Origin of the sequence: Pseudomonas sp. NFPP07 (assembly GCF_900115645.1) — a bacterium.
In the GTDB taxonomy this organism is placed as follows: domain Bacteria; phylum Pseudomonadota; class Gammaproteobacteria; order Pseudomonadales; family Pseudomonadaceae; genus Aquipseudomonas; species Aquipseudomonas chlororaphis.
Genome location: NZ_FOXG01000001.1, coordinates 837,739 through 895,207 on the forward strand (window position 1 = coordinate 837,739; position 57,469 = coordinate 895,207).

A 57,469-nucleotide genomic window follows, 5' to 3' on the forward strand; every position below is an offset into this window, starting at 1 on the left:
GGCTCAAGCTGTGGGACCCGGCGCGCCAGCGCATGGTCTCGTTCGCCGAGTTTCACCAGCAGGCGCGACGCTGAAGGAAATGCGGCAGAGGCGTTGCCCCGCGAACGCCCGCCAGGGTAGATCGGCGCCGGAATTTTCCCGGCGATCGCGGGTCAGTAGAGCCACGCCTTTTCGCACCGGTCCGTTGGTCCGTGACAATGGGGCCTCGGTCCCATAAATTAGGCGCCCTGAAAAGGCCCGGTGCTTTTCTAGCCTCATTTCCAGTTAAACGAAGTAGTGAAATATCAATGTCCGATTCCAATACAGAAGAATCCGTAAACGCCTTGTCGTCCAAAGCGGAATACGAAAACGCCATCAATCTTTCACAGCATGTCTCCCAGGCCAAGACCATCAGCGAGATGGTCCTCGACGCTTTCCAGTCCACCAAGGAAAGCGACCAGATCCGCGAATTGCGCGCCGAGATCCGCCAGGCTCACGACCGCTTCGACGACGACCGCGCCTATGAACTCATGGGCCAGCTCAAACAGCTCAAGGACGCCGAGGCCGCCGACAGCGCCGCCCTGGAAGACCTGAGCAGCAAGTTCCCGATCAGCCGCATCCTGTCCAGCTACAAGGACGACCCGAGCTTCCAGGAGCTGGTCTACGGCCTGGCGCTGAAGGTGCTGAACCAGACCCACCAGGCCATCAGCAGCCCGGGTGGCGGCAAGAGCAAGGCCTCGCGGGCCAAGAAGGAAATGGAAGTGTTCGCCATCAGCAAGGACGGCATCAGCGTCACCCTGCCGATCCGCCCGCGCTCCAAGGCCAACGTCGACCGTGAAGCCTTCGAGTTCCTCGGTTTCGCCTTTGTCGGCGAAGGCGACGAAGCGGAACTGGAAAGCGAAGTGTTCTTCGACAAGGACGGCAACGAACAGCCGGCCACACGCAAGAACATCGTCACCGCGATCCAGCAGCAGACCGCGTTCGAAGGCTACAGCGCTCTACAACAGCAATAACCCGTACCCGCGGGCTTGCTCGCACAGACGGCGGATCGGGCAACAGTGCAGCACGCCCTTCGCCGGCTGGCTCCTACGAATCAAAGGCCGGGGCCCCCTCAGTTGCCCCGGTAATCGGCGATGGGATACATCGCGCACAAAGCCTCGGTCTGAAGACGGAACTGTTCCTGCAGCTCAGGCTCCAGGCGGTACTTCTGCTCGCTGAGGGGCGTCACCTTGTCCAGTATCCGGCAGACCAGTTCGACGACTTCACGACACCCCTGGGGATCGATGTAGCGTTGGGCGATGGAGCCCGTACCGATACACAAGCCATTGGCGACGAATGAGGATCGGGTTTCCCCCAGTGCGCGGTTTTTACTCACGATGATGCCGCATCGCTCCAGTGCCGAGGCGGCAATCGAACCGCTAATTCCCCCACGCAGCCTGAGCAGGACCGTGTGGTTCTCCGTCCCCCCGCCCACGACTTCATAGTCCTGCGCCATGAATGCGCTGGCCATTGCATCGGCCGTGCTGCGAATCCGTTCCATGTAGGCGTCGAACTCCGGGGTCATCGCGTAGCCCAGCGCAGCCGCCTTGGCGGCGATCATGTTGACCGCCGGCGAGCCCTGCATCCCGGGGAATACCGCTTGCTCAAGGACACGACTGAAGCTCGCCCTCAGGCCGGGAACCTTGGTGTGGGCGTCCCGGCCGGAAAGGATGAGGCCGCCACGCGGCCCCGCGAGTTGCTTGTGGGTACACGCGGTGGTGACGTGCGCCACGTCGATCGGGCTCGGATGTCGACCCGTTGCCACCAGCCCGGCGATAGAGGAGATATCCGCCAGCAGGATAGCCCCGGCCTCGTCGGCAATAGCGCGAAAGCGTTGGAAGTCCACGACCCGGGAATAGGCCGTCGCACCGCAGATGATGATGCGCGGACGATGGGCGAGCGCCAGTTGGCGTACCTCTGCGTAATCGATCACGCCCTGCGATGTGGTGCCGTAGCGGATCGCCTTGTAGTGAGTGCCCGTGAATGCGACAGGGCTGCCGTGGGTCAGGTGCCCGCCATGATCGAGGGCCATGCCGAGAATGGTATCCCCGGGCTCGAGCAGGGCAGCAAGCACCTGGTAGTTGGCGTTGGAGGCGGAATGCGACTGTACGCTGGCATATTGCGCCCCGAACAGCTCCCGCGCCCTGCGAATCGCCAGGGATTCGACCAGATCGACGTTCTCGCAGCCGACATGATGGCGCTTGCCTGGTATGCCCTCGGCGGTGACGTTGACCAGTGCCGAGGCAGACGCCGCGAGGATTCGAGGGTTGGCCGCGCAGGAAGATGAAACCAGGGACAATGTGCGGTGTTGACGCCTGACTTCAGCGTCCAGGATCCCAGCCAGTTCGGCGTCTTCTGCCCGCAGATCCGCCAAACCTCGTCGCAGCAGGTCGGCCTGGTTCCTCAGTGGTGCTGTATAAGCTGCCATCGTTCGGTATTCCTTCCTTGTCGTTTGCGTGCCACGAACGACAGCACGCTTCCTGATTTAACGTTCGCGAGCCGCTAATTAATCAAAGAATTAAACATTTTCCAAACAAAATGCTTCTTTTCCGAGAATCAGCAGGGGACAGCAGATGTGCGTTGCCGCCGAATGTTCGTCAATCGAGGCCAGGGCACCGGACATTTCGGGGCTTTATTGTCATGACTGGGACATGCAACACTTGCCGCCGCGGCGCCTCCGGTCCGGCCCCTCCCGACAATTCCGAGCGCGCCCCATACCGACAGCGAAATATCCCAGGATGGATGCAGGCTGGCTAAAGGAGTGCTAGCGAGTTGGTACAGACCACGAAAGAACCCGACAAGCTCTTGCCGCATCAATCCGACTGTTCTCACCTTTGGCGTCGAGCAGTTGAATGTCATGCACGGCACGCATTCCATGAAAGACCCTATGCGTGGCGACTATAAGGAAATGGTGAGCATTTGATGCACAGAAGAGAAAGAACAGAGTATTTGAAGAGCAACATCAAATACCTGATAAAAAGTCGCGGCGAGACGCAACTGTCTTTGTGCAATGCCAGCGGCCTGACCCGCACGACCATATACAACATCCTGGAAGGCAAGGTCAGCAACGTACAGCAATCCACCATCCGCAAAATCTCCGATTTCTTCGGTGTCTCCTACGAAGAAATAGAAACCGTCGATTTTGAAGAGAAGGAGATCATCGACAGCAGTATTTCCCCACAAGGAAACATGAACCCGGCGGCGGTTCCGATCCTCAAGGAAAGCCTGTTGATGATCAACATGGACAAGCGGATTGGCGAACTGGCCATACTTCACCCACTGACCTATTACTTCGGCGCATCCTACAACTTGATAGCGGTGCTGCTCGAGAATGAAATCAAGGGTATGTACGAGGCCGGTGACCTGTTGATCATTCAAAAGGGCACATCGACCGACGACAAGGAAAAACTGGTTTACGACAGGCAGACAAACAAGCTGTTCATCATCAATGAGCCATGCTCCGACTCAGACCGAGTATTTGTGGTGGGCGACATCATCGAGGAGCGATTCAATGGCAGCTTATGAAGGCGAACTCGAGAACAGCAAATATAAACTTCTGGGCTTTGAAAACAACAAGAACCTGGCCGTGATCATGATCATCGCCACAGGCAAAGTCATAAAGATCAAATTAAGCGAAGTGCTTAACAGCGAAATAATGGAAAACCTGAACAAAATGGAAGTTAAAAACATCTACAAGAAGTTCTACTCCCAAGGAGGAGCACTTACCGCATACGACCTGAATGACCGCCACGAAAGCTCATGGATGATTTACATCATCCTGAATCTACTGCTCTTTACATTTTATATATTCACCAGCATTGCCGCCACCAAGCCCATTTATCTTGAATCACTTGGCATCATTATCACTCCGGGTACCTTTCTTTACCCGCTGACATTCCTGATCGTTGACCTGTTGAATGAGAACTTTGGCCTCAGGCTGGCAAGAAAAGCGATTTTCTTTGCCTTTGCCAGCAACGCCATGATTATCATCCTGCTCTATGGCTCGACCTTTCTTCCCGGCCTGCCGGGCTGGAAGCTCGACACCCCGTACAATGACGTCATCATTCATGTGTCATCCGTGCTGGTGGCGTCTTCGGTCTCGTTCCTGGTTTCGGAAAACATAAACTCTTACTTGCTGTGCAAGATAAAAGAGCTGACCAACTCCAGATTCCTGTTCCTGCGGATATTCTTGAGCACGCTGTTCGCGGTCATTATTGACAGCTTCGTGTTTTGCTACATTGCCTTTTACGGCTCGATGGAGAACAACGACATCCTGAACATGATTTATGTGCAGATCGCGATCAAGGTATGTTTTGCCTTCTTCAACATCTTGCCTGCCTATGGCGCAAGGTCACTGTTCAAGAAATACATAACGGACAGCCAAGCAAAATAGTACGACCACGCTTGGCTCAAGCTGATGGATTCAACACTCATCCAGCAGGCAGATGCAGTGTTGAATTCCATGAGTACGGTCGATCAGGCCTTCATTGCAGGTTCATCTTGCTTCTCAAGCTGTTCATGACTGCTGCCTTGTTCCCCAGATAATCATTCAGCCCTCTGCTACGAAGATTGCACGCATCGCAATTGGCACAACCGCTGCCGATAACGCCGTTGTAGCAGGTCAGGGTCTGCTCGCGAACCAGGCTCAACTGCTGGTGATGATCCGCCAGCGCCCAGGTCTCCGACTTGTTCAGCCACATCAGCGGAGTCTCAAGGCGCAGGCGGTACTCCATGCCCAACTCGATGGCCTTGTTCAAGGCCTTTACAAACTCGTCACGGCAATCGGGATAGCCGGAGAAGTCCGTTTCACATACCCCGGTAATGACCGTTTCAGCCTTTACCTGGTAGGCATAGATAGAGGCCAGGGTCAGAAACAGAATATTCCTTCCCGGCACGAAAGTGCTGGGCAGGCTTTCGCCTGAACTGTTCACCGTGGGAACCGGGATATTGTCCCGAGTGAGACTGCTGATCGCCAATTCATTGAGTAGCGAAGCATCCAGCACTTTGTGGACTGTCGCCCCCAATTGCTTCGCGAGTTGCTGCGCCACTTCTATTTCCGCGCGGTGGCGCTGACCGTAATCAAAGGTAATGCAGTGCACTTCATCATAGAGCGGCAATGCGTGGATCAGACAGGTCGTCGAGTCCTGTCCGCCACTGAATACGACAACGGCTTTTTTCTTCATCATTCTGCTTCCTGCATGAATAGAGTCATTTGAATATTTAAACAGCCCACTGACTGACACTCAATAAAAAAGCCCCGCGCTTCTGTCGAAGGCGGGGCTTTTTCATAGCGTTTGCAGCTTATGGCGCGTAGGTCAGCAGCAGCTCGCTCGGTACCTTGAAATCCAGGGACATCATCACGCTCAGCGCGGTGATGGTGAAGATCGAGAACACGAACAGCTTGCGCGCCCAGACGGTGTCGTCCACCGCCTTGTAGCCGGTCCAGGCCATGTACAGCCAGTACATGCCCATCGCGGCCGCGACGGCCAGGTAGCTCATGCCGGCATACCCGCTGAAGGTCAGCATCAGGGTCGCCACCAGGAACGCCAGGATGTAGAGCAGGATGTGCTTCTTGGCCACCAGGATGCCGCGCTTCACTGGCAGCACCGGAATCGATGCGGCCAGGTAATCGTTGAAGCGGAAGATCGCGATGGCGTAGGAATGCGGCATCTGCCACAGGCTGAACATCACCAGCAGGGTCAGCGCGGCCATGTCGAAGCTGTTGCTCACGGCCACGTAACCGATCACCGGCGGCATCGCCCCCGACAGGCTGCCCACCAGCGTGCCGTGCACCGACTTGCGCTTGAGGTACAGGCTGTAGAAACCGACGTAGATGACGAAGCCGATCACGGCAAACAGCGCCGCCAGCGGATTGGCCACCTTGTACAACAACGCAACGCCGGCGACACCCAGAAGGGTCGCGTAGACCAGTGCCACTTTCAGGGAGATCAGCCCCTGAACCAGCACACGGTTCTTGGTGCGCTCCATCTTCAGGTCGATGTCACGGTCGATGCAGTTGTTGAACACGCAACCGGAAGCCACCACCAGGGATGTGCCGATCATCGCGGCCAGGAAGATGGCCAGATCGACATGTCCCTTGGAGGCCAGGAAAAAACCGCCCGCCACAGAAAGCACGTTACCGAAAATGATCCCCGGTTTGGTGATTTGGATAAAGTGCTTGAGCGACATCGGGTCTTACCTCACTTCGCCATCATGAACGTGTGGATGCTGAACATGATCCACAACGACAGGCCAACCAGCAGGACGATCACCAGGGCAGCGAAGACGAACGCAATCACGTTGTTACGCTGGGCCTCGGAGCGGTCCAGGTGCAGGAAGTACACCAGGTGAACCAGGACCTGGATCACCGCGAAGGCGAGCACGATCATCAGGGTGATGGACTTCGGCAGGGTCGGGTACATCACCAGGCCGAACGGGATGATCGTCAGGATCACCGACAGGATGAAGCCGATGGCGTACGACTTTACGCTGCCGTGGCCCGCATCATGGCTGTCATGGGAGTGTGCATTAGCCATTACATAGTCCCCATCAGGTAAACAACGGTGAAGACGCAGATCCAGACCACGTCCAGGAAGTGCCAGAACAGGCTCAGGCAGCTCAGGCGGGTCTTGTTGGTTGCGGTCAGGCCGTGCTTGTTGACCTGATACATCATGATCGCCATCCAGATCAGGCCGGCGGTCACGTGCAGACCGTGGGTGCCGACCAGGGTGAAGAACCCGGACAGGAAGCCGCTGCGGCTAGGGCCGTAGCCTTCGGAGATCAGCAGGTGGAACTCGTTGATCTCCATGCCGATGAAGCCCAGGCCGAACAGGAAGGTCAGAGCCAGCCAGCCCAGGACCTGCTTCTTGTTGCCCCGGAAGAACGCCAGCATGGCGAAGCCGTAGGTGATCGAACTGAACAGCAGCAAGGCGGTTTCGCCAAGCACGTAAGGCAGTTCGAAGATGTCGTGGCCCGAGGGGCCACCCGCTACGTTGTTTACCAGTACCGCGTACACCGCGAAGATCGACGCAAACAGAATGCAGTCGGTCATCAGGTAGAGCCAGAAACCGTATACGGTCATCTCGCCCGAGTCGTGGTGATGGTCATCGTGCCCATGGTCATCGACATGGGTGTGTCCAGCATTGGTCACTAAGTTCGACATGGTTTAAGCCTGTTCCAACGAGGTTTCTACACGGTTGGCCGGAATCTTCTTCTCGGCTACCAGGCGAGCGTGCTGCTCGGCTTCGATGCGTTCGATCACGTCGACCGGCACCATGTAGCCTTGATCATCGCGAGCCGCGTGGATCACGAAATAGATCACGGTACCGGCCAGGCTAGCGATCGCCAGCCACCAGATGTGCCAGATCATCGCGAAACCGAAGACGGTCAACAGAGCACCCATCACCAGGCCGGTGGCGGTGTTGTTCGGCATGTGGATCGGTTCGTAGCGAGCAGGCTTCTGGTACGCGGTACCGTTTTCCTTGGCTTCGGTGAACGGGTCGATGCCATTGGCCTTCGGCAGTACGGCGAAGTTGTAGAACGGCGGTGGCGACGAAGTCGACCATTCCAGGGTGTGGGCATTCCATGGGTCGCCGGAAACACACTGGTTCTGCTTGCGATCACGCACGCTGACGTACAACTGGATCAGCTGGCAGGCGATACCGATGGCGATCATCACCGCACCGAACATGGCGACGTACAGGTACGGCACCCACTCAGGGTTGGTCGTGGCGTTCAGACGACGGGTCATGCCCATGAAGCCCAGTGCATAGAGCGGCATGAACGCGACGAAGAAGCCCGAGATCCAGAACCAGAATGCAGCCTTGCCCCAGCCTTCGTGCAGCTTGAAGCCGAACGCTTTCGGGAAGTAGAAGCTGAAACCGGCGATGTAGCCGAACACGGCACCACCGATGATCACGTTATGGAAGTGCGCGATCACGAACAGGCTGTTGTGCAGGACAAAGTCAGCACCCGGGATGGCCAGCAGTACGCCGGTCATGCCGCCGATGGCGAAGGTCACCATGAAGCCCAGGGTCCACAGGACCTGGCTGGTGATACGCAGACGACCGTGGTAGATGGTGAACAGCCAGTTGAACAGCTTCACCCCCGTCGGGATGGAAATCAGCATGGTCGCCAGGCCGAAGAAGGCGTTGACGCTGGCCCCCGAGCCCATGGTGAAGAAGTGGTGCAGCCAGACCATGAAGCCCAGTACCGAGATCGCGCCGGAAGCGTAGATCATCGAGTGGTGGCCGAACAGGCGCTTGCCCGAGAAGGTCGAGATGACTTCGGAGAAGATACCGAACGCCGGCAGGATCAGGATGTACACCTCAGGGTGACCCCAAGCCCAGAACAGGTTCACGTACATCATTGGATTGCCACCAAGTTCATTGGTGAAAATGTGGAAATCCATGTAACGGTCGAGGGTCAGCAGTGCCAGGGTAGCGGTCAGGATCGGGAACGAAGCCACGATCAGCACGTTGGCCCAGGTGCAGGTCCAGGTGAAGATCGGCATGTCCATCATCTTCATGCCCGGGGTACGCATTTTCAGCACGGTGGCCAGGAAGTTGACCCCCGTCAGCGTCGTCCCTAGCCCTGATAGCTGTAGCGCCCAGATGTAGTAGTCGACACCCACGCCCGGACTGTATTGCAGGCCCGACAGCGGCGGATAGGCAACCCAGCCGGTCTTGGCGAATTCGCCGACGCCCAGGGACAGGTTGATCAGCACGACGCCGGAAACCAGCAGCCAGAAGCTCAGGGAGTTGAGGAACGGATAGGCAACGTCACGCGCGCCGATCTGCAGCGGCACTGCAAGGTTCATCAGGCCGGTGAAGAAAGGCATCGCCATGAAGATGATCATGATCACACCGTGGGCGGTGAAGATCTGGTCATAGTGTTCAGGAGGCAGGTAGCCCGGCGAACCCTCGGTGGCCATGGCCAGCTGGGTACGCATCATGATCGCGTCGGCGAAGCCGCGCAGGAGCATGACCATGGCGACGATGATGTACATCACGCCGATTTTCTTGTGGTCGACCGAAGTCAGCCATTCGGTCCACAGGTAGGACCATTTCTTGAAGTACGTGATACCCGCGACAAGCGCCAGACCACCGAGGATGATCATGGCAACGGTCACCATGACAATCGGCTCGTGGAACGGTATCGCGTCCAGACTTAATTTACCAAACATCGTTTACTCCTCTGCCCCAGCAGCTGAATGCGAGCTCATGTCAGTCCCTTCCACAGCGGCCACTTCTTTCTTCTCGTGCTTGACCGGCTTGCCTGGTTTCATGCCTTCATACTTGTCGACGATTTTCTGAAACAGGTCCGGCGTGTACGAGGAGTACAGCGCGACAGGGTTGTTCTGGCTTGGCTTGGCAAGGGCTTCGTATTCAGCTTGATCAAGCTGTTTAGGTGCGGCCTTGACTTCGGCTACCCAGGCGTCGAAATCTTCCTGGCTCGTCGAGATCGCTTTGAATTTCATGCCGGTGAAGCCAGCGCCACTGTAGTTAGCGGAGATGCCTTCCATTTCAGCTTTCTGGTTGGCGATCAGGTGCAGCTTGGTCTGCATGCCTGCCATCGCGTAGATCTGGCCGCCCAGAGCAGGGATGAAGAACGAGTTCATCACGGCGTCGGAGGTGATCTTGAAGTTCAGCGGAGTGTGCTCCGGGAACCGGATTTGGTTAACAGTGGCGATACCCTGGTCCGGGTAGATGAACAGCCACTTCCAGTCCAGCGCGACCACTTCGATGTTGATCGGCTTGACGTCGGATTCCAGCGGACGATACGGGTCCAGCGCGTGGGTGGACTTGTAGGTCACATAACCCAGGGCAATGATGATGAGGATCGGGACCAGCCACACCGCGATTTCGATCTTGGTGGAGTGCGACCACTTGGGCGCGTAGGTCGCGTTGGTGTTGGACGCGCGGTATTTCCAGGCGAACGCGAAGGTCATCACGATCACCGGAATCACGACCAGCAGCATCAGCAGGGTAGCGGTGATGATCAGGTTTCGCTCATCCAGACCGACCTGTCCCTTCGGGTCGAGCAAGGTCCACTTGCAGCCTCCCAGCATTAACATCATGCCAAGCAGCGGCAAAAAGCCTAGTAATCGGGGGTACCTGTTTTTACTCATCTCACGACCTCTAAAGCAGCTTGCGCCATGCAGTTGGGTTTTGATCGCCAACACTTCACCGTGCCAAGGGTTGGCATTTTTTCTTCGATTGAATAAGGGCCTGCCCGACGCGTTACGCGTTGTTTGACAAATCCTGGGCCAGCAGTGAGTTCTTATTCGAATTCGTGGTCAAAGGCCTTTTACAGACCAATTCCATTTGGTGCGGATATTTGGAAGGTGCCGACACCTGGGGTCGCATGGAGCGTCCAACGCCCCTCGACCGCCGCCGTATGCTCAGGGGTGAGCAGCGCCGGAAATTCAGTGCGGGCGATTGTAGATATGTAGCGTTTTATAAACCATGTCTTATCCCGAAATAATTTTTATCGGCTCGCGCAACAATGCGTGGCGATTATTGCGACGGGTCGCGATCATATCGAGATTCATTCGCAATAAAAAGCCCCAAAAACGCCTTCCAGCCAGGTCGAAAAAGGCGTCTTTCACCCCTGCAAAATCCACCGATGGCATCGCGCTACCCCTTGTAAAACGAGGGCTGAATCGATTTATTTAGATAGCAGGCTATGCTTGCCTGGCCGTTCACCGCGCCGACACGAACTGACAGACTTTTTTCGCTCCTGGCGCAAGAAAAATCGTCTCGACGTCATCCGCTGAAACACAGCTGCGACACCACCATGTGACAACATGTCGCACTTTTGTCGCACATCCGATTGCCCCATATCACGCGCCCTTCACACATTGTCCTACACGCAAAAAAGCCCCGGCCCCGAACATCGGGACCGGGGCTTTTTGCGCCGGGTCAGGCGCTCTGGCGACGGTTACGAATGATGCCCAGCGGCACCAGCACCAGGGTCAGCACAAAGGCCACCAGCGCCCACTGCGCCAGGGACAGGCCCAGCACCGGCGGGTACGGCGTGGAGCAGAAGCCATCGACCTGGAACCCCAGCGGGAAGACAGTCGCCAGCGGCAGGCTGTCGACGATCGGCTGCAACACATCGATGCCGCAGCTGACTGCGGGATGGGCCTGGGTGTAGACGTGATGCCCCGCCACCGCCGCCCCGAACAGCGCGCTGAGCATCACCAGCGCTTCCAGCACGGTGAGGCTGCGACGGTTGCGCATGGCCGCGCCGATAAAGGCGAAAATCGCGATCAGCAGAAACGCGTAGCGCTGCAGGATGCACAACGGGCAAGGCGCCTCGCCCAGCACCACCTGCATGTATAGCGCGCCGCCGATCAGCGCCAGGCAGATCACCCCCAGCAACACCAGAAAACGTCGCTCGCGCCCCAAACGCAGTGTGTCGTCAGTCATCCTCAATTCCTTTCTGTCTGTGACTCAACCCGATGGCAGCGTTTGCAACTGCTGCATCAGGCTGAGGTTGTCTTCGATATGCCAATTGGCGGTGATCCGGCCATTGGCGATCTGATAAATGTCGGTTGCCCGGAAGTCTACACGCTGACCATGACCTTTGAGTGCATTGAAGGTCCCGCTGAAGTGCCCGCGAAAATGCAGGTGCAGCACCACCCGATCCCCGGCCACGATCATCTGCTCAATTTCCGCGCTCAAGTCCGGCACCGCCGTGCGAAAGAACCGCGACGCCAGTAGCGGCCCCGTCGGCCCCTGGACCCGCCCTGCAGGCGGCGTCATATCGACGAAATTCTCCGCCAGCGCGGCCCTGGCCAGGCTTTCATCGCCGCTGTTCCAGAAACTGCCGTAGCGCCGCGCGGCCAGCTCCATGGCTTCACGCTGGGGCTTGGGCAGGCTCTGATCGACGATCAGGGTCTGCGGTTGGAGCAAGGCCGGCTCGGCGAAAACCAGGGGACTGGCGAGCAGGGTCGCGGCCAGGGTGATGCGGGAAATGGCTGGGAGTTGCATGGGATGATCCTGATCAGTGCGAACGAGCGCCTATCATCAGCATCGGGGAATTAACGATAAACAGGTTAAGAACGGATTAACCTTTAAAGGATTTTTACGAGTGCGCCCCTGTAGCCGCTGGCGCAGCCTGCGATCGGTTGCGCAGCGACCGTCAAGCCTGAGCTCGCGGTTTGCCTGAATACTCGGGGGAAAGCATTGCGAGCGCTGCGCGCTCGATCGCAGGCTGCGCCAGCGGCTACAGGCGGCCAGCCTCCGGGCGGAGGCTGGCCGGTGGGGTTACTCCAGCGCCGCGGCCGGGCCGAAGAACTCGTAGCGGCTTTGTTTTTCCGGTACGCCCAGGGCCTTGAGGTGACGCTTGATCGCCGCCATGAAGGTTTTCGGGCCGAGGAAGTAGGCGTCCAGGTCACGCTCCTGCGGCAACCATTCGGCCAGTTGTTCCTGGCTCAGCAGGCCGACCTTGTCCGCCGCCGGGCTGACGCCGTCGTCTTCGGCGTAGCAGTAGAAGCGCTTGAGTTGCGGATGACGCGCGGCCAGGCCGTCGACCCAATCGCGGAACGCATGCACCCCACCGTTGCGCGCGCAGTGGATAAAGTGCACCGGACGCTCGGTGGCCAGCGCGGCTTCGAGCATCGGCAGGGTCGGGGTAATGCCGACGCCACCACTGATCAGCACCAGCGGCTTGTCGCTGTCCGCCAGGGTGAATTCGCCCGCTGGCGGGAACAGCTGGATGCTGGCGCCGATCTGCAGTTGGTCGTGCAGGTAGTTGGAAGCGCGGCCACCGGCCTCGCGCTTGACGCTGATGCGGTACTGGCCGGCGTCGGACAGGGCCGACAGCGAGTAGTTGCGGCGGATTTCCTCACCCTCGAGGAACAGCTGCATGCCGATGTACTGCCCCGGTTCGGCGGCGAGAATCGGACCGTTATCCACAGGCTCGAAATAGAACGAGGTGATTTCCGCGCTCTCCTGCTCGCGGCGGACCAGCTTGAACTCCCGCGCACCACGCCAGCCGCCCGGAGCCTGGGCCTTCTGGTCGTAGATCGCGCCTTCGGCGCCGATCAGGATGTCCGCCAGCTGGTTATAGGCCGCGCCCCAGGCGCTCATCACCGCCGGCGTGGCGATCTCTTCGCCCAGCACTTCAGAGATGGCGCGCAGCAGGCAGCTGCCGACGATCGGGTAATGCTCCGGCAGGATCTGCAGGGCCACGTGCTTGTTGATGATCTTCGCCACCAGGTCGCCCAACTGGTCGAGCTGGTCGATGTGCCGGGCGTACATCAATACGCCATTGGCCAGGGCCCGTGGCTGGTCGCCGCTGGCCTGGTGCGCCTGGTTGAACAGTGGGCGCACTTGCGGATACTCGGAGAGCATCATCCGGTAGAAGTGGGTGATCAGGGCTTCGCCACCGCTTTCCAGCAACGGAACGGTGGATTTGATGATGGCACGATCTTCGACGCTAAGCATAAGTACAACTCCTGAGCTTTCTGACTACTTGCAGGTTGCCCTTTACCAATCAGTTTTCGTGCCAATAATAAAATCCATATAAATCAACTACTTAAAATACATGTAGTCATATCGACAAAGCCGCATTTATAGTCATTAAGACCATACGGAGTCATTATGACCGCAAAATCCCTGCTCACCGCCTTGTTGCCCCTGGTCTCCGACCTGTCCCGCGAACTGCCCGAAGGCGAGCGCTACCGCCGCCTGCTGGAAGCCATGCGCGCCCTGCTGCCCTGCGACGCCGCCGCGCTGCTGCGCCTGGATGGCGAATGGCTGGTGCCATTGGCGGTGGACGGCTTGAGCACCGACACCCTGGGCCGACGCTTCAAGATCAGCGAACACCCGCGTTTCGCCGCCCTGCTCAGCCACCCCGGACCCACTCGCTTCGCCAGCGACAGCGACTTGCCGGACCCTTACGACGGCCTGGTGGATGGCCTGCACGAACACCTGGAGGTCCACGACTGCATGGGCTGCCCGCTGTTTATCGACGAGCGCCCCTGGGGCCTGCTGACCCTGGATGCCCTCGACCCGCAGAGCTTCGAGCCGATCGAACTGGATGCCCTGCAGGCATTCGCCAGCCTGGCGGCGGCTACCGTCAACGCCGCCGAGCGCATCGAGCGCCTGGCCCTGCGCGCCGAAGACGAACACCAGCGCGCCGAGGTCTATCGCCAGGCCAGCGGCCAGAACCGCGAGATGATCGGCCAGAGCAAAGCCCACAAACGCCTGCTGGAGGAAATCGGCCTGGTCGGCGGCAGCGACCTGACGGTGCTGATCACCGGCGAAACCGGGGTCGGCAAGGAACTGGTGGCCCAGGCCATCCACGCCGCCTCGCCCCGGGCCGACAAACCGATCATCAGCCTCAACTGCGCCGCCCTGCCCGATACCCTGGTGGAAAGCGAACTGTTCGGCCATGTGCGGGGCGCCTTTACCGGCGCCACCAACGACCGCCGCGGCAAATTCGAGCTGGCCAATGGCGGCACGCTGTTTCTCGATGAGGTGGGCGAGTTGTCGCTGACCGTGCAGGCCAAGCTGCTGCGCGTGCTGCAAAGCGGCCAGCTGCAACGCCTGGGTTCGGACCAGGAACATCAGGTCGACGTGCGGCTGATCGCCGCCACCAACCGCGACCTGGCCGAAGAAGTGCGCAGCGGCCGCTATCGCGCGGACTTCTATCACCGCCTCAGCGTCTACCCGCTGCTGGTGCCGGCCCTGCGCGACCGCGGCCGCGATGTGCTGCTGCTCAGCGGCTACTTCCTCGAACAGAATCGCTCGCGCATGGGCCTGGGCAGCCTGCGCCTGACCAGCGATGCCCAGGCGGCGCTGCTGGCCTACGCCTGGCCGGGCAACGTGCGTGAGCTGGAACACCTGATCGGCCGCAGCGCCCTCAAGGCCCTGGGCAACTGCCGCGAACGACCGAAGATCCTCAGCCTGAGCGCCGCCGACCTGGACCTGCCGGACGCCTCGGCGCCGGTCGCGCCCCAGCCCGCCCCGGCAGCCATGGCCGAGACTCCCGGCAGCGGTGATCTACGGCAGGCCACCGAAAACTACCAGCGCCAGCTGATCAGTGCCTGCCTTGAACGCCATCAGCACAACTGGGCCAGCGCCGCCCGCGAGCTGGGCCTGGACCGGGCCAACCTGGGGCGCATGGCCAAGCGCCTTGGATTGAAATAAACAGCGCGAACCTTGTAGGAGCGAGCTTGCTCGCGATGCGCTAGCGAACTCACAAACGGCCTTCGGCCTATCGCGAGCAAGCTCGCTCCTACAATTGTCGCAATACCGCGTGCGTTGATCCGCAAACCGACAAAGCCGCTAAAGCCAGCCCTTTGTGCGTCGATAACCCGTTATCGCTAGCGGTTCGCGGCCCATGGCGCGAACCACCTTTTTTCCACAGAAGGTTTTTATGTCTTCCAACAAAGCCCGCGCAGACTCTCTTTCGCTTCTGCTGTTCACCTTGCGCAGCGGCAAGCTGATGGCGATCAACCTGCTCAAAGTCAGTGAAATCATTCCCTGCCCACCGCTGACCAAACTGCCGGAATCGCACCCGCACGTGAAAGGCATCGCCACCCTGCGCGGCAATTCGCTGTCAGTCATCGACCTGAGCCGGGCCATCGGCGAACGGCCGCTGGAAGACCCGGAGGGTGGCTGCCTGATCGTCACCGACGTCAGCCGCTCCAAGCAGGGCCTGCATGTGCAGGCGGTGAGCAAGATCGTGCATTGCCTGACCACCGATATCCGTCCGCCACCCTATGGCTCCGGTGGGGTCAAGTCCTACATCACTGGGGTCACCCAGGTCGACGGCACCCTGGTGCAGGTACTGGACATCGAGAAAGTCATCCATGGCATCGCTCCGGCGCAGATCGAAACCGCGCCGACCGAGCTGAGCATGCAAGACGCCGAACTGCTGGGGAATGCGCGGATCCTGGTGGTCGACGACAGCCAGGTGGCCCTGCAACAGTCGGTGCATACCCTGCGCAATCTCGGCCTGCAATGCCACACCGCGCGCAGCGCCAAGGAGGCCATCGACTGCCTGCTGGACCTGCAAGGCACCGCCCAGGAGATCAACCTGATCGTCTCGGACATCGAGATGTCGGAGATGGACGGTTATGCCCTGACCCGCACCCTGCGCGAGACCCCGGACTTCGCCCACCTCTACGTCTTGCTGCATACCTCGCTGGACAGCGCCATGAACGCGGAAAAGGCCCGCCTGGCCGGCGCCAACGCGGTGCTGACCAAGTTTTCCTCGCCGGACCTGACCCGCTGCCTGATCGAAGCGGCCCGTCACGTCGCCGCCCAGAGCGCCTGAGCCGTGGCCGACGACTATTGCCTGCTGATGCGCCGCGACCTGACCGGGCAACCGGAGCCCGCCAGTTGGCCGGCCGCCTTCAGCCTCGACAGCTATCGGCCGGAACTGGCCGCAGCGGTGCATGGCCTGATGCATCTTGGCTACCAGGACGGCGGCGGGCGCGTGCCGGAGCTGGACAGCTGGCGCCAGCGTTTCGAAAGCGACGCCGAATACGACCCGCAACTGTGCCTGGTGGCCCAGGATGCCGAGGGCATCGTCGGGGTGATCCAGTGCTGGACCAGTGCCTATATCAAGGATCTGGTGGTGCATCCGCGGGCCCGCCGCCAGGGTCTGGGACGGGCTTTGCTGCTGCAGGCCTTCGAGGTCTTCCGTCAGCGCCGCGAAGCCTTTGTCGACCTGCGGGTGCTGGAAGACAACCAGCGCGCTCGCGAGCTCTACGCAAGCGTCGGCATGCGGGTGATCCGCCGCGAGCAGGTTCCCCACACGCCGCTGTAACCGGTAGCCGCTGCCGCAGGACCTGCTGCAATCCCTGTAGCCGCTGCCGCAGGCTGCGATAAGGCCGAAGGCCTTCGGCGATCTTAAGCTCGTGCGCCCGCTTCGCGGTCGATCGTCCGAACGCGGCCCGAGCCTTCGGCAGCGGCTACAGAAGCTTGGACTCAGCGCTTGCCCATCGAGCGACGGGTGCCGGGTGGCGCCGCGCCTGGGGTCTTGGTGTGGCCGTTGGTGGCGCCATTCTTGTACCAGGGTTGCTGGGCATTCCTGGCCTGGGCGAACTCGGACGGCTTGAACGGAAACTTGAACGGCGCGATCGCCGGCTTGCCTTCGCCAGGCGCGCTGGCGTCGTCGACCTGGTCGGTGCTGGGCGCGTCGGACACAGGCGGTTGTGCTGGGGTAGTCATGGAAGCTCCGGGTGAAAAGCAAAGGCCGGGCCCGGGGAAGCGGGCCGCGAAGGCCGGCAGTATACCCGCGTTGCGGATCGTTGAGCGGCCGCGACCGGCATAGGCCAAGGTCATCGGTCGGCCTTTGCTGACAGCGCTGTCAGGCAGGCGTCACGTTGCTGACCGGGTCGGCCGGCTATAAAGGGGCCATCGATTCTGGCCCTCTTCCCGTCCCCCCTTGCCCCCCGGCGCTGGCGTCCATGCGTAATCGAAAAACAACCCTTGTGCTCGCCGGCGTGCTCGCCGTTCTCGCCACCGCTGGCCTGTGGTACCTGCTCAAGCCGCCCAGCACCAAGCTGGCGGCGCCGACCGCCGTGCCGGTACGGGTGATCAGCGTCGCCCAGCAGGATGTGCCTCGGCATGTCAGTGGCATCGGCTCGGTGCTGTCGCTGCACAGCGTGGTGATTCGCCCCCAGGTGGACGGCATCCTCACCCGGCTGCTGGTCAAGGAAGGCCAGTTGGTCAAGGCCGGCGACCTGCTGGCGACCATCGACGACCGCTCGATCCGCGCCAGCCTCGACCAGGCCCGGGCGCAACTGGCGGAAAACCAGGCGCAACTGCAAGTGGCCCAGGTCAACCTCAAGCGCTACAAGCTGCTGTCGGTGGATGACGGCGTGTCCAGGCAGACCTACGACCAGCAGCAAGCGCTGGTCAACCAGCTCAAGGCCAGCGCCCAGGGCAACCAGGCCGCCATCGATGCGGCGCAGGTGCAGCTGTCCTATACCCAGATCCGCTCGCCGGTGTCCGGCCGCGTCGGCATCCGCACCGTCGACGAAGGCAACTTCCTGCGCACCAGCGATACCCAGGGCCTGTTCTCGGTGACCCAGATCGACCCGATCGCGGTCGAGTTTTCCTTGCCGCAACAGATGCTGCCGACCTTGCAGGGCCTGCTGGCCGCCGAGCACCCGGCCTCGGTGGACGCCTACCTGGGCGCCGATACCGACTCCGACACGGGCGAGCGCCTGGGCGAAGGCCACCTGAGCCTGATCGACAACCAGATCGACACCAACACCGGGACCATCCGCGCCAAGGCCGAATTCAGCAACCCCGGGCAAAAGCTCTGGCCCGGCCAACTGGTGACCATCAAGATCCAGACCGCCGTGGAAAAAGCCGCTCTGGTGGTGCCGCCCGGCGTGGTGCAACGCGGCCTGGACAAACACTTCGTGTATCGGGTCAAGGACGACAAAGTGGAAATCGTCCCGGTGCAGATGGTCTATCAGGACAGCGGCCAGAACATCATCACGGGCGTGCAGGCCGGCGACCTGCTGGTCAGTGACGGCCAGTCTCGGCTCAAGGCCAGCTCACGCATCGAGGTGCTCAGCGAACCGCCGCAACAGATCCAGGCCGCGAACATGGAGCCGCAACCATGAAGGGCCACGGCTCGATCTCCGCCTGGTGCGTCGATCATCCGGTCGCCACCCTGCTGCTGACCTTCGCCCTGGTTCTGCTGGGCGCCATCGCCTTTCCCCGGCTGCCCATAGCGCCGCTGCCGGAAGCCGAATTCCCGACCATCCAGGTCTCCGCGCAGTTGCCCGGCGCCAGCCCGGAAACCATGGCTTCCTCGGTGGCCACGCCGCTGGAGGTGCAGTTCAGCGCCATCCCCGGCATGACCCAGATGACCTCCAGCAGCGCACTGGGCTCGACCAACCTGACCCTGCAATTCACCCTCGACAAGAGCATCGACACCGCCGCCCAGGAAGTGCAGGCGGCGATCAACACCGCCTCGGGCAAGCTACCCAACGACATGCCGAGCCTGCCCACCTGGCGCAAGGTCAACCCGGCGGACAGCCCGGTGCTGATCCTCAGCATCAGCTCCACGCAAATGCCCGGCACTGAACTGAGCGACTACGTGGAAACCCTGCTGGCCCGGCAGATCAGCCAGATCGACGGCGTCGGCCTGATCAACATCACCGGCCAGCAACGCCCGGCGATCCGCGTCCAGGCCTCGCCCGACCGGCTGGCGGCCATTGGCCTGACCCTGGCCGATATCCGCGTCGCCCTGCAGCAGGCCAGCCTCAACCTGGCCAAGGGCGCGCTGTATGGCGAGTCGAGCATCTCGACCCTGTCGACCAACGACCAGCTGTTCCATCCCGATGACTACGGCCAGTTGATCGTCTCCTACAAGAACGGCGCGCCAGCGCAACTCAAGGACGTCGCCCGGGTCATCAGCGGCCCGGAAAACGCCTACGTGCAGGCCTGGTCCAACGACCAGCCGGGGCTCAACCTGGTGATCTTCCGCCAGCCGGGGGCCAACATCGTCGACACCGTGGACCGCATCCAGGGCGAGTTGCCGCGCCTGGAGGCCATGCTGCCGGCCTCGGTGGACGTGACCGTGCTCTCGGACCGCACCAAGACCATCCGCGCGTCCTTGCATGAAGTGGAAATCACCCTGCTGATTGCGGTGCTACTGGTGGTGGCGGTGATGGCGCTGTTCCTGCGCCAGCTGTCGGCGACGCTGATCGTCTCCAGCGTGCTCGGGGTGTCGCTGGTGGCCAGCTTCGCGCTGATGTACGTGATGGGCTTCAGCCTGAACAACCTGACCCTGGTGGCCATCGTGATCTCGGTGGGCTTCGTGGTCGACGACGCGATTGTCGTGGTGGAGAACATCCATCGCCATCTGGAGGCCGGCGACGGCATGCGCGAGGCGGCGATCAAGGGCGCCGGCGAAATCGGCTTCACCGTGGTGTCCATCAGCTTCTCGCTGATCGCCGCATTCATTCCCCTGTTGTTCATGGGCGGCGTGGTCGGGCGACTGTTCAAGGAGTTCGCCCTGACCGCCACCTCGACCATCCTGATTTCGGTGGTGGTGTCGCTGACCCTGGCGCCGACCCTGGCGGCGCTGTTCATGCGCGCGCCGACTGATCATCCCCACGATCGCCCGGGTTTCGGCGAACGCCTGCTGGCGCTCTACGAGCGTGGGCTGCGCCGGGCCCTGGCCCATCAACGGCTGATGCTCGGCCTGTTCGGCCTGACCCTGGGTCTGGCCATCGCCGGCTATGTGTTCATTCCCAAGGGTTTCTTCCCGGTCCAGGACACCGGCTTCGTGCTCGGCACCAGCGAAGCGGCGGCCGATATTTCCTACCCGGACATGGTGGCAAAGCACCTGGCCCTGGCGAAGATCCTCGGCGCCGACCCGGCGGTGGAAACCTTCTCCCACTCGGTCGGCGTCACCGGCAACAACCAGACCATCGCCAACGGCCGCTTCTGGATCGCCCTCAAGGACCGCGGCCAGCGGGACGTCTCCGCCAGCCAGTTCATCGACCGCATTCGCCCGCAGCTGGCCAAGGTCCCGGGCATCGTCCTGTACCTGCGGGCCGGCCAGGACATCAACCTCAGCTCCGGGCCGAGCCGCAGCCAGTACCAGTACGTGCTCAAGAGCAACGACGGGCCGACGCTGAATACCTGGACCCAGCGCCTGACGGAAAAACTGCGGGCCAACCCGGCCTTTCGCGACCTGTCCAACGACCTGCAACTGGGCGGCAGCATTACCCATATCAGCATCGACCGCAGCGCCGCGGCGCGTTTCGGCCTGACCGCCACCGATGTCGACGAAGCGCTCTACGACGCCTTCGGCCAGCGCCAGGTCAACGAGTTCCAGACCGAGACCAACCAGTACAACGTGATCCTCGAACTGGACGCCCAGCAGCGCGGCAAGGCCGAGAGCCTGAATTACTTCTACCTGCGCTCGCCCCTGAGCGGCAAGATGGTGCCGCTGTCGGCGCTGGCCAAGGTCGACCCGCCCACCGTCGGCCCGTTGTCCATCGCCCACGACGGCATGTTCCCGGCCGCCAACCTGTCGTTCAACCTGGCGCCGGGCGTGGCCCTGGGCGACGCGGTGATCATGCTCGAGCAGGCGAAAAACCAGATCGGCATGCCCGCCTCCATCGCCGGCAATTTCCAGGGCGCGGCCCAGGCCTTCCAGAGCTCCCTGGCCAGCCAGCCGTGGCTGATCCTCGCGGCGCTGGTGGCGGTGTACATCATCCTCGGCGTGCTCTACGAGAGCTTCGTCCACCCGCTGACCATCATCTCCACCCTGCCCTCGGCCGGCCTCGGCGCGCTGATCATGCTCTGGCTGCTGGGCCAGGACTTCTCGATCATGGCCCTGATCGGCCTGGTGCTGCTGATCGGCATCGTCAAGAAAAACGGCATCCTGATGATCGACTTCGCCCTCGAAGCCCAGCGCAAGGGCGGGCTGTCGCCGCAGGAGGCGATCTACCAGGCCTGTATCACCCGCTTCCGGCCGATCATCATGACCACCCTCGCCGCGCTGCTCGGCGCCTTGCCGCTGATGCTCGGCTATGGCGCCGGCGCCGAGCTGCGCCAGCCGCTGGGGATCGCCGTGGTCGGTGGCCTGCTGGTGAGCCAGGCGCTGACGCTGTTCACCACTCCGGTCATATACTTGTGGCTCGAGCGGCTATTCCATCGGCCCACACCAGCGCCAGCGCTGGCAAGCACATCCTGAGGCGGGGTCATGCGCGTTCTGATTATCGAAGACGAAGAGAAAACCGCGGACTATCTGCACCGCGGCCTGACCGAACAAGGCTACACCGTGGACCTCGCGCGCGACGGCGTCGAGGGCCTGCACCTGGCGCTGGAAAGCGACTACGCGGTGATCGTGCTCGACGTGATGCTGCCCGGCCTCGACGGCTTCGGTGTACTGCGGGCGCTGCGCGCGCGCAGGCAGACGCCGGTGATCATGCTCACCGCCCGCGAGCGCGTCGAAGACCGTATCAAGGGCCTGCGCGACGGCGCCGACGACTACCTGGGCAAGCCCTTTTCCTTCCTCGAACTGGTGGCGCGCCTGCAGGCCCTGACCCGCCGCAGCGGCGGCCACGAACCGGTGCAGATCAGCATCGCCGACCTGTGGATCGACCTGATCAGCCGCAAGGCCAGCCGCGCCGGCACGCGCCTGGACCTGACCGCCAAGGAGTTCTCGCTGCTCAGCGTGCTCGCCCGACGCCAGGGCGAGATCCTGTCGAAAACCGCGATCGCCGAGATGGTCTGGGACATCAACTTCGACAGCGACGCCAATGTCGTCGAAGTGGCGATCAAGCGCCTGCGGGCCAAGCTCGACGGGCCGTTCGAACAGAAACTGCTGCACACCATCCGCGGCATGGGGTATGTGCTGGAGAACCGCGGTGCCTCGTAATTCGATTGCCCTGCGCCTGAGCGGGCTGTTTACCCTGGTGGCCTTGCTGATCTTCCTGCTGATCGGCGGCGCGCTCTATCAACAGGTGGACAAGGGCCTGGGCCTGCTGCCCGAGGCCGAGCTGGACGCGCGCTACAGCGTGCTGGAGTCGGCCCTGACGCGCTTCGGCAACCCGGAGCACTGGGCCAAGATCAACAACAAGCTCAAGCTGCTCAGCGAAGAAGACAAGCGCATCCGTTTCTGGGTGGTCAGCGGCGATCCCGCCTACGAATACGGCAACCCCGACCCGCAGATCCGCCGCTTCGCCCAGGGCCCGCTGGGCATGCGCGACCTGACCCTGCCCGGGAATCCCTATCCGCTGAAAGTGCTGGTCAGCCAGCTGCCGGCCAAGGAGCTGCGCCCGCCGCTGCGCTTTCTGATCGCCATCGACACCGAGACCTTCTACGAGACCCAGCACCAGCTGCTGATTGCCTTGATCAGCCTGGCCATCGTCGGCGTGCTGCTGGCCTCGGCGCTGGGTTACTGGGTGGCGCGCATCGGCCTGAAGCCCTTGATCGGGCTGTCCGAAGAGGCCCAGCGCCTGGCCCCGCCGAGGCTTTCCGGACGCCTGCAGCTGTCGTCGCTGCCGCCGGAGCTGACGCAGTTCGCCAACTCGTTCAACTCGACCCTGGAGCGGGTGGAACAAGCCTATTCGCGCCTGGAATCCTTCAATGCCGACGTCGCCCACGAACTGCGCTCGCCCCTGACCAACCTGATCGGCCAGACTCAGGTGGCACTGACTCGCGGGCGCTCCGCCGAGCATTATTTCGAGGTGCTGCAATCCAATCTCGAAGAGTTGGAACGGCTGCGCTCGATCATCAACGACATGCTGTTCCTGGCCAGTGCCGACCAGGGCAGCAAGGCCACCAAGCTCACCAGCACCTCCCTGGCCAGTGAAGTGGCCACCACCCTGGACTACCTGGACTTCATCCTCGAGGACGCCCAGGTCAAGGTCGAGGTACGCGGCGATGCCCAGGTACAGATCGAGATCGCCCACCTGCGCCGGGCGCTGATCAACCTGCTGAGCAACGCCGTGCAGCACACCGAGCCCGGGCAGGTAATCCGGGTGCAGATCGATGTGCAGGAACACCAGGTGACCATCGCCGTGAGCAATCCCGGCCAGGCCATCGCCAGCGAGCATCTGCCCCGGCTGTTCGAGCGCTTCTACCGGGTCGACGCCTCCCGCAGCAACAGCGGCGCCAACCACGGCCTGGGGCTGGCGATCGTCAAGGCCATCGCCCTGATGCACGGCGGCGACGTGTTCGTGCGCAGCGATGACGGCATGAACACCTTCGGCATCTACTTGCCGATCTGAGCTCTCCCTCTCCTCTGTAGGAGCAGCCGGTCGACGCTCGATTGCTCGCGATGGCGGTGTATCAGACACAGCGCATTGCCTGCATCGCCGGCCAGCCTGGCGCCCACAGAAACGTTGTCAACTATTGCTTTTGGCGTAACAGTGCTTATCCTGTTCGGCGCTTTTTCCAGCCGCCTTGAAGTTATATTTTTGTCGCACCTAATTTGAACTTGCTCTGCAAGAAGGTCTTCAGAAATGTCCAACAGTATGGGTATTGCCAGCGCGTTTGTTTTGTCCTCCCTGTTCTTGGCCCCTATGGCCATGGCCGAAGAATCGCAGACTTTCGCCGCGCATAACGCCGCGCGCGCTGCTGCCTTCCAGGACGCCCAGGAAGCGCTGGCTACCAAGCAACAGAACGGCGAGCAGCCGCAGAACATCACGGCGGAACAACGCCAGCCGGACGTTCAGAAGGACAGCTGACACCTGCTACAGACTCGTTTCCCTCGACAACTTCTCTGCTCTACCCCCCGGAGTAAGTTGTCTTAAAGCCGCTGATAACAGCGGCTTTTTTTTGCCATGTAGAACTGCCTGTTTCATTCGCTTCACCCAGAACAAGAAACACCCGAATCGACAATAACAACTGTCATCATTCATCCAAGGAGCTTTTTACCGGTGAAGGTCACTTCCACTCTCAGCCCGTTGTTCATTGCAATGGCTGCAACTATCGCCCCCTGTGTCCAGGCCACCGACGAGGCCAGCCCCGAAGGCTTCGTCGCAGGCGCAAGCCTCAAGCTCAACGCCCGCAACTACTACATGAATCGCAACCGCCACCAGCAGAACGATGACAACATCGAGTGGGGCCAGGGTTTCCTGGGGATTTTCGAGTCGGGTTATACCCAGGGCACGGTCGGTTTCGGCATCGATGCCAACGCCATGCTCGGCCTGAAACTGGATGGCGGTGGCGGCACCGACAACTCGAGCATCCTGCCGGTCAGCGATGGCAGCGGCAAAGCGCCGACGTCGTTTTCCACCGCTGGCGCCACCCTGAAAATCCGCGCCTTCGACACCGAGCTCAAGGCCGGCGATCTGTTTCTCAACAATCCGGTGATCGCCGGTGGCCAGAGCCGCATGCTGCCGCAGACCTTCCGCGGGGTCAGCCTGGCCAACCACAGCTTCGACGGCTGGCTGCTCGAAGGCGGCCAGGCCAGCTTCACCAAGCCCTATAACCAGAGCGGCCGCCAACGTATCGACACGGCCTACGGCAAACTGGCGAATGGCGACGAAAGCCGCCACCTGAACTGGGCCGGCGTGGCCTGGAGCGGCGTGCCCGGGCTGACCAGCAGCCTGTACGCCGCCGAACTCAAGGACATCTGGAACCAGTACTACTACGACCTCGACTACAGCTATGCGCTGAACGAGCTGGTGACCCTGAACCCGGGCTTGCACTTCTATCACACCCAGGACACCGGCGACGCGCTGCTGGGCGACATCGACAACAACACCTACAGCCTGCATTTCACCCTGGGCGTTGGCCATCACAGCCTCACCGCCGCCTACCAGCGCGTGAACGGCAACACCCCGTTCGACTACATCAACCAGGGCGACAGCATCTACCTGGACAATTCCCAGCAGTATTCGGATTTCAACGGCCCCAACGAGCGTTCGTGGAAACTCAAGTACGCCTACGACTTCGCCGGCCTCGGCCTGCCGGGCCTGACTTCGGCGCTCTCCTACTCGCGCGGCGAGCTGGACCTGACCAAGGTCGACCCGCACAGCCGTGGCTACGCCAACTGGTACAGCGCCGGCGGCGAGCACGCCAGGCACTGGGAACGCGACCTCGACCTCAAGTACGTGGTACAGGGTGGCCAGGCCAAGGATCTGGCGGTCCGCCTGCAGTGGGCCACCAACCGTGGCGGCAACGGTTATGGCGCGCTGGACAATGACACCGACGAATACCGGGTAATCGTCGATTACCCATTCAATGTGTTCTAAGCTCGATTAAGCAAAAGGCCAGCATCATTTTGCTGGCCTTTTTTTTGTCTGCGATTTATACATGCGCCCGCAGGCGCGATCGGTCTCTGCAACTCTGCTTGCTTCATCCGGAAACACCCCTGAAACGTACACACCGCAGAAGTCAGAACCATGAGTGTGAGTAGTGCGACACCCCGCAACACGACCACTTTGACCCGGTCGGAAAGGATGCTGATTCTTGGAAGCTCACTGATGGTCATCTCCATCCTGAGCATCGTGACCTTCTTGCTGATTCGCGAACGCGGCAGCGCCGAAATGGCCGCCACCCGCGCGGCCTCCAACATCGTGCAATTGATCGACGCCGACGTGCTGCGCAACGTCGAGCTGTACGACATATCCCTGCGTGGCCTGATCAGCGCCTCGCAACGCGACGACCTGAAACAGGTATCGCCGACCATTCGCCATATGGCGCTGTTCGACCGGGCTACCGCGGCCCCCTACAAGGGCAAAATCCTGCTGCTCGACTCGCGCGGCGACGTGCTCGCCGACTCCGCCTCGGTCGAACCACGCAAGGGCAACTTTGCCGATCGGGAGTATTTCCAGTCCCATGTGAATAACCCTGATCCGGGCATGCTGATCAGTCGACCGTTCCGCGCCCGCCCGTCCGAGCTGGATTGGCGCATCAGTTTCAGCCGGCGCGTGTCCGGCGAGCACGGGGAGTTCCTCGGCGTGGCTGAAGCGACCATGCGCCTGGACTACTTCAGCCAATTGTTCAAAAGCCTGAATGTCGGCCGCGACAGCTCGGTCAACCTGATCAGTAGCGACGGTATCCTGCTGGCCCAGGAACCACCGCGAGCGGACAACCTGATCGGCCAGGACTTCAGCCAACGGCCCAATTTCATCCGCATCCTGCGCGAGGGGAACGGCAGCTTCAAAGGCATGTCCAGCACCCAGCAGCCGCGCTTGTATACCTTCTCCCAGGTCGGAGACCTGCCGCTGATCGTGATCGTGGCGCTCTCCAGCAATGAAGTCTTCGCCTCCTGGCAGCGCACCGCGCTGGTGGTCGGCGGCGCCACCGGTGCGCTGTGCCTGGGCCTGCTGTGGCTGACCTGGCTGCTTTGCCGGGAATTGCGCCGCCGCCAGAGCGCCGAGCAGGAACTCGCGCAACTGGCCGCCACTGACGCTCTCACCGGCCTGGACAACCGCCGCAGCCTGGACCAGACCCTGGCCCGCGAATGGGGACGCGCGCAACGCTCCCACAGCGCCCTGTCGCTGCTGATGTTGGACGTGGATCACTTCAAGGCCTTCAACGACCGCCACGGCCACCCGCTCGGCGATGAAGCCCTGCGCATCGTGGCCCGGGTGATCAGTGACAATATCCGTCGCCCCGGCGATTTGGCCGCGCGCTACGGCGGCGAAGAGTTCGCCGTGGTCCTGCCGGAGACCGATAACGAAGGCGCCCGGCGTATCGCCGAGCATATCCGCCTGGCGATCGAGCGCCTGCCGCCGATCCGGGATGGCGCCTCGCCAATCACCATCAGCATCGGCCTCAGCACCTGGGCGGGCACGCCGAAGTCCAGCCTGGAAGCGTTGTGCTCGATGGCCGACAAGGCGCTGTACCAGGCCAAGGCCGAAGGGCGAAACCGGGTGGTGGCGGGCTGAGCCCATCGTGGCCACGCCTCGCTTCTATTGGTCCCGTGCTGCCCGCGATAACCTCATCAGCCGCGCAGGAATCTGCGGACATAAAAAAAGGCCACCCGAGGGCAGCCTTTAAAAACTAAAGGAAAGAGAGTGTTACTTACACGGCCGCAACCGGACGCATGTAAGAGATCGGTGCAGTGCTGGCATCTTCGAAGGTCACGACTTCCCAAGCGTCTTTCTGCTCAATGAGCTTGCGCAGAAGCTGGTTGTTCAGTGCATGGCCCGACTTGAAGCCTTTGAACTCACCTATCAGGCTGTTGCCCAGCAGGTAGAGGTCACCAATTGCGTCGAGGATCTTGTGCTTCACGAATTCGTCTTCGTAGCGAAGGCCGTCCTCGTTCAGTACACCATCCGCGTCGACCACGATGGCGTTTTCCACGCTGCCACCGAGTGCGAGATTGTGCTTGCGCAGGTACTCGATATCACTCATGAAACCAAAGGTACGGGCGCGGCTGACTTCTTTTACGAACGAAGTGCTGGAAAAGTCCACGCTTGCACTCTGGGTGCGGTCACGGAAAACCGGGTGATCGAAATCGATCTCAAAGCTCACTTTAAAACCGTCGAAAGGCACGAAAGTGGCGCGCTTGTCGCCGTCTTCCACTGTCACCTCGCGAAGGATGCGGATGAACTTCTTGGCTGCGTCCTGTTCTTCCAGGCCGGCAGATTGAATCAGGAATACGAAGGGTCCAGCGCTGCCATCCATGATCGGGACTTCGGACGCGGAGAGCTCGACGTAGGCGTTATCGATGCCCAGGCCAGCCATGGCCGAGAGCAAGTGCTCCACCGTGTCCACTTTGGTGTCACCGTTGACCAGGGTGGTCGACATAGTGGTTTCACCAACGTTTTCCGCGCGAGCAGGAATCTGCACCACAGGGTCCAGGTCGGCACGACAAAACACAATGCCGGTGTCGACAGGCGCAGGCTTGAGGGTCAGGTAAACCTTCTCCCCGGAGTGCAGGCCTACACCTGTGGCACGGATAATATTCTTCAGGGTGCGTTGTTTAATCATGGCTTGGGCCGCTTCAGCGCAAATTGCGAACTGGTATCAACAAAGGCTGGCGATAATAGCAGACCAGACCTTTGCTGAACACCAATCACCCTAATACCCCTGATACATTCCATCAATCGGCCTGGCGACGCAGGAAAGCCGGGATGTCCAGATAGTCCAGATCATCTTGCGGATTCAGCTTCGCCGCAGTCGCAGCACTGGCCTGGGCCTGGTTGCGCATGACGGTCGGACGGTCCAGATCACGGTAGTTGACCGACGGCAGCTCCTGACGGGCAGGTGCTGGCGCCTGTGCAGCGGCCATGGAGGTTTGCACGGTATTGTCGATGACCTTCACAGGCTTCTCGATTTTCGCGCCCAGACCCGTGGCAACCACGGTCACGTGCAGCTCGTCGCGCATGTCCGGATCGATAACGGTACCGACCTTGACCATCGCGTGCTCGGAAGCGAAGGCTTCGATGATGCTACCCACGTCGGAGTACTCGCCCAGGGACAGGTCGGGACCGGCAGTGATATTCACCAGGATGCCGCGCGCGCCTTGCAGGTTCACGTCTTCCAGCAGCGGGTTGCGGATCGCCGCTTCGGTTGCCTCACGTGCACGGTTAGGACCACTGGCACAGCCAGTGCCCATCATCGCCATGCCCATTTCGCTCATCACGGTGCGTACGTCGGCGAAGTCGACGTTGATCATGCCCGGACGCTTGATGATGTCGGAGATACCGCGAACGGCACCGGCCAGGACGTCGTCGGCCTTGGCGAAAGCCGACAGCAGGCTGGCGTCCTTGCCGAGGATGGTCAGCAGCTTTTCGTTGGGAATGGTGATCAACGAATCGACGCTTTCGCTCAGCGCGCGGATGCCTTCATCGGCGATCTGCATGCGCTTGCGGCCTTCGAACGGGAACGGACGGGTCACCACCGCAACGGTGAGGATGCCCATTTCCTTGGCCACTTCGGCGATGATCGGCGCGGCACCGGTACCGGTACCACCGCCCATGCCGGTCGTGATGAACACCATGTTGGTGCCCGCCAGCACTTCAGCGATACGCTCGCGGTCTTCCAGGGCGGCTTGACGGCCGACTTCAGGATTGGCACCAGCACCCAGGCCCTTGGTCACGCCGGTACCCAGTTGCAGGATGGTCCGCGCGCCGATGTTTTTCAGCGCTTGAGCATCAGTGTTGGCGCAGATGAATTCGACGCCTTCGATGTTGCTCTTGACCATGTGATTGACGGCGTTGCCGCCGCCACCGCCGACACCGATAACCTTGATTACCGGACTTGCGGGGACGTTGTCTACGAGTTCGAACATTTTCCCTCTCCTTTCATTTCTCTAGTTTTTTCGCCTACTGCTTACAACGGTGTTGCGGTAAATCTTCAGAAATTGCCCTGCACCCAGCTCTTGATGCGATCGAGCAAGGCGGCCTTGGGTTCGTCGCTGCTGTAGCTGTCCCGGCTACCGATGCCGGAGAACGAGATACCGTCGGACTGCTTCTGCAGCCCGTACAACAGCAAGCCCACGCCGGTGGAGTAGATCGGGTTGCGCACCACGTCGGACAGGCCTTTGACGGTGTGCGGCACGCCCAGGCGGACCGGCATGTGGAAAATCTCTTCGGCCAGTTCGACCGCGCCTTCCATCTTCGAAGTACCGCCGGTCAGCACGATGCCAGCCGGGATCAGGTCTTCGTAGCCACTGCGACGCAGTTCGGCCTGGATCAGGGTGAACAGCTCGTCGTAACGCGGCTCGACCACTTCGGCCAGGGCCTGGCGAGACAGCTCGCGCGGCGGACGGTCGCCGACGCTTGGCACCTTGATGGTTTCGCCGGCACCGGCCAGCTTGGCCAGGGCGCAGGCATAACGAATCTTGATTTCTTCGGCGTACTGGGTCGGCGTACGCAGCGCCATGGCGATGTCGTTGGTCACCTGGTCGCCGGCAATCGGGATCACCGCGGTATGACGGATCGCGCCTTCGGTGAAGATCGCGATATCGGTGGTACCGCCGCCGATATCCACCAGGCACACACCCAGCTCCTTCTCGTCGTCGGTCAGCACCGAATACGCCGAGGCCAGCTGTTCGAGAATGATGTCGTCGATTTCCAGGCCGCAGCGACGCACGCACTTTTCGATGTTCTGGGCGGCATTCACCGCGCAGGTCACCACGTGCACCTTGGCTTCCAGGCGTACGCCGGACATGCCCAGTGGCTCGCGCACGCCTTCCTGGTTATCGATCACGTAATCCTGCGGCAGGGTGTGCAGCACCCGCTGGTCGGCCGGAATCGCCACGGCCTGCGCCGCGTCGAGTACCCGCTCCAGGTCCGCCGAGCTCACTTCGCGATCACGAATCGCCACGATGCCGTGGGAGTTCAGGCTGCGAATGTGATTGCCCGCCACGCCGACGAACGCCGAGTGGATACGGCAGCCGGCCATCAGTTGCGCTTCTTCTACCGCGCGCTGGATCGATTGAACGGTGGACTCGATATTCACCACCACGCCCTTCTTCAGGCCGCGCGATGGATGGGTGCCGATACCGACGATTTCCAGCGTGCCATCGGCCGCGACCTCGCCTACCAGCGCCACCACCTTGGAGGTGCCGATATCCAGACCGACGATCATTTTGCCGCTTTGCACGTTTGCCATGGTCCTGCCTCTTCTTAATTCTTCGCGACGGCGGGTTGGGCCGTCGTGGGCGCTACAGGTTCCCGCCAGCCGACGGCCAGGCCGTTGGCATAACGCAGATCGATGCGCGCGATGTTCGTAATCTGTTCTTTCAGCGTTTTTTCATAAATGGCAATGAAGCGGCGCATCTTCTCCACCAGGTGATCGCGTCCGAGCAACAACTCGATACCAGGACCGGCGCTGCCGGCCCCCGTGGTCAGGAACCAGCTGCCGCGCTCGCGCAACTCCAGACGGGCAATGGAGAAACCCATCGGACGAAGCATCTGGCTCAACACCTGGTACTGCTGCATCACCTGCTGCTGGGCCCGCTGCGGGCCGAACAACTGTGGCAAGTGCTCGTAGTTCGCCAGTTCACGCGGGGTGAAGGCCTGGCCCTGGTTGTTCAACAGCGCCTCGTCGCCCCAACGGGCCACCGGCAACTGCTCTTCCAGGCGAATCACCACCTGGTCCGGCCACACACGCCGTACCTCGGCATGAGCGATCCATGGCATCTGTTCCAGCTCGGTACGCATGCTCGCCAGGTCGATGGTGAAGAAGCTCGCCGCGACGTAGGGCGCGATCCGCTGCTGCACCGCCTGCTGGCTGATGTAACTCAGGTCGCCCTGCACCGCGACCTTGGTGATCGGCCGGTCGGCATAGGGCAACAGGCGCTGCGCGCCCTCGTAAGTGCCGAAGCCCAGCGCGACCAGCAGCACCGGCCACATCAGGCTTTTCAGCACGCCAAAGTTGGCTTTCGGCAGGCGCGCCGACATCGGCTCCTTGGCCACCATCCGGCTGGCACCGCGCGGCACCGGCTTGCGGCCGGGAGCGGGTTGCTGATGACGTAGCTGGGCGCCTTGCATGGCCTTAACCTCGCGGCTCTGCGTTACTGACGACACTCTCCGCCAGGATGGCCAGAACCAACTGCTGGAAATCCAGACCGGCGGCACGGGCCGCCATCGGAACCAGGCTGTGATCGGTCATGCCGGGAGCGGTATTCACTTCCAGGAACCAGAACTGGCCATCGGCGTCCTGCATCACGTCGGCACGCGCCCAACCGGCGATACCGAGCGCCCCGCAGGCTTTCGCCGTGAGGTCCATGAGCTCCTGCTCTTTATTGCTGTCGAGGCCGCACGGAATCCGGTACTGGGTATCGGAAGCCAGGTACTTGGCGTCGTAGTCGTAAAACGTGTGGGGCGTGCCCAGGGCGATCGGTGGCAATACCTGGCCGCGCAGCGTGGCGATGGTGAACTCCGGACCTTGAATCCATTGTTCAACCAAGACTTGCGAGTCGTAGGTGCTGGCCGCTTTCCATGCGTCGATCAGTTCGGACGCGGATGTCACTTTGGCCATACCAATACTGGAACCTTCATGCGCCGGTTTGACGATCAAAGGCATGCCCAGTTCCGTAGCCGCGCAAATACAATCGGCCTCGGAGCCAAGTACGGCGTGGCGTGGCGTCGGAATACCGAGGCTGTGCCAGACCTGCTTGGTACGCAGTTTGTCCATCGCCAGCGCCGAAGCCAGGATGCCGCTGCCGGTGTAGGGAATCCCCAGGCATTCCAGCAGGCCCTGCATGCTGCCGTCTTCGCCGCCACGACCGTGGAGGATGATGAAGGCGCGATCGATCTTCTCGTTCAGCAGGCGCTGCAGGAAGTCGTCACCGACGTCGATGCCGAAGGCGTCCACACCGGCGCTCAGCAAGGCTTCGAGCACGGCGTTACCGGACTTCAGCGAGACTTCGCGCTCGGCGCTCTTGCCGCCGAACAGCACGGCGACCCGGCCAAAATCCTTCGGCGCGAGGGTCGAAAACAGAGAGGCGTAGGCGGCGGTCATTTCGACTTCCCCTGACCGGCAGGCACGGCACCCGCAAACAACGGACTGTTCAACAGCTTCGGCGCAAGGCCGCCGATATCACCGGCGCCCTGGCACAGCAGGATGTCGCCGGCACGCAGCAGCGGCTTGACCAGCGGCGCAAGGTCGACCCCACGCTCGATGTAGATCGGGTCCAGCTGACCGCGCTGACGGATGCTGTGGCACAGCTGACGGCTGTCCGCCCCCGGGATCGGCTCTTCGCCCGCCGGATAGACTTCCATCAACAACAGGACGTTGGCGTCCGCCAGCACCTGGACGAAATCGTCGTACAGGTCGCGGGTGCGGCTGAAACGGTGCGGCTGGTAGACCATCACCAGGCGGCGCTCAGGCCAGCCACCGCGCACGGCCTTGATCACCGCCGCGACCTCGGTCGGGTGGTGGCCATAGTCGTCCACCAGCATCACGTTGCCGCCGTCCACCGGCAGTTCGCCGTAGACCTGGAAGCGACGTCCCACGCCCTGGAAGCCCGACAGGCCCTGGACGATGGCCTCATCGCTGATGCCTTCGTCGGTGGCGATGCAGATGGTCGCCAGGGCGTTCAGCACGTTGTGGTTGCCCGGCATGTTGACCGAGACATCCAACGGCTCGCGATCGGGACGCAGCACGGTGAAGAAGGTCTGCATGCCCTGCTGGCGTACATTGATCGCGCGCACGTCGGCGCCTTCGTTGAAACCGTAGGTGACGGTCGGACGCTTGACCTGCGGCAGGATCTCGCGCACCACCGGGTCGTCCAGGCACAGCACGGCCAGGCCATAGAACGGCAGGTTGTGCAGGAATTCGACGAAGGTTTTCTTCAGCTTGTTGAAGTCACCGTCGTAGGTCGCCATGTGGTCGGCGTCGATGTTGGTCACCACGGCCACCAGCGGCTGCAGGTGCAGGAAGCTGGCATCGCTTTCATCGGCTTCGGCGATCAGGTAGCGGCTGGTGCCCAACTGTGCATTGGTCCCAGCTGCATTCAGCCGGCCACCGATGACGAAGGTCGGGTCCAGGCCACCGGCGGCGAACACCGAGGCCAGCAGGCTGGTGGTGGTGGTCTTGCCGTGGGTACCGGCAACGGCGACGCCGTGGCGGTAGCGCATCAGCTCGGCGAGCATTTCCGCGCGCGGCACTACCGGGATGCGGCGTTCCAGGGCGGTGGCCACTTCCGGGTTGGAGGTATTCACGGCGCTGGACACCACCAGTACATCGGCGTTGGCGGCGTTCTCGGCACGGTGGCCGATGAAGATCTGCGCACCAAAGGACTCGAGGCGCTCGGTGACCGGCGACGCCTTGAGGTCGGAGCCGGAAACCTGGTAGCCCAGGTTCAGCAGTACTTCGGCGATCCCGCACATGCCCACGCCGCCGATACCGACGAAGTGGATGCGACGGATACGGCGCATTTCCGGTTGTGGCATGGCTTTCTGATTCTCAACCATGGGCCACCTCCAGGCAGATATCGACCACGCTACGGGTGGCATCGGGTTTGGCCAGGCGACGTGCGGCGTCGGCCATGCTGTTGAGTCGTTCCGGTTGCATCAAAACCTCTGTCAGGCGAGCGGCAAGGTCCGCTGCGCCAGTCGTTCTTTGCGGCATCAGGAAGGCAGCGCCTTCACGAGCCAAATAATCGGCATTGCGGGTCTGGTGATCGTCGATGGCGTGAGGCAAAGGCACGAGCATCGAAGGCAGACCGGCGGCAGCCAGTTCACTGACGGTCAACGCGCCTGCGCGACAGACCACCAGGTCAGCCCAGCCGTAGGCTTGGGCCATGTCTTTGATGAACGGCTGCACCTGCGCCTCGACGCCGGCGGCGCGATAGCGCTCTGCAGTCACTTCATCGTGGTTTTTGCCGGCCTGATGAAACACTTCCGGACGCAGCTCGGGGGAGACCAGCGCCAGGGCTTCAGGCAGCAACTTGTTCAACGGCTCTGCTCCCAGGCTTCCACCCAGGACCAGCAAACGCGCCTTGCGTCCGGCCAGGGCCTCGCGCGGTGTATCGAGGAACAGCTCGGTGCGCACCGGGTTGCCGGTGGTACGCCGGCTGCTGGAGGCACCAAAGGTGTCCGGGAAAGCTTCGCAGACTCGGGCCGACAACGGCACCAGCAGCCGATTGGCGGTACCGGCGACCGCGTTCTGTTCATGAACGATCACCGGCACGCCGGACAGTTTTGCCGCGACGCCACCAGGGCCGGTCACATAACCGCCAAAGCCCAGCACGCAGACCGGCTTGAGCTGACGAATGATCCGGCGCGCCTGCAGCACCGCCTTGAGCAGCACGAATGGCGCCTTGAGCAGCGACAGCTTGCTCTTGCCACGCAGGCCGCTGACGTTGATCAGGTGCAGCTGCAGGCCGGCATTCGGCACCAGTTCGTTTTCGATGCCGCGCGGGGTGCCGAGCCAGTGCACGGTATAACCGCGCGCCTGGAATTCGCGGGCACAGGCCAGCGCCGGGAACACGTGACCGCCGGTGCCACCGGCCATGATCAGCACGTTAGCGCCCATGGCTTGGCTCCTCGGCGAAGTCGCTCTCGCTGAACTCCATCTCTTCGCTGCCCAGGTGGGTCCGACTCTCCCACTCGATGCGCAGCAACAGGCCAAGACAGGCGCAGCAGATCACCAACGAACTGCCGCCATAACTGAGGAACGGCAAGGTCAGGCCTTTGGTCGGCAGCAGGCCGACGTTCACCCCGATGTTGATCAGGAACTGGCCGATCCACAGGAACGACAGGCCATAAGCGACATAGGCGGCAAAGAACTGCTTGGCTTTCTCGGCCCACAGGCCGATGTACATGCCACGGATACAGACGAAGACGAACAACGCCACCGTGCACAGGGAACCCACGGCACCCAGCTCTTCGGCCAGGACCGAGAACACGAAGTCGGTGTGGGCTTCCGGCAGGTAGAACTGCTTCTGCACGCTATTGCCCAGGCCAACGCCCAGCCATTCGCCACGGCCGAAAGCGATCAAGGCCTGGGACAACTGGTAGCCCGCGCCGAACTGGTCAGCCCAAGGGTCGGCAAAGTTGGTCAGGCGCGCCATTCGATAGGGTTGCATCTGAATCAGCAGGACCACCGCCGCGACCGCCAGGACCACCATCAAGGAGAAACGGAACAGCCCGACCCCGCCGAGGAACAGCATCGCCGCCGCGGCCCCCATCATCACCACGGTGGCGCCGAAGTCCGGCTCCATCAGCAGCAGGCCAGCCATCGGCAACAGCACGATGAATGGCTTGAAGAAGCCCATCCAGCTTTCGCGCACTTCTTTCTGGCGACGCACCAGATAACCGGCGAGGTAGATCACCACGAACACCTTGGCGATCTCGGAAGGCTGGACGTTGAAGAAACTGAAGCCGATCCAGCGCATCGAACCGTTCACCTCGCGGCCGATCCCCGGGATGATCACCATCACCAGCAAACCGAAGGCACCGAGCAGCATCATCCAGCCCAGGCGTTGCCAGGTGGCGATCGGAATCATCATGGTGACGATGCAGGCACCCAGGCCCAGCACCACGTAGATCAGGTGGCGAATCATGTAATACAGCGCGCTGCCCGATTGCACCGCCGCCACTTCGGTGGAGGCCGAGGCGATCATGATCAACCCGAGGCCGAGCAGCGTCAGGCAGCCGGCGAGCATCGGGAAGTCGAGGTCGACGCCGCGCCCGGTGATGATCGGCGATGGATAAGGCTTGATGATGTCTCTCAGGTTCATGCCAGATCCTCCACGGCGCGGACGAACTGGTGACCACGGTCTTCGTAATTCTTGAACATGTCGAAACTGGCGCAGGCAGGCGACAGCAGCACCACGTCGCCGGACTGGGCGGCGGCACGGCATTGCGCCACGGCGTCGACCAGGGAGCCGACACGAATCAGCGGCACGGCATCGCCGATGGCCTCGCCGATCTTGTCGGAATCGCGGCCCATCAGGATCACAGCTCGGCAGTTGGCCGCCACCGGATCGCGCAGGTCCTTGAACTCGGCACCCTTGCCGTCGCCACCGGCGATCAGCACGATCTTGCCTTCGATATCCGCGCCCAGGCCTTCGATGGCCGCCAGTGCGGCACCCACGTTGGTGGCCTTGGAATCGTTGTAATAACCCACTCCATCCAGGTCGCGAACCCACTGGCAGCGGTGCTCGAGGCCGGCGAAGGTGCGCAGGGCCGAGAGCATGGCATCGAACGGCAGGCCGACCGCATGCCCCAGGGCCAGCGCCGCCAGGGCGTTGGACTGGTTATGGGCGCCACGGATCTTCAGCTCGCGCACCGGCATCAGGTTCTGGAATTCGAAGGCCAGGTATTTCTCGCCATTCTCTTCACGCAGGCCGAACGCCTTGAAATCGGGTTTGCTCAGGCCAAAGGTCCAGCACGGCAGGCCTTCACCGATCAATGGCCGGGTCAGGGCATCCTGGCGGTTGAACACCACTTGCCGAGCGCCACGGAAGATCCGGTGCTTGGCCAGGTGATACGCCGGCAGCCCGCTGTAGCGGTCCATATGGTCTTCGCTGATGTTCAGCACGGTGGCCACTTCGGCCCCCAACTGGTCGGTAGTTTCCAGCTGGAAGCTGGACAGTTCCATGACATACAGCTCGACATCGTCGCTGAGCAGGTCCAGGGCCGGCGTACCCAGGTTGCCGCCCACGGCGACCCGCTTGCCCGCCGCCGCGGCCATTTCCCCCACCAGGGTGGTCACGGTGCTTTTCGCGTTGGAACCGCTGATGGCGACGATCGGCGCCTTCGCGTTACGCGCGAACAGCTCGATATCGCCGGAGAGTTTCACCCCACGGGCGGCGGCGGCTTGCAGGGCCGGGGTCGCCAGGGCCAGGCCGGGGCTCACGTAGAGCTCGTCGGCGCGGCACAGGAAGTCGACGTCCAGCTCGCCACAACGCACTTCCACATGCGGATAGTCACGGCGCAGCGTGGCCAGTTCCGGTGGATTTTCCCGCGTATCGGCGACGGCAAACGACACGCCCCGGTTCGCCAGGAAGCGAACCAGGGACATGCCGCTCTTGCCGAGGCCGACAACGATGCGGAAGTGGTCAGAAGCGATCAGAGACACTCGTTCTACCTCAGCTTCAGGGTGGCAAGGCCGATCAGCACAAGAATCACGGTGATGATCCAGAAACGGACGATCACACGCGGCTCGGGCCAGCCCTTGAGTTCAAAGTGGTGGTGAATCGGCGCCATGCGGAAGACACGACGACCGGTCAATTTGAAGGAGGCCACCTGAATGACCACCGACAGGGTTTCCATCACGAACACGCCGCCCATGATGAACAGGACGATTTCCTGGCGAACGATCACCGCGATGGTGCCCAGGGCCGCGCCCAGCGCCAGCGCGCCGACGTCGCCCATGAAGACTTGTGCCGGGTAGGTGTTGAACCACAAGAAACCGAGCCCGGCGCCGATCAGCGCGCCGCAGAACACGATCAGTTCACCCGCGCCCGGAACGTAAGGAATCAGCAGGTACTCAGCGAATTTCACGTTACCCGACAGGTAGCAGAAGATGCCCAGGGCGCCGCCTACCATCACGGTCGGCATGATCGCCAGGCCGTCGAGGCCATCGGTCAGGTTGACCGCGTTACTGGAGCCGACGATCACGAAATAGGTCAGGACCACGAAGCCGATGCCCAGCGGAATGCTGACGTCCTTGAGCATGGGGATCAGCAAGGTGGTTTCGACCGGAGTTTGCGCGGTGACGTACAGGAAGATCGCCGCGCCCAGGCCAAATACCGACTGCCAGAAGTACTTCCAGCGGCTCGGCAGACCACGGGAGTTCTTCTCGATCACCTTGCGATAGTCATCGACCCAGCCAATGGCGCCGAACAACAGGGTGACCAGCAACACCACCCACACATAACGGTTGCTCAGGTCGGCCCACAGCAGGGTGCTGATACCGATGGCCGAAAGAATCAACGCGCCGCCCATGGTCGGAGTACCCGACTTGGAGAGGTGCGATTGCGGACCGTCGTTACGCACGGCCTGGCCGATCTGACGGGTCTGCAGAGTGCGGATCATCCACGGCCCCAGCCACAAGGACAGCACCAGTGCAGTCAGTACCCCGAGAATCCCGCGCAGGGTCAGGTACTGAAAGACCGCGAAGCCTTTGTAGAACTGTTGCAGGTACTCCGCTAGCAGCAGCAGCATCAATGTTTCTCCGTGCTGGAACCACACAAAGCCGCGACGATGTTTTCCATCACCGCGCTGCGCGATCCCTTGATCAAAATAGTGGTGTTTGTATCTTGCTCGGCGCCCAGGGCTGCGATCAGCTCGGCCTGGCTGGCGAAGTGTCGGGCGTGCTCACCAAAGGCGGCGACCGCGTGGGCCATCATCGGGCCCACGGCATAGAGCGCCGATACCTTGCCGGCGGCATAAGCACCCACTTCGCGGTGCCCCTGCTCCGCCCAATCGCCCAACTCGCCGATATCTCCGAGCACCAGGACGGTGCGACCGGAAAAGCCGGCGAGTATATCAACGGCCGCGCACATTGACGTGGGGTTCGCGTTATAGGTGTCGTCGATTACCCGCATACCGTTTTTCGCCAGCTGGGCGACAGTGCGGCCCTTGACCGGCTGCACCGCGTTGAGCCCGGTGGCGATGCCGAACAACGACACGCCCAGGGCATGCGCGGCGGCGGCGGCGGCCAGGGCATTGGCAACGTTATGGGTACCCAACAGGTTCAACTGGACGCGCTCGGAACCGTTGCCCGCGTGCAGGGTGAAGTTCGGGCAGCCACGGGCATCGCGCTGGATATCCGAGGCGTAAAAGTCGGCGGCATTGTTGGTCAGGGCAAAACTCAGCACCTGACGGCCAGCGGCGCGGGCTTTCCAGATCGGGAAGGCCTTATCGTCGAGATTGAGCACGGCGATACCGGAAGCATCCAGCCCTTCAAGGATCTCGCCCTTGGCCTCGACGATTTTTTCCGGCCCGCCAAACTCGCCAACATGGGCGGTACCGGCATTATTGATGATGGCGACCTGCGGCTTGGTCATCGCCACGGTGTAGGCAATTTCGCCGATGCGCGAAGCCCCCAGCTCGATCACGGCCGCGGTGTGCTCCGGGGCCAGTTCCAGCAGGGTCAAGGGCGCGCCCAGGTCGTTGTTCAGATTGCCGCGTGTGGCAAGCACCGGCCCGCGCGTGCGCAGGATGCTCGCAAGCATTTCCTTGACTGTGGTCTTGCCGCTGGAGCCGGTAATCGCCGCTACCGGCTTGGTGAAAACCGCGCGATTCAACGCCCCCAGTTGGCCGAGGGCCTGCCGGGTATCGCTGACCAGCAACTGCGGCAGCGTGCTGTCTGGCACTTCGCGTTCGACCAGGGCGCCGACGGCGCCTTTGGCGGCGACTTCATTCAGGTAGTCGTGCCCGTCGAAACGTGGGCCGGCCAGGGCAATAAAGAGTTGGCCCGGCTTGATCGCCCGGCTGTCGATACTCACGCCATCGAAGCTGCAATCGCCAGCCAGCAGGCGACCCGCCAGCGGTCCACTCAGTTCACTGAGTTTCAGGGCCTTAAGCATGGGCCACCTCCCACGCGGTCAGCGCTCGATCGGCTTCCACCAGGTCGGAGAAGTCGAGACGCACGCCATTGATTTCCTGATAGTCCTCATGACCTTTACCGGCCAGGACAATCACGTCGTCCGCCGAAGCGCCGGCGACCAACTGGGCGATGGCCAGGCCGCGACCGGAAACGAACTCGACCTTGTCCACGGCCCTGAAGCCGGCACGAATGTCGTCGAAAATCTGCGCCGGATCTTCCGTACGCGGGTTGTCGTCGGTGACCAGAACGCCGTCGGCCAGGCGCTCGACCACTTCCGCCATCAGCGGACGCTTGCCGCGATCGCGATCGCCGCCACAGCCGAACAGGCACAGCAAACGGCCCTTGGCATGGGGACGCAGGGCCAGCAGTACCTTTTCCAGGGCATCCGGGGTGTGGGCGTAATCGACCACCACCAGCGGTTGCGAACCACCACCCAGGCGCTGCATGCGACCGGCCGGGCCTTCCAGTTTCGGCAGTACGTTAAGGATTTCATCGAGGGCGTAATCCAGGCCGAGCAAGGCGCCGACAGCGGCCAGCACGTTGCTCAGGTTGAAACGACCGAGCAAGGTGCTACGCAGATGATGCTCGCCCTGCGGAGTCACCAGGGTTGCACGCACGCCTTCGTCGTCGAATTGCGCTTCGCGGCAGTACAGATAGGCCCGTGGATCCTCGAGACTGTAGGTAATCAACCGCGAATCCTGTTCGTCACTGGCCAGCAGCCGACCGAACTCATCGTCGAGGTTGATGACCCGGCACCCCAGATCGGTCCAGCCGAACAGCTTGGCCTTGGTGGAGCCGTAGGCTTCCATGGTGCCGTGATAATCCAGATGGTCGCGAGACAGATTGGTCAGCACCGCCACGTCGAAGGCCAGAGCACTGACCCGCCCTTGATCGAGACCATGAGACGACACTTCCATCGCCACGGCCTTGGCGCCGGCCTTTTTCAGGTCGGCCAGGGTGGCCTGCACGGCAATCGGGTTCGGCGTGGTGTGCATGCCGCTTTGCAGCGCGCCATAAAAACCGCTGCCGAGGGTGCCGACAATGCCGCAGTGCTGGCCCAGCAGATCGAGTGCCTGCGCCACCAACTGGGTCACGCTGGTCTTGCCGTTGGTACCGGTCACCCCGATCAGGTTGAGGTTGCGGCTCGGGTCGCCATAAAAACGCCCGGCGATATCCGACAACTGCGCCGCCAGGCCTTTGACCGGAATCAGCGGTACGTCGGTAATCGGCAGGACGGTCGCGCCTTCGACTTCATAAGCCACGGCGGCCGCACCGCGCTGCAAGGCATCAGCGATGTGCGCACGACCATCGAACTTGCCGCCAGGAACCGCGAGAAACAGATCGCCGGCACGCACATTGCGGCTGTCCAGGGTCAGTTCGCGAATCAGCAGATCACGACCAGCGTGGGCGAAAATCTTGTTCAGGCTAAGAGACATCAGCCGCGCCCTCCTTTAGCTGGCGCCGCATTGGCTTGTTGGGTAGGTGGCAGGTTGTCCGGCGAGATATTCATCAGACGCAGGGTGCCGGACATCACTTTGCTGAACACCGGCGCCGATACCAGACCACCGAAGTAACCGGCCTTGCTCGGTTCGTCGATCACCACGACGATGGCGTAGCGCGGATCGCTCATCGGGCCGAAACCGGCAAACAGCGAGCGGTAGGAGTTCTCGGCATAACCCTTGGTACCGACCGAAGTCTTACGCGCGGTACCACTCTTGCCTGCCACGTGATAAGCCGGCACCTGGGCACGGAACACGCCACGCGGCGCCTCGATCACCTGCTGCAACATGCCTTGCATGGTCTTGGCAACTTTTTCCGGAATCACCTGGGTGGTTTCCGGAGTCCTGTCGGTTTTGATCAGAGTCAGCGGAGCGATGCGACCGTTATTGGCCAGGGCCGAGAAGGCGTGAACCAGCTGGATCGCGGTCACCGAGATGCCGTAGCCGTACGACAGCGTGGCGGTCTCGGCCTTGCGCCACTCGCGATAGTTCGGCAGGTTGCCGACTCGCTCGCCCGGGAAGCCGAGGCCGGTGTCCTGGCCGAGACCGATTTTCTGGGCCAGGCGGAAGATGGCTTCGCCACCGATATCGAAGGCGATCTTGCTCATGCCGACGTTACTGGAATTGATCAGAATCCCGGTCAGGTCGAGCACCGCGCCTTCACTCTTGGAGACGTCGCGAATGGTGTACTTGCCGATCTGCAGCGTGCCTGGATAAACCTCGACGGTGTCGCTCGGTTTCCAGCGGCCGGTTTCCAGCGCCGCGCTCATGGAGATGGCTTTCATGGTCGAACCCGGCTCGAACACGTCGATCATGGCGCGGTTGCGCATCATCGCCGGTTGCAGGTTACGACGGTTGTTCGGGTTGTAGGTCGGCTGGTTGACCATGGCCAGGATCTCGCCGGTCTTCACATCCATGATGACCAGGCTGCCAGCCTTGGCGCCGTTCTCGACGATGGCGTTGCGCAGTTCGCGGTTGGCCAGGTATTGCAGGCGCAGGTCAATCGACAACGCCAAGGGCTTGCCGGCCTTGGCGTTTTTGGTGACCTGAACATCCTTGATCAGTCTGCCGCGCCGGTCCTTGATGACCTGGCGCTTGCCCGGAACTCCGGCGAGCCACTCGTCATAAGCCAGTTCGACCCCTTCGCGGCCGCGATCGTCGATGTCGGTAAAGCCGACCATGTGCGCGGTCACTTCGCCGGCCGGGTAGAAGCGCCGGAATTCTTCGATGCCATACACCCCCGGCACCTTGAGATCGAGAACTTGCTGGCCCTGCTCGGGCGTCAGGCCGCGCACCAGGTAGATGAATTCTTTATTGGCTTGCGCCTCAAGGCGCTCGGCCAGCGCCTTGGGATCTTGCCCCAAGGCAGCAGCCAATGCCGGCCACTTGTCCTTGGCCAGCTGCATTTCCTTGGCGTTGGCCCATAGGGTGGTCACCGGCGTACTGACTGCCAGCGGCTCGCCGTTACGGTCGGTGATCAAGCCACGGTGAGCCGGAATCGGTATATGCCGAACGCTGCGCGCATCGCCCTGCCCCTTGAGGAAGTCGCGATCGACGACCTGCAGATCGATGATGCGCCAGGCGATCGCCGCCACCATGATGCCGAGCAAGCCCAGCACCAGGCGGAACCGCCAGGGGAAGAGTGCGCCTTCAAGCTTCATCATGGCGCCACCATCTGGACTTCTGCCGCGCCGGGAATGCGCATTTTCAGCTGTTCGGTGGCCAGCACTTCGATCCGGCTATGGGCGGTCCAGGTGCTTTGCTCGAGAATCAGCCGGCCCCACTCCGCTTGTGCCTTGTCACGCACACTCAACTCGCCGTACAGCGTGTTGAGCAGTTGGCGATTCCAGTGGGCGCTATAGGACACCGCAATCGCGGACACCAGGACGCCGATGAACAGCAGAAGCATGAAAAAGCTTCCGCCTGGAAGTGGCTTGGCGAAAAGCTTGCTCACCGCAGCTTCTCCGCAACGCGCATGACAGCACTACGGGCACGCGGGTTGGCCTTGAGCTCGGCATCGGAGGCCGTCTGCGCTTTGCCATGGACTTTGATTTTCGGCTCGAAAGCCACGTGGCGCACCGGCAGGTTGCGAGGCAGGTTGTCCGCCTCGCCCTTCACCAGCTTGCGCATGAACAATTTGACGATGCGGTCTTCCAGCGAGTGGAAACTGATGACCACCAGACGGCCACCGACCTCCAGGCATTCCAGCGCGGCTTCGAGGCCGGCTTCCAGATCGCCCAGTTCGTTGTTGACATGAATGCGCAGCCCTTGGAACGCACGGGTTGCCGGGTTCTTGCCCTTTTCCCAGGCCGGGTTGGCGACTTTCAAGACTTCCGCCAGGTCGGCGGTGCGTTCGAACGGCTTGATGTCGCGGCGCTCAGCCACGGCGCGGGCCATGCGACCGGAGAAACGCTCTTCGCCGTATTCCTTGAATACACGGGCGATTTCTTCCACCGGCGCGGTGTTGACGAACTCCGCCGCGCTGATGCCGCGGGACGGGTCCATGCGCATATCCAGGGGACCATCATTGAGAAAACTGAAGCCGCGCTCAGGATCGTCGAGCTGCGGCGAAGACACACCCAGGTCGAGCAGCACGCCGCTGACCTTGCCATCCAGGCCGCGCTCGGCCACTTCCGAACCCAGCTCGGCAAAGCTGCGCTGCACAACGACAAAGCGGCCGTCTTCGGCCGCTAGCGCTTGCCCGGTGGCAATCGCTTGAGGATCTTTGTCGAATCCGAGCAGCCGGCCATCCGGCCCGAGCTTGCTGAGGATCAGACGACTATGACCACCGCGACCGAAGGTGCCATCCAGATAGCAGCCATCAGGACGTACGGCGAGAGCCTCGACGGCTTCGTCAAGCAGTACGGTGATGTGGTTAAAGCCGCTATCAATAGTCACAGGATCAAATCACGCAGTTCATCAGGCATCGCGCCCGGTTGTTGAATAGCTGCCAGGTCCGCTGCGGAAACAGCATTCCAGGCATCCTCGTCCCACAGTTGGAACTTGTTCAGTTGGCCTACCAACATTGCGCGCTTATCCAACTTGGCATATTCGCGCAGACGCGGCGGAACCAGAAAACGACCACTGCCATCGAGTTCGAGGTCGACGGCATTACCAATCAGCAAACGCTGCAAGCGACGGTTTTCTTCACGTAGCGAAGGCAGCGCGCGCAGCTTGGTTTCAATAATTTCCCACTCATCGAGGGGGTAGACACACAAACACGGATCAACGGCATCAATAGTGACGATAAGTTGCCCGGAACTACGCGAAACGAGCTCGTCACGGTACCGGCTCGGCATGGCGAGACGGCCCTTTGCGTCGAGACTGATAGCGTTAGCTCCGCGAAACACGTCAGCGTTTCTCCAAATTTTAGCGTTTTACGTCCAAAAAACCCACTTCATGCCACTTTCCGCCACTTGCGCACACTATAGGAATGCGCCCACCACACCGTCAAGGCACGGAGCGACGGAAAAGCCTTATAGAACGGAGATTTAGGAGACTAAAAGGAGGGGTAACGGGAATTTGGCGAAGGATTTGGCGCAATAACTTCAATCAGCTCAAGAAGCTGTATCGCGAAGTTAAAGTAATTTGTTAAGAGTAAGATCTTTTCGGTATTACAAAAGCGCTTCTGCTATTGATTCAAGCAGGGAGGGAAAAGGTGGAGAGTCGATCTGTAAGCCGGGTTCTGTCGAGGACAGTCATTCCTCTACGATGGCCATCACTGGACATCTTTAGCAACCTACCCGGTTCCAGCGCGGGCCACGCCTTGGAACCCTATTTGGTCTTGCTCCGAGTGGGGTTTACCTAGCCACGAACTGTTGCCAGACGTGCGGTGCGCTCTTACCGCACCTTTTCACCCTTACCGGCACCGAAGTGCTTAGGCGGTTATTTTCTGTGGCACTTTCCGTAGGCTCGCGCCTCCCAGGCATTACCTGGCACTCCGCCCTATGGAGCCCGGACTTTCCTCCCCCCTCTAATTTTCATAGAGGGCAGCGACTGTCCAATCGACTCTCCGCCGCGCAGGTTAACGGCAGAGCGGCGGAAGAACAAGTGATAAAAGCCCTTTGCCATTCCGCCGATCGCGTTTACTCGCCTTTCTGTTTATCCAGCGCCACTTGATAAAGCACATTCTTGCGCACGCCGGTAATTTCCGCCGCCAATGCCGCGGCACGCTTGAGCGGCATCTCTTTGAGCAGCAGGTCGAGAACCCGCATCGCCTCACTGCTCACAGCCTCGTCGCTCTCCGGTGCTGACCATCCCGCTACCAGCACCACGCATTCGCCGCGCTGCTGATTGCTGTCTGCCTCGACGAAAGCCCGCAACTCCGAAAGCGGCAGCCCCTTGAGGGTTTCAAAGGTCTTGGTCAGCTCCCGGGCCAGCAATGCCGGACGCTCGCCACCGAACACCGACTCCATATCCTGCAAGCACTCGAGAATACGGTGTGGCGCCTCATAGAAAATCAGCGTGCGCGGCTCTTCCTTTAATAGCTCAAGACGCCCGCGCCGCCCTACCGCCTTGGCCGGCAAAAAGCCCTCGAAAATAAAACGATCGGAAGGCAACCCCGCCGCCGACAAGGCCGCAATCAGAGCGCAAGCCCCAGGAACAGGAACGACATTGATACCCGCCGCACGCGCCTGACGCACCAGGTGGTAACCCGGATCGGAGATCAACGGCGTGCCCGCATCGGAAATCAGCGCAACGCTGTCTCCCGCCAACAGACGGGTCAGAAAACGGCTGCCTTCATCCCGTTCGTTATGTTCATGACAGGCGGCCAGCGGTGTGGAAATCCCGAAGTGCTGCATCAAGCGTTGCGAGTGACGCGTGTCTTCGGCGGCGATCAGCGCCACCTCACGCAAGATCTTCAAGGCCCGGGCACTGATGTCGTCCAGGTTGCCGATGGGCGTCGCCACCACATAAAGCGAGCCAGCAGCGGAATTCAAAGGACCTGGAGCAGTCAAAGCGCACACCTCTTGATCGGTAAAAGCGCCATTGTAGCGCGTAGAAGCCTTCGGAATGCGTGTCGCAGGCACCTCACGCCTGCGACAGCGCCAGCCGCTCTAAAGCACTGCAACATTTGCTCGACCTAAAATAGACGGTTTATTGCCAGTAACATCGCGCCCCGGCCAGTGCTTGGGTACAATTCCACGCTAATTTGATCGAGTATCAGGAACACTTACATGATCGCTTGCCTGCGGCTGTTCTCTGCCTTATGCCTTGCTGCCCTCCTGGCAGCTTGCGCCAGCTCGCCCTCCTCCAGCCTTGGCGAACTTCCACGGACCCCGGATGCCAGCATCGAGCAACTGCTCGAACAGGCCGCCAACAGCAAAACACCCGACAAGGCAGCCCTGCTGCGCTTGAGCGCTGCCGACCTGGCTTATCGCCAGGGCAACGCCGGCCAGGCCGCGCAAATCCTGCAACAAGTGCCGATGGAGCAACTCAAGCCCGGCCAGCAGGTTTTCGCCAGCACCCTGGCCGCCGAACTGGCCATGACTCGCAACCAGCCAAAGGCCGCCCTGACTGCCCTGAGCCACCCGAGCCTGCAACGCCTGAGCGAACTGCCGGAAGAGCAGCAGATCCGCACCGGCACTGTCCACGCTCGCGCACTAGAGGCTGACGGCCAGGCCCTCGCCGCGGCACGGGAGCGCATTTTCATTGCGCCACTGCTCAAGGACGACGCCGCGAGCAAGAACCACGAAGCCATCTGGGCATTGATTGCCAGCCTGCCGACCGATCAACTGCAAGCCGTCAGCAACGATGACCTGGGCGGTTGGATGAGCCTGGCGCTGGCAGTGAAGACCGCCAGCACCCTGGAACAACAGCAGGCCGCCATCGACAACTGGCGCGCACAGAACCCCAAGCATCCGGCTGCCATTCAGCTGCCGCTGCCGCTGACCAAACTCAAGGAGCTGGCCAGCCAGCCGCTGTCCAAGATCGCCCTGCTGTTGCCGCAGGACGGCCCGCTGGCCGCGGTCTCCAAGGCCCTGCGCGATGGCTTCATGGCCGCGCACTATCAGGCCCAGCAAGCCGGCCAGAAACCACCCAGCATCGAGTTCTATGACAGCTCGCGCCTGACTTCGCTGGATGACTTCTATCGCAAGGCCCAGGCAGATGGCGTGCAACTGGTCGTCGGCCCACTGGAAAAACCACTGGTCAAACAGCTCGCCGCGCGCCCGCAACTGCCTATCACCACCCTGGCGCTGAACTACAGCGAAGGCGAACAAGGCCCCGCACAACTGTTCCAGTTCGGCCTGGCCGCCGAAGACGAAGCTCGCGAAGTCTCCCGCCGCGCCCGCGCCGACGGCCTGCACCGCGCTGCGGTCCTGGTGCCACGCGGCGAATGGGGTGATCGTGTGCTCAAGGCTTTCCGTCAGGACTGGGAAAGCAATGGCGGTAGTGTGGTCGGTATCGAACGCGTCGATCAGCCGGTAGCCCTGGCCCAGCAGATTGCCGACCTGTTCCAACTGCGCCAGAGCGAAGCCCGCGCCAAGAGCCTGCAGAATGCCGCCGGCACTCAAGTGGCCGCGCAACCTTCGCGCCGCCAGGACATCGAGTTCATTTTCCTCGCGTCCACTCCGCAACAGGCACAACAGATCAAGCCGACCCTGAACTTTCAGTACGCCGGCGATGTACCTGTCTATGCCACCTCCCATGTTTTCAGCGCCAGCGGCGACCAGAACCAGTACAACGACATGAACGGCGTACGCTTCTGCGAAACTCCCTGGCTGCTGGATGCCAATGACCCACTGCGCCAGCAGGTAGCCGCGCAATGGCCACAAGCTGGCGGTAGCCTGGGCCGACTGTATGCGATGGGCGCCGACGCCTACCGCCTGGCACCACGCCTGGGGCAACTCAAAGCCCTGCCGGACAGCCGCATCGAAGGCCTGTCGGGCAGCCTGACCATGAGCCCGAGCCAGCGTGTTCAACGCCAGCTGCCATGGGCCGAGTTCGTCAGCGGCCAGATCACTCGCCTGCCTGACACCCAGCGCTAATGCCACAACGATCACGCCAGCAAAGCGGTCAGGATGCCGAAGCCCAAGCGCTCCGGCATCTTGAACAACAGGGGCTGCGCCTGTTGGCGCAGAACTGGTTGTGCAAACGCGGCGAGCTTGATCTGGTCATGCTTGACGGCGATACAGTAGTATTCGTCGAAGTCCGCTACAGACAACACACGCAATGGGGTGGCGCACTGGGCAGTATCGACGCACGCAAGCGTCAGAAACTGATACTCGCCGCACAGTTTTTCCTGCAGCGCGAGTCGCGCTGGTCCAACCACCCTTGCCGTTTCGATGTGGTCGCCATAGACAGCGCCCCAGGCACGACCACTCATTTGAACTGGCTACGGAATGCCTTTGAAAGCTGATCGACGCTCTCGGGCCGAGCCGGACATTTTCACTCAACATTTTTGCTCTTTGCTTTGCGGGCAGCACATTCATGTGCCAGAAAGCCGCGCCACTTAAGGTCACACAGATGGACATGCAATCCCGAATTCGCCAGCTTTTTCAGGCCAGTATCGACACCAAGCAGCAGGCGATGGACGTACTTGCACCGCACATCGAGCAAGCCAGCCAGGTCATGGTCAACGCCCTGCTCAACGAAGGGAAAATGCTTTCCTGTGGCAACGGCGGCTCGGCCGGCGATGCCCAGCACTTCTCTTCCGAGCTGCTCAACCGTTTCGAGCGCGAGCGCCCGAGCCTGCCAGCCATTGCGCTGACCACCGACAGCTCGACGATCACCTCGATCGCCAACGACTACAGTTACAACGAAGTCTTTTCCAAGCAGATTCGCGCCCTGGGCCAGCCCGGCGATGTCCTGCTGGCGATCTCCACCAGCGGCAACTCGGCGAACATTATTCAAGCGATCCAGGCCGCACATGATCGAGAAATGACTGTCGTAGCATTGACCGGTCGCGATGGCGGCGGCATGGCATCCCTGTTATTGCCGGAAGATGTCGAGATTCGCGTACCGGCCAATGTCACTGCACGTATCCAGGAAGTCCACCTGCTGGCGATCCACTGCCTCTGCGACCTGATCGACAGCCAACTGTTCGGGAGTGAAGAATGACCCCTAATCGCCTTGGCCTACTGGCCCTGACCCTAGCCTTGAGCATCAGCGGTTGCAGCTCGGTGATTACTGCCACCCGCGAAAGCCCGATCGAAGATGACCGCGGCACCCGCACCTTCGGCAGCAAGATCGATGACTCACTGATCCAGACCAAAGTCGAAGTGAACGTCGCCAAGGCCAGTCCGGACCTGGACCACAATTCGCACATCGTGGTGACCAGTTTCAACGGTATCGTCCTGCTGGCCGGCCAGACCCCGCGCGCCGACCTCAAGACACTCGCCGAGCAGGCCGCCAGCGCCGTGCAACGGGTGAAGAAGGTCCACAACGAACTGCAGGTTCTGCCGCCCTCTTCCCTGCTGGCCCGGCAGAACGATGCCTGGCTGACCACCAAGATCAAGACCCAGATGCTGACCGATGCCAGCATTCCGGGCTCGCGCATCAAGGTCGTGACGGAAAACGGCATCGTCTACCTGCTGGGCCTGCTGACCCAACAGGAAGCCACCCAGGCGACCAATCTGGTACAGGGCGTTTCCGGCGTGCAGAAAATCGTCAAACTGTTTGAATACATCGACTGATGCAGGCGAAAGGTACGGGCACAAAAAAGGCGATCCGGATGGATCGCCTTTTTTATTACTTCACGACCTTCAGACTGGGTCGACCGCTTGGACGCGGCGGCTCGCTATCCGGTGGTGGAATATCATCATCCGGCTCGATTTCATCGTCCTCATCATCCACGGGCGACTCCAGATCGAACACCATGCCCTGACCATTCTCCCGGGCGTAAATGCCCAGGATCGCCGGCACAGGGACGTACAAGCTATGCGGGACGCCACCGAAGCGCCCCTCGAAAGTCACCACCTCGTTATCCATATGCAAATGGCGCACGGCACTCGGCGAAATATTCAGGACGATCTGTCCGTCACTGGCGAAACCCTGAGGCACCTGCACCGCCGGGTATTCGGAATTGACCAGCATATGCGGGGTGCAATCGTTGTCCACAATCCACTCGTAGAGCGCGCGGACCAGATAAGGTCGACTGGAGTTCATAGCGGCTCCTTAAGCCTTAGCGCATGTCGCGTTCGACGCCAGACAGACTTGCCTGGAACGTCTCACGGGCGAACTGGCGCTCCATGTAATCAAGCAACGGCTTGGCTTGCCGTGGCAATTCAATACCCAGGATCGGTAGCCTCCAGAGTATTGGTAATAGGCAGCAATCCACCAGACTTTGTTCCTCACTGAGGAAAAACGGCTTCTCCGCGAACAGCGGCGAAACGCCGGTCAGGCTCTCGCGCAGCTCTTTGCGAGCCTGAGCCCGAGCGGCTTCCTTGGTCCGGGAATCCAGGATCAGATCCACCAGCCCACACCAGTCACGCTGGATCCGGTGGATCAGCAGACGGCTGTTGGCACGCGCCACAGGGTAAACCGGCAGTAGTGGCGGGTGCGGGTAACGCTCATCCAGATATTCCATCACCACGGTCGACTCCCACAACGCCAGGTCACGATCGACCAGGGTGGGCAGACTGCCGTAAGGGTTCACTTCGATCAGCTTCGGCGGCTGACGCCCCGCCTCCACACTGATGATCTCGGCGCTGACACCCTTCTCTGCGAGCACGATACGTACCCGGTGGGAATAGTGGTCGGCGGGGTCGGAGTAACAGGCCAACCGATTGGTCACGCCCATGGCGGTCCTCCTCGCTTGTTGAAATTATCGGAAGCAGAAAAACGAGCGCGCCCAGAGGGCGCCTCCCGTAACGCCTGGATGATCCAGACTCGTTACACCTTCAGAGACGCCCTTGGGCGCGCACGATTAACAGCAATGAATTACAGCTTTATCAATGAACGTCTTTCCAGTATTCGCGCTTGAGCAGATAGGCGAATACGAAGAAGAAGGCCAGATACAGTAACACATAGGTGCCGATACGTTGATGCTCCAGCTTGACCGGGTTGGCCGAGTAGGCCAGGAAGGTCACCAGGTTCTTGACCTTCTCGTCGAACTGCTCTTCGTTGAGCGTGCCGGTTTTTGGCAGCACGGTCAGCTGGTCGCAAGCTTCATGGGTCAAAGCGGTACCGGTCAGCGGATCGTATTGCTTCTTGCCGTCTTCGACGATCTGCACCTGTTTGCAGCCAACAACCTGGCGACCCTGCAGGCCGACCAGGACGTTAGGCATACCTACGTTCGGGAAGACCTTGTTGTTCACGCCCCATGGACGCGCAGGGTCTTCGTAGAAGGAGCGCAGGTAACCATAGAGCCAGTCGGTACCACGCACACGAGCCACCAGGGTCAGGTCGGGCGGAGCCGCGCCGAACCAGGTCTTGGCGTCAGCCGGCTGCATGCCGATACTCATGTGATCGCCGATTTTCGCACCAGTGAACACCAGCTTGCTCATCATCAGATCGTGAGGAATCCCCAGATCGTCGGCAACGCGCTCATAGCGTTGGAACTTGGCGCTGTGACAGCCCATGCAGTAGTTGGCGAATGTCCGTGCGCCATCCTGCATAGCGGCCTTGTCGGAGACGTCGATGTCGACTTTTTCCAGCTCGGGACCACCGTGTTCGGCCGCAAAGGACAGTACAGGCATAGCAGCAAGAATCAGTACAGCAAATAGCTTTTTCATCAGCCAGTCACCCTTTCCGGAACCGGTTTGGTCTTCTCGAGCCTGGTGTAGAACGGCATCAGAATGAAGTAGGCGAAGTACAGGAAGGTACATACCTGCGACAGCAGCGTACGACCCGGCGTCGGCGCCAGAACGCCGAGGATCCCCAGGATCACGAACGAGATGCAGAACACCACCAGCCAGATCTTGCTCAGCCAGCCCTTGTAGCGCATGGATTTGACCGGACTGCGGTCAAGCCATGGCAGCACGAACAGCACGGCGATCGCCGCGCCCATCGCAATGACACCCAAGAGCTTGTCCGGAACCGCGCGCAGAATCGCGTAGAACGGGGTGAAGTACCAAACCGGGGCAATATGCTCAGGCGTCTTGAACGGGTTGGCCTGTTCGAAGTTCGGCTTCTCAAGGAAATAACCACCCATTTCCGGGAAGAAGAACACGATCGAGCAGAAGATGAACAGGAACACCACCACGCCGACGATGTCTTTCACGGTGTAGTACGGGTGGAAAGCGATGCCATCCAGCGGTACGCCGTTTTCGTCTTTGTGCTTCTTGATGTCCACACCATCCGGGTTGTTCGAACCGACTTCGTGCAGCGCCAGGATGTGCAGCACCACCAGACCGAGAATCACGATTGGCAGGGCCACTACGTGCAAGGCGAAGAAGCGGTTCAGGGTAATACCGGAAATCAGGTAGTCACCACGAATCCACTGGGTCAGGTCGTTACCGATGACCGGGATCGCACCAAACAACGAGATGATCACCTGGGCGCCCCAATAGGACATTTGCCCCCAAGGCAGCAGGTACCCCATGAAGGCTTCGGCCATCAGCGCCAGGTAGATCAGCATGCCGAACAGCCACACCAGCTCACGCGGCTTCTGGTACGAACCGTAGAGCAGGCCACGGAACATGTGCAGATAGACCACGATGAAGAACGCCGAGGCACCAGTGGAGTGCAGCAGACGCAGGATCGAGCCGTACTCGACGTCGCGCATGATGTATTCGACGGAAGCGAAAGCCTCTTCCGCCGACGGGGTGTAGCTCATGGTCAGCCAGACACCGGTGACGATCTGGTTAACCAGAACCAACAGAGCCAGGGAACCAAAGAAGTAGAAGAAGTTGAAGTTCTTCGGGGCGTAATACTTGCTGAGATGGTCTTCCCACATTTTGGTCGCGGGGAAGCGCGCATCAACCCAATCCATGAACTTGCTCATCACGCTTTCTCCGTATCGACGCCGATGACAATAAGGTCGTCCGACTCATAGGAATGCGGGGGTACTGGCAGGTTCAAAGGCGCGGGTTGCGACTTGTAGACGCGGCCAGCCAGATCGTAGTGGGAACCGTGGCAAGGGCAGAAATAGCCACCTACCCAATCCTTGCCCAGATCCGCAGGCGCCACTTCAGGGCGGAAAGTCGGTGAGCAACCCAGGTGGGTGCAGATACCGATCAGCAGCAGAATCTCTGGCTTGATCGAACGCACTTGCGGGTCGACGTAGGTTGGTTGGACAGAGTTCTTGGAGTCGGGGTCGGAAAGTTGACCCTCGATCTTTTTGAGATTCCCCAGGATTTCCTGTGTGCGGCGGACGATGAATACCGGCTGACCACGCCACTCAGCAATCATCTGCTGACCTGGGTCGATCTTGCTGATATTCACTTTCACCGGTGCCCCTGCGGCTTTCGCCTTGGCACTGGGAAACCATGACCCCACGAACGGGACCGCAGCCCCCACCGCTCCTGCAGCACCCACCACGGATGTGGCTGCTACAAGGAAGCGACGCCGGCCTGCATTCACGCCGTCATTGCTCATTCAGTCCTCTCCCATCAGCTTTGTGGCCTGTTAAATCAGGCATCTACTAAGTAAAAATCTGAACTTATAAAAATTTTGCCGAATGGTAATGAAAAGCCCCTACTCTGACAAGGTAATTACCAACTTGGCCCTGCCCCAAGCCCTGTAGTATAGGGGCTCTGCAGATGTGGCAAGTTGTCACAGCGCAAAATAATCGCCCATAAAAAAACGCCCAGCTCCGTAAGGAGACTGGGCGTTTTTTGAACGCGAAAGCGAATTAACGCTTCGAGTACTGCGGACGCTTACGCGCTTTACGCAGACCAACTTTCTTACGTTCAACTTCACGCGCATCACGGGTTACGAAACCGGCTTTACGCAGAGCGCTGCGCAGAGTTTCGTCGTAATCCATCAGAGCGCGAGTGATGCCGTGGCGGATTGCGCCAGCTTGGCCACTCACACCACCGCCGATAACGGTGACGTAGATGTCGAACTTCTCGACGGTCTCGGTCAGTTCCAGCGGCTGACGAACTACCATGCGGGCAGTTTCGCGGCCGAAGAAGTTATCCAGGGAGCGGTTGTTGATGGAGATGTTGCCAGTGCCCGGACGCAGGAAAACGCGTGCGGTTGCAGTCTTGCGACGGCCAGTGCCGTAATTTTGAGTCGCCGACATAATGAACTATTCCGTTAAATCTTCAGTTCTTGGGGCTGCTGAGCAGTATGAGGGTGTGCAGCGCCCGCATAGACTTTCAGCTTACGGTACATGTCGCGACCCAGCGGGTTCTTAGGCAGCATGCCTTTTACCGCGGTCTCGATCACGCGCTCAGGGGCCTTGGCGATCAGCTTTTCAAAGTTGATCGACTTGATGCCGCCCGGAAAACCGGAGTGGGAGTAGTACATTTTGTCAGTGGTTTTAGCGCCAGTAACACGTACTTGCTCAGCGTTGATCACGACGATGTAGTCACCGGTGTCGACGTGAGGGGTGTACTCAGGCTTGTGCTTGCCACGCAGACGGCTCGCGATTTCGGTGGCCAGACGACCCAGGGTCTGACCAGCAGCGTCGACGACAAACCAGTCGCGCTTAACTGTTTCCGGTTTAGCAGTAAAAGTTTTCATTCTTTATAGCCTCAGGGGCCGCCCTGTAAATTAGACGGCGGATCTTACTGAATAGTGCGTACTTTGACAAGTCAAAGGCAGCCGGATACAGACGCTATCGGGGGCTCGGGTCAGCGCGTCCGTTATACGGCAAGATTCTTCGGCAGGCGGCGCATCACTTCCACTGCAGAAAGAGCTGCGGAATTATGCAGATTGCGAAAAAAAATTCAACCTGCTTTTATGATTGTTTTGCCGAAGGAGCACCCGATGGACTATCGCCAGCTAGGCCGGACCGACCTGAACGTGAGTGCAATCTGCCTGGGAACCATGACCTGGGGCGAGCAAAACAGCGAGTCCGAGGCCTTAGCCCAGATCGAACGGGCCAAGGCTGCAGGGATCAATTTCATCGACACCGCCGAGATGTACCCGGTGCCGCCAAAGGCCGAAACCTACGCCACCACCGAGCGCTACATCGGTAACTGGTTCAAGGCTCGCGGCGATCGCGCCGACTGGATCCTCGCCAGCAAGATCGCCGGCCCCGGCAACACCATCGACTACATCCGCGACAACCAGCTCAAACACAACCGCAAGCACATAGTCGAAGCCGTGGACGCCAGCCTCAAGCGCCTGCAGACCGACTGGATCGACCTCTACCAGTTGCATTGGCCAGAGCGCAGCACCAACTTCTTCGGCCAACTGGGCTACAAGCACAAGGAAGAAGACTTCACCCCGCTGGAGGAAACCCTCGAAGCCCTGGACGAGCAGGTCAAGGCCGGCAAGATCCGCCACATTGGCCTGTCCAACGAAACGCCCTGGGGCACCATGAAGTTCCTGGCCCTGGCCGAGAGCCGCGGCTGGCCACGGGCGGTATCGATCCAGAACCCCTACAACCTGCTCAACCGCAGCTTTGAAGTGGGCCTGGCGGAAATCGCCATTCGCGAACAATGTGGATTGCTGGCCTATTCGCCACTGGCGTTCGGCTTCCTCTCCGGCAAATACGAAGGCGGCGCCCGCCCGGCCAAAGGCCGCCTGAGCCTGTACAGCCGCTTCAGCCGCTACTTCAACCCGCAATCGGAAGCGGCCTGCAGCCGCTATGTCGCCCTGGCCCGCGAGCACGGCCTGGATCCGGCGCAAATGGCCCTGGCATTCGTCACCCAGCAACCGTTCGTCACTAGCAACATTATTGGTGCGACCACCCTCGAACAACTGGACAGCAATATCGCCAGCCTTGAGCTGAAGCTGTCGAATGAGGTGCTGGCCGGCATCGAGGCGATCCACAAGGACCACCCGAACCCGGCGCCGTAACCTGCCCTCCCGAATAGAAGCGAGCTGGCCCGCCAAGCTCGCCTCTACTCGGGAGACAACGCGCTACAGGGAACGCGCGATGATTTCCTTCATGATCTCGTTAGTCCCGGCATAGATCCGCTGCACCCGCGCATCCGCCCAGGCCCGGGCCACCGGGTACTCCCACATAAAGCCGTAACCGCCGTGCAACTGCACGCATTCGTCGAGCACCTTGCATTGCAGGTCCGTGCCCCAGTACTTGGCCATGGCGGCGGTCGGTACATCGAGCTTGCCTTGCAGATGCAATTCCAGGCAGCGGTCGACGAAGACCCGGCCGATCTGGATCTCGGTGGCCATTTCCGCCAGTTTGAAGCGGGTGTTCTGGAAGTCGGCGATCGATTTGCCGAAAGCCTTGCGCTCGCGGGTGTACTCCAGGGTCCACTGCAATGCCGCCTCGGCTGACGCCAGACCGCCTACCGCCACCGTCAAACGCTCCTGCGGCAGCTCCTGCATCAGATAGGCAAAGCCCATTCCGGCCTGCCCCAGCAGGTTTTCCTTGGGTACGCGGACGTCCTGGAAGAACAGCTCGGAAGTGTCCTGGGCCTTCATCCCGACCTTTTCCAGGCGTTTGCCCTTGGAAAAACCGGGCGTATCCGCCTCTACCAGGAACAGGCTGGTGCCCTTGGCGCCGGCCTTCGG

56 protein-coding genes and 1 other RNA gene (2 of these 57 running past the window's edge) are annotated in these 57,469 nt (G+C 61.2%); 19 read left to right on the forward strand and 38 right to left on the reverse strand.

Annotated features, from left to right (window positions below):
• A protein-coding gene (locus tag BM019_RS03930; RefSeq protein WP_092417666.1) for a fatty acid desaturase family protein crosses the window boundary here: on the forward strand, positions 1–74 show its 3' portion. The gene continues 1,069 nt to the left of window position 1, outside the view; only the last 74 of its 1,143 coding nucleotides appear in the window; the start codon falls outside the window, past its left edge; its stop codon occupies positions 72–74.
• A gap of 213 nt (positions 75–287) precedes the next feature.
• Entirely contained in the window at positions 288–992 is a 705-nt protein-coding gene (locus BM019_RS03935) for a hypothetical protein (RefSeq protein WP_007929715.1), read from the forward strand.
• Between the two features lie 98 nt (positions 993–1,090).
• Here the strand turns inward: BM019_RS03935 and BM019_RS03940 are convergent, their stop codons facing one another.
• Positions 1,091–2,446, reverse strand: a complete 1,356-nt coding sequence (locus BM019_RS03940) for a serine hydroxymethyltransferase (RefSeq protein WP_092417667.1) — start codon at positions 2,444–2,446, stop codon at positions 1,091–1,093.
• 494 nt (positions 2,447–2,940) lie between these two features.
• Here BM019_RS03940 and BM019_RS03945 point away from each other — a divergent pair, with 494 nt between their 5' ends.
• Both BM019_RS03945 and BM019_RS03950 read left to right on the forward strand, forming a co-directional pair.
• Positions 2,941–3,543, forward strand: a complete 603-nt coding sequence (locus tag BM019_RS03945) for a helix-turn-helix transcriptional regulator (protein ID WP_092417668.1) — start codon at positions 2,941–2,943, stop codon at positions 3,541–3,543.
• A complete protein-coding gene (locus BM019_RS03950; RefSeq protein WP_092417669.1) occupies positions 3,530–4,411 on the forward strand; it encodes a queuosine precursor transporter in 882 nt (293 codons plus the stop codon). Before BM019_RS03945 ends, BM019_RS03950 begins: the two co-directional genes overlap by 14 nt.
• Positions 4,412–4,502: 91 nt before the next feature.
• Here the strand turns inward: BM019_RS03950 and queC are convergent, their stop codons facing one another.
• The 10 genes from queC to hmpA all read right to left on the reverse strand — a co-directional run bounded on the left by queC (position 4,503) and on the right by hmpA (position 13,472).
• Entirely contained in the window at positions 4,503–5,201 is a 699-nt protein-coding gene (gene queC, locus BM019_RS03955; RefSeq protein WP_062826245.1) for a 7-cyano-7-deazaguanine synthase QueC, read from the reverse strand.
• A gap of 118 nt (positions 5,202–5,319) precedes the next feature.
• Entirely contained in the window at positions 5,320–6,207 is an 888-nt protein-coding gene (gene cyoE / locus BM019_RS03960; RefSeq protein ID WP_007929705.1) for a heme o synthase, read from the reverse strand.
• Positions 6,208–6,218: 11 nt separating this feature from the next.
• The gene (cyoD, locus tag BM019_RS03965; protein ID WP_053262544.1) at positions 6,219–6,554 is read right to left on the reverse strand and encodes a cytochrome o ubiquinol oxidase subunit IV; all 336 of its coding nucleotides are present in this window, start codon (positions 6,552–6,554) and stop codon (positions 6,219–6,221) included.
• Complete coding sequence (locus BM019_RS03970; RefSeq protein WP_007929702.1) at positions 6,554–7,180, reverse strand: cytochrome o ubiquinol oxidase subunit III; 627 nt, start codon at positions 7,178–7,180, stop codon at positions 6,554–6,556. The genes cyoD and BM019_RS03970 overlap by 1 nt, the downstream gene beginning before the upstream one ends.
• A gap of 3 nt (positions 7,181–7,183) precedes the next feature.
• Positions 7,184–9,202 (reverse strand): cytochrome o ubiquinol oxidase subunit I, encoded by a 2,019-nt coding sequence (gene cyoB / locus BM019_RS03975; protein ID WP_009045490.1) that lies wholly within the window; start codon positions 9,200–9,202, stop codon positions 7,184–7,186.
• A gap of 3 nt (positions 9,203–9,205) precedes the next feature.
• Positions 9,206–10,147: a ubiquinol oxidase subunit II gene (cyoA, locus tag BM019_RS03980; protein WP_009045491.1), complete on the reverse strand. Its 942-nt coding sequence runs from the start codon at positions 10,145–10,147 to the stop codon at positions 9,206–9,208.
• A gap of 342 nt (positions 10,148–10,489) precedes the next feature.
• Complete coding sequence (locus BM019_RS30730) at positions 10,490–10,651, reverse strand: hypothetical protein (RefSeq protein WP_175510566.1); 162 nt, start codon at positions 10,649–10,651, stop codon at positions 10,490–10,492.
• A gap of 289 nt (positions 10,652–10,940) precedes the next feature.
• A complete protein-coding gene (locus BM019_RS03990) occupies positions 10,941–11,450 on the reverse strand; it encodes a disulfide bond formation protein B (protein WP_092417670.1) in 510 nt (169 codons plus the stop codon).
• 24 nt (positions 11,451–11,474) lie between these two features.
• On the reverse strand, positions 11,475–12,014 hold the full coding sequence (locus BM019_RS03995; RefSeq protein WP_009045494.1) for an ester cyclase: 540 nt from the start codon (positions 12,012–12,014) through the stop codon (positions 11,475–11,477).
• Positions 12,015–12,290: 276 nt separating this feature from the next.
• Entirely contained in the window at positions 12,291–13,472 is a 1,182-nt protein-coding gene (gene hmpA / locus BM019_RS04000; protein ID WP_092417671.1) for an NO-inducible flavohemoprotein, read from the reverse strand.
• Positions 13,473–13,628: 156 nt separating this feature from the next.
• On the opposite strand from hmpA, the gene norR reads away from it, so the two are divergent.
• The 3 genes from norR to BM019_RS04015 all read left to right on the forward strand — a co-directional run bounded on the left by norR (position 13,629) and on the right by BM019_RS04015 (position 16,806).
• Entirely contained in the window at positions 13,629–15,179 is a 1,551-nt protein-coding gene (gene norR, locus BM019_RS04005) for a nitric oxide reductase transcriptional regulator NorR (RefSeq protein WP_092417672.1), read from the forward strand.
• A 229-nt stretch (positions 15,180–15,408) separates the two neighbouring features.
• Positions 15,409–16,311, forward strand: coding sequence for a chemotaxis protein CheV (locus BM019_RS04010; protein ID WP_009045497.1), 903 nt, complete (start codon positions 15,409–15,411; stop codon positions 16,309–16,311).
• Between the two features lie 3 nt (positions 16,312–16,314).
• On the forward strand, positions 16,315–16,806 hold the full coding sequence (locus BM019_RS04015) for a GNAT family N-acetyltransferase (protein WP_092417673.1): 492 nt from the start codon (positions 16,315–16,317) through the stop codon (positions 16,804–16,806).
• A gap of 161 nt (positions 16,807–16,967) precedes the next feature.
• Here BM019_RS04015 and BM019_RS04020 read toward each other — a convergent pair whose 3' ends face one another.
• Positions 16,968–17,210: a hypothetical protein gene (locus BM019_RS04020; RefSeq protein ID WP_092417674.1), complete on the reverse strand. Its 243-nt coding sequence runs from the start codon at positions 17,208–17,210 to the stop codon at positions 16,968–16,970.
• A gap of 239 nt (positions 17,211–17,449) precedes the next feature.
• On the opposite strand from BM019_RS04020, the gene BM019_RS04025 reads away from it, so the two are divergent.
• The 7 genes from BM019_RS04025 to BM019_RS04055 all read left to right on the forward strand — a co-directional run bounded on the left by BM019_RS04025 (position 17,450) and on the right by BM019_RS04055 (position 27,364).
• Positions 17,450–18,619 carry an efflux RND transporter periplasmic adaptor subunit gene (locus BM019_RS04025; protein ID WP_092417675.1) on the forward strand — a complete coding sequence of 390 codons (1,170 nt, stop codon included), beginning with the start codon at positions 17,450–17,452 and terminating at the stop codon, positions 18,617–18,619.
• Positions 18,616–21,711, forward strand: a complete 3,096-nt coding sequence (locus BM019_RS04030) for a multidrug efflux RND transporter permease subunit (RefSeq protein ID WP_092417676.1) — start codon at positions 18,616–18,618, stop codon at positions 21,709–21,711. Before BM019_RS04025 ends, BM019_RS04030 begins: the two co-directional genes overlap by 4 nt.
• 9 nt (positions 21,712–21,720) lie before the next feature.
• Positions 21,721–22,398: a heavy metal response regulator transcription factor gene (locus tag BM019_RS04035; protein ID WP_092417677.1), complete on the forward strand. Its 678-nt coding sequence runs from the start codon at positions 21,721–21,723 to the stop codon at positions 22,396–22,398.
• Complete coding sequence (locus tag BM019_RS04040) at positions 22,388–23,752, forward strand: heavy metal sensor histidine kinase (protein ID WP_092417678.1); 1,365 nt, start codon at positions 22,388–22,390, stop codon at positions 23,750–23,752. Before BM019_RS04035 ends, BM019_RS04040 begins: the two co-directional genes overlap by 11 nt.
• 234 nt (positions 23,753–23,986) lie before the next feature.
• A complete protein-coding gene (locus tag BM019_RS04045) occupies positions 23,987–24,211 on the forward strand; it encodes a hypothetical protein (protein WP_062824701.1) in 225 nt (74 codons plus the stop codon).
• A gap of 231 nt (positions 24,212–24,442) precedes the next feature.
• Entirely contained in the window at positions 24,443–25,723 is a 1,281-nt protein-coding gene (locus BM019_RS04050; RefSeq protein ID WP_092417751.1) for an OprD family porin, read from the forward strand.
• Between the two features lie 150 nt (positions 25,724–25,873).
• Positions 25,874–27,364: a diguanylate cyclase gene (locus tag BM019_RS04055; RefSeq protein WP_092417679.1), complete on the forward strand. Its 1,491-nt coding sequence runs from the start codon at positions 25,874–25,876 to the stop codon at positions 27,362–27,364.
• Between the two features lie 136 nt (positions 27,365–27,500).
• On the opposite strand, the gene lpxC is transcribed toward BM019_RS04055, so the two are convergent.
• The 18 genes from lpxC to rsmI form a co-directional block, all read right to left on the reverse strand.
• Entirely contained in the window at positions 27,501–28,412 is a 912-nt protein-coding gene (gene lpxC / locus BM019_RS04060; RefSeq protein ID WP_009045509.1) for a UDP-3-O-acyl-N-acetylglucosamine deacetylase, read from the reverse strand.
• Between the two features lie 112 nt (positions 28,413–28,524).
• Positions 28,525–29,715: a cell division protein FtsZ gene (gene ftsZ, locus BM019_RS04065; protein ID WP_007922129.1), complete on the reverse strand. Its 1,191-nt coding sequence runs from the start codon at positions 29,713–29,715 to the stop codon at positions 28,525–28,527.
• Positions 29,716–29,780: 65 nt separating this feature from the next.
• Complete coding sequence (gene ftsA / locus BM019_RS04070) at positions 29,781–31,040, reverse strand: cell division protein FtsA (protein WP_007922131.1); 1,260 nt, start codon at positions 31,038–31,040, stop codon at positions 29,781–29,783.
• 14 nt (positions 31,041–31,054) lie between these two features.
• The gene (locus tag BM019_RS04075) at positions 31,055–31,921 is read right to left on the reverse strand and encodes a cell division protein FtsQ/DivIB (protein ID WP_007922133.1); all 867 of its coding nucleotides are present in this window, start codon (positions 31,919–31,921) and stop codon (positions 31,055–31,057) included.
• Between the two features lie 4 nt (positions 31,922–31,925).
• Positions 31,926–32,894, reverse strand: a complete 969-nt coding sequence (locus BM019_RS04080; protein ID WP_085532330.1) for a D-alanine--D-alanine ligase — start codon at positions 32,892–32,894, stop codon at positions 31,926–31,928.
• Positions 32,891–34,348: a UDP-N-acetylmuramate--L-alanine ligase gene (gene murC, locus BM019_RS04085; protein ID WP_062824699.1), complete on the reverse strand. Its 1,458-nt coding sequence runs from the start codon at positions 34,346–34,348 to the stop codon at positions 32,891–32,893. Before murC ends, BM019_RS04080 begins: the two co-directional genes overlap by 4 nt.
• Positions 34,341–35,411 carry an undecaprenyldiphospho-muramoylpentapeptide beta-N-acetylglucosaminyltransferase gene (gene murG, locus BM019_RS04090; protein WP_009045512.1) on the reverse strand — a complete coding sequence of 357 codons (1,071 nt, stop codon included), beginning with the start codon at positions 35,409–35,411 and terminating at the stop codon, positions 34,341–34,343. The genes murC and murG overlap by 8 nt, the downstream gene beginning before the upstream one ends.
• A complete protein-coding gene (ftsW, locus tag BM019_RS04095; protein ID WP_169914962.1) occupies positions 35,401–36,612 on the reverse strand; it encodes a putative lipid II flippase FtsW in 1,212 nt (403 codons plus the stop codon). Before ftsW ends, murG begins: the two co-directional genes overlap by 11 nt.
• Positions 36,613–36,614: 2 nt before the next feature.
• A complete protein-coding gene (gene murD, locus BM019_RS04100; RefSeq protein ID WP_007928476.1) occupies positions 36,615–37,961 on the reverse strand; it encodes a UDP-N-acetylmuramoyl-L-alanine--D-glutamate ligase in 1,347 nt (448 codons plus the stop codon).
• 5 nt (positions 37,962–37,966) lie between these two features.
• Complete coding sequence (gene mraY / locus BM019_RS04105) at positions 37,967–39,049, reverse strand: phospho-N-acetylmuramoyl-pentapeptide-transferase (RefSeq protein ID WP_007928475.1); 1,083 nt, start codon at positions 39,047–39,049, stop codon at positions 37,967–37,969.
• Positions 39,049–40,416 (reverse strand): UDP-N-acetylmuramoyl-tripeptide--D-alanyl-D-alanine ligase, encoded by a 1,368-nt coding sequence (murF, locus tag BM019_RS04110; RefSeq protein ID WP_009045514.1) that lies wholly within the window; start codon positions 40,414–40,416, stop codon positions 39,049–39,051. Before murF ends, mraY begins: the two co-directional genes overlap by 1 nt.
• Positions 40,409–41,872 carry a UDP-N-acetylmuramoyl-L-alanyl-D-glutamate--2,6-diaminopimelate ligase gene (locus tag BM019_RS04115; protein WP_009045515.1) on the reverse strand — a complete coding sequence of 488 codons (1,464 nt, stop codon included), beginning with the start codon at positions 41,870–41,872 and terminating at the stop codon, positions 40,409–40,411. The genes murF and BM019_RS04115 overlap by 8 nt, the downstream gene beginning before the upstream one ends.
• Complete coding sequence (locus BM019_RS04120) at positions 41,872–43,596, reverse strand: peptidoglycan D,D-transpeptidase FtsI family protein (RefSeq protein WP_164485859.1); 1,725 nt, start codon at positions 43,594–43,596, stop codon at positions 41,872–41,874. The genes BM019_RS04115 and BM019_RS04120 overlap by 1 nt, the downstream gene beginning before the upstream one ends.
• A complete protein-coding gene (gene ftsL, locus BM019_RS04125; RefSeq protein ID WP_009050721.1) occupies positions 43,596–43,889 on the reverse strand; it encodes a cell division protein FtsL in 294 nt (97 codons plus the stop codon). The genes BM019_RS04120 and ftsL overlap by 1 nt, the downstream gene beginning before the upstream one ends.
• Positions 43,886–44,827, reverse strand: coding sequence for a 16S rRNA (cytosine(1402)-N(4))-methyltransferase RsmH (gene rsmH / locus BM019_RS04130; RefSeq protein WP_085985108.1), 942 nt, complete (start codon positions 44,825–44,827; stop codon positions 43,886–43,888). The genes ftsL and rsmH overlap by 4 nt, the downstream gene beginning before the upstream one ends.
• Before the next feature lie 2 nt (positions 44,828–44,829).
• Entirely contained in the window at positions 44,830–45,285 is a 456-nt protein-coding gene (gene mraZ / locus BM019_RS04135; RefSeq protein WP_003205355.1) for a division/cell wall cluster transcriptional repressor MraZ, read from the reverse strand.
• 308 nt (positions 45,286–45,593) lie between these two features.
• Positions 45,594–45,947, reverse strand: an RNA gene (rnpB, locus tag BM019_RS04140) — RNase P RNA component class A.
• A gap of 73 nt (positions 45,948–46,020) precedes the next feature.
• Positions 46,021–46,875 (reverse strand): 16S rRNA (cytidine(1402)-2'-O)-methyltransferase, encoded by an 855-nt coding sequence (gene rsmI / locus BM019_RS04145; RefSeq protein ID WP_175510587.1) that lies wholly within the window; start codon positions 46,873–46,875, stop codon positions 46,021–46,023.
• Between the two features lie 237 nt (positions 46,876–47,112).
• Between rsmI and BM019_RS04150 the strand changes: the two genes are divergently transcribed.
• The 4 genes from BM019_RS04150 to BM019_RS04165 all read left to right on the forward strand — a co-directional run bounded on the left by BM019_RS04150 (position 47,113) and on the right by BM019_RS04165 (position 50,571).
• Entirely contained in the window at positions 47,113–48,924 is a 1,812-nt protein-coding gene (locus tag BM019_RS04150) for a penicillin-binding protein activator (protein ID WP_092417680.1), read from the forward strand.
• The gene (locus BM019_RS04155) at positions 48,924–49,295 is read left to right on the forward strand and encodes a YraN family protein (RefSeq protein ID WP_007928464.1); all 372 of its coding nucleotides are present in this window, start codon (positions 48,924–48,926) and stop codon (positions 49,293–49,295) included. Before BM019_RS04150 ends, BM019_RS04155 begins: the two co-directional genes overlap by 1 nt.
• 107 nt (positions 49,296–49,402) lie before the next feature.
• Complete coding sequence (locus BM019_RS04160; protein WP_092417681.1) at positions 49,403–49,996, forward strand: phosphoheptose isomerase; 594 nt, start codon at positions 49,403–49,405, stop codon at positions 49,994–49,996.
• Complete coding sequence (locus tag BM019_RS04165; protein WP_007928462.1) at positions 49,993–50,571, forward strand: BON domain-containing protein; 579 nt, start codon at positions 49,993–49,995, stop codon at positions 50,569–50,571. Before BM019_RS04160 ends, BM019_RS04165 begins: the two co-directional genes overlap by 4 nt.
• 55 nt (positions 50,572–50,626) lie before the next feature.
• Here BM019_RS04165 and BM019_RS04170 read toward each other — a convergent pair whose 3' ends face one another.
• From BM019_RS04170 to rplM, 7 genes are all read right to left on the reverse strand, one after another.
• On the reverse strand, positions 50,627–51,043 hold the full coding sequence (locus BM019_RS04170) for a ClpXP protease specificity-enhancing factor (protein WP_062824693.1): 417 nt from the start codon (positions 51,041–51,043) through the stop codon (positions 50,627–50,629).
• 16 nt (positions 51,044–51,059) lie between these two features.
• Complete coding sequence (locus BM019_RS04175) at positions 51,060–51,677, reverse strand: glutathione S-transferase N-terminal domain-containing protein (RefSeq protein WP_007928460.1); 618 nt, start codon at positions 51,675–51,677, stop codon at positions 51,060–51,062.
• A 151-nt stretch (positions 51,678–51,828) separates the two neighbouring features.
• Complete coding sequence (locus BM019_RS04180; RefSeq protein WP_007928459.1) at positions 51,829–52,611, reverse strand: cytochrome c1; 783 nt, start codon at positions 52,609–52,611, stop codon at positions 51,829–51,831.
• Entirely contained in the window at positions 52,611–53,822 is a 1,212-nt protein-coding gene (locus tag BM019_RS04185; protein ID WP_007928456.1) for a cytochrome b, read from the reverse strand. Before BM019_RS04185 ends, BM019_RS04180 begins: the two co-directional genes overlap by 1 nt.
• On the reverse strand, positions 53,822–54,415 hold the full coding sequence (petA, locus tag BM019_RS04190) for a ubiquinol-cytochrome c reductase iron-sulfur subunit (RefSeq protein WP_009045522.1): 594 nt from the start codon (positions 54,413–54,415) through the stop codon (positions 53,822–53,824). Before petA ends, BM019_RS04185 begins: the two co-directional genes overlap by 1 nt.
• Positions 54,416–54,671: 256 nt before the next feature.
• Entirely contained in the window at positions 54,672–55,064 is a 393-nt protein-coding gene (gene rpsI, locus BM019_RS04195) for a 30S ribosomal protein S9 (protein WP_003228056.1), read from the reverse strand.
• Positions 55,065–55,078: 14 nt separating this feature from the next.
• A complete protein-coding gene (rplM, locus tag BM019_RS04200; RefSeq protein WP_007928449.1) occupies positions 55,079–55,507 on the reverse strand; it encodes a 50S ribosomal protein L13 in 429 nt (142 codons plus the stop codon).
• A gap of 246 nt (positions 55,508–55,753) precedes the next feature.
• Between rplM and BM019_RS04205 the strand changes: the two genes are divergently transcribed.
• Positions 55,754–56,791 carry an NADP(H)-dependent aldo-keto reductase gene (locus BM019_RS04205; RefSeq protein ID WP_092417682.1) on the forward strand — a complete coding sequence of 346 codons (1,038 nt, stop codon included), beginning with the start codon at positions 55,754–55,756 and terminating at the stop codon, positions 56,789–56,791.
• A 63-nt stretch (positions 56,792–56,854) separates the two neighbouring features.
• Here BM019_RS04205 and BM019_RS04210 read toward each other — a convergent pair whose 3' ends face one another.
• On the reverse strand, positions 56,855–57,469 hold the 3' portion of the coding sequence (locus tag BM019_RS04210) for an acyl-CoA dehydrogenase family protein (RefSeq protein WP_175510588.1). 540 nt of this gene lie beyond the right edge of the window; the window shows 615 of its 1,155 coding nt (coding positions 541–1,155); its start codon lies off the right edge, out of view; it ends in the stop codon at positions 56,855–56,857.

Coding starts and splice junctions, on each gene's coding strand:
- BM019_RS04185 (WP_007928456.1), bottom strand. CDS start 53,822: ATGAGCAAGTTCATGGATTGGGTTGATGCGCGCTTCCCCGCGACCAAA.
- lpxC (WP_009045509.1), bottom strand. CDS start 28,412: ATGATTAAACAACGCACCCTGAAGAATATTATCCGTGCCACAGGTGTA.
- BM019_RS04115 (WP_009045515.1), bottom strand. CDS start 41,872: ATGTCTCTTAGCCTGAACAAGATTTTCGCCCACGCTGGTCGTGATCTG.
- BM019_RS04120 (WP_164485859.1), bottom strand. CDS start 43,596: ATGAAGCTTGAAGGCGCACTCTTCCCCTGGCGGTTCCGCCTGGTGCTG.
- queC (WP_062826245.1), bottom strand. CDS start 5,201: ATGAAGAAAAAAGCCGTTGTCGTATTCAGTGGCGGACAGGACTCGACG.
- murF (WP_009045514.1), bottom strand. CDS start 40,416: ATGCTTAAGGCCCTGAAACTCAGTGAACTGAGTGGACCGCTGGCGGGT.
- murG (WP_009045512.1), bottom strand. CDS start 35,411: ATGGGCGCTAACGTGCTGATCATGGCCGGTGGCACCGGCGGTCACGTG.
- ftsA (WP_007922131.1), bottom strand. CDS start 31,040: ATGGCAAACGTGCAAAGCGGCAAAATGATCGTCGGTCTGGATATCGGC.
- BM019_RS04020 (WP_092417674.1), bottom strand. CDS start 17,210: ATGACTACCCCAGCACAACCGCCTGTGTCCGACGCGCCCAGCACCGAC.
- BM019_RS03940 (WP_092417667.1), bottom strand. CDS start 2,446: ATGGCAGCTTATACAGCACCACTGAGGAACCAGGCCGACCTGCTGCGA.
- BM019_RS30730 (WP_175510566.1), bottom strand. CDS start 10,651: ATGCCATCGGTGGATTTTGCAGGGGTGAAAGACGCCTTTTTCGACCTG.
- BM019_RS04160 (WP_092417681.1), top strand. CDS start 49,403: ATGGACATGCAATCCCGAATTCGCCAGCTTTTTCAGGCCAGTATCGAC.
- BM019_RS04045 (WP_062824701.1), top strand. CDS start 23,987: ATGTCCAACAGTATGGGTATTGCCAGCGCGTTTGTTTTGTCCTCCCTG.
- BM019_RS04025 (WP_092417675.1), top strand. CDS start 17,450: ATGCGTAATCGAAAAACAACCCTTGTGCTCGCCGGCGTGCTCGCCGTT.
- rpsI (WP_003228056.1), bottom strand. CDS start 55,064: ATGTCGGCGACTCAAAATTACGGCACTGGCCGTCGCAAGACTGCAACC.
- murC (WP_062824699.1), bottom strand. CDS start 34,348: ATGGTTGAGAATCAGAAAGCCATGCCACAACCGGAAATGCGCCGTATC.
- petA (WP_009045522.1), bottom strand. CDS start 54,415: ATGAGCAATGACGGCGTGAATGCAGGCCGGCGTCGCTTCCTTGTAGCA.
- rplM (WP_007928449.1), bottom strand. CDS start 55,507: ATGAAAACTTTTACTGCTAAACCGGAAACAGTTAAGCGCGACTGGTTT.
- BM019_RS04175 (WP_007928460.1), bottom strand. CDS start 51,677: ATGGGCGTGACCAATCGGTTGGCCTGTTACTCCGACCCCGCCGACCAC.
- BM019_RS03995 (WP_009045494.1), bottom strand. CDS start 12,014: ATGCAACTCCCAGCCATTTCCCGCATCACCCTGGCCGCGACCCTGCTC.
- BM019_RS04055 (WP_092417679.1), top strand. CDS start 25,874: ATGAGTGTGAGTAGTGCGACACCCCGCAACACGACCACTTTGACCCGG.
- BM019_RS04170 (WP_062824693.1), bottom strand. CDS start 51,043: ATGAACTCCAGTCGACCTTATCTGGTCCGCGCGCTCTACGAGTGGATT.
- BM019_RS03945 (WP_092417668.1), top strand. CDS start 2,941: ATGCACAGAAGAGAAAGAACAGAGTATTTGAAGAGCAACATCAAATAC.
- hmpA (WP_092417671.1), bottom strand. CDS start 13,472: ATGCTTAGCGTCGAAGATCGTGCCATCATCAAATCCACCGTTCCGTTG.
- BM019_RS04180 (WP_007928459.1), bottom strand. CDS start 52,611: ATGAAAAAGCTATTTGCTGTACTGATTCTTGCTGCTATGCCTGTACTG.
- norR (WP_092417672.1), top strand. CDS start 13,629: ATGACCGCAAAATCCCTGCTCACCGCCTTGTTGCCCCTGGTCTCCGAC.
- BM019_RS04030 (WP_092417676.1), top strand. CDS start 18,616: ATGAAGGGCCACGGCTCGATCTCCGCCTGGTGCGTCGATCATCCGGTC.
- BM019_RS04150 (WP_092417680.1), top strand. CDS start 47,113: ATGATCGCTTGCCTGCGGCTGTTCTCTGCCTTATGCCTTGCTGCCCTC.
- cyoD (WP_053262544.1), bottom strand. CDS start 6,554: ATGGCTAATGCACACTCCCATGACAGCCATGATGCGGGCCACGGCAGC.
- cyoE (WP_007929705.1), bottom strand. CDS start 6,207: ATGTCGCTCAAGCACTTTATCCAAATCACCAAACCGGGGATCATTTTC.
- mraY (WP_007928475.1), bottom strand. CDS start 39,049: ATGCTGCTGCTGCTAGCGGAGTACCTGCAACAGTTCTACAAAGGCTTC.
- BM019_RS04165 (WP_007928462.1), top strand. CDS start 49,993: ATGACCCCTAATCGCCTTGGCCTACTGGCCCTGACCCTAGCCTTGAGC.
- cyoA (WP_009045491.1), bottom strand. CDS start 10,147: ATGAGTAAAAACAGGTACCCCCGATTACTAGGCTTTTTGCCGCTGCTT.
- BM019_RS04035 (WP_092417677.1), top strand. CDS start 21,721: ATGCGCGTTCTGATTATCGAAGACGAAGAGAAAACCGCGGACTATCTG.
- BM019_RS04010 (WP_009045497.1), top strand. CDS start 15,409: ATGTCTTCCAACAAAGCCCGCGCAGACTCTCTTTCGCTTCTGCTGTTC.
- ftsZ (WP_007922129.1), bottom strand. CDS start 29,715: ATGTTCGAACTCGTAGACAACGTCCCCGCAAGTCCGGTAATCAAGGTT.
- BM019_RS04050 (WP_092417751.1), top strand. CDS start 24,443: ATGGCTGCAACTATCGCCCCCTGTGTCCAGGCCACCGACGAGGCCAGC.
- BM019_RS03990 (WP_092417670.1), bottom strand. CDS start 11,450: ATGACTGACGACACACTGCGTTTGGGGCGCGAGCGACGTTTTCTGGTG.
- BM019_RS04155 (WP_007928464.1), top strand. CDS start 48,924: ATGCCACAACGATCACGCCAGCAAAGCGGTCAGGATGCCGAAGCCCAA.
- BM019_RS03935 (WP_007929715.1), top strand. CDS start 288: ATGTCCGATTCCAATACAGAAGAATCCGTAAACGCCTTGTCGTCCAAA.
- BM019_RS04075 (WP_007922133.1), bottom strand. CDS start 31,921: ATGCAAGGCGCCCAGCTACGTCATCAGCAACCCGCTCCCGGCCGCAAG.
- BM019_RS04205 (WP_092417682.1), top strand. CDS start 55,754: ATGGACTATCGCCAGCTAGGCCGGACCGACCTGAACGTGAGTGCAATC.
- cyoB (WP_009045490.1), bottom strand. CDS start 9,202: ATGTTTGGTAAATTAAGTCTGGACGCGATACCGTTCCACGAGCCGATT.
- BM019_RS04080 (WP_085532330.1), bottom strand. CDS start 32,894: ATGACCGCCGCCTACGCCTCTCTGTTTTCGACCCTCGCGCCGAAGGAT.
- BM019_RS03970 (WP_007929702.1), bottom strand. CDS start 7,180: ATGTCGAACTTAGTGACCAATGCTGGACACACCCATGTCGATGACCAT.
- BM019_RS03950 (WP_092417669.1), top strand. CDS start 3,530: ATGGCAGCTTATGAAGGCGAACTCGAGAACAGCAAATATAAACTTCTG.